At 41.1% G+C, this 52897-nt stretch carries 43 protein-coding genes and 1 pseudogene; 35 read left to right on the forward strand and 9 right to left on the reverse strand.

Annotated elements, in window-relative coordinates; translation table 11 throughout:
• A pseudogene (locus U3A58_RS19050) lies at positions 1 to 101 on the forward strand (IS1595 family transposase); the annotation flags it as partial.
• A 2-nt stretch (positions 102 to 103) separates the two neighbouring features.
• On the opposite strand, the gene U3A58_RS19055 reads toward U3A58_RS19050, so the two are convergent.
• From U3A58_RS19055 to U3A58_RS19075, 5 genes are all read right to left on the reverse strand, one after another.
• Entirely contained in the window at positions 104 to 277 is a 174-nt protein-coding gene (locus U3A58_RS19055) for a helix-turn-helix domain-containing protein (protein ID WP_323825991.1), read from the reverse strand.
• A 176-nt stretch (positions 278 to 453) separates the two neighbouring features.
• Entirely contained in the window at positions 454 to 756 is a 303-nt protein-coding gene (locus U3A58_RS19060) for a helix-turn-helix domain-containing protein (RefSeq protein WP_323825992.1), read from the reverse strand.
• Positions 757 to 761: 5 nt separating this feature from the next.
• Positions 762 to 1103, reverse strand: a complete 342-nt coding sequence (locus U3A58_RS19065) for a type II toxin-antitoxin system RelE/ParE family toxin (protein ID WP_323825993.1) — start codon at positions 1101 to 1103, stop codon at positions 762 to 764.
• Between the two features lie 272 nt (positions 1104 to 1375).
• On the reverse strand, positions 1376 to 1780 hold the full coding sequence (locus U3A58_RS19070) for a UPF0158 family protein (RefSeq protein ID WP_323825994.1): 405 nt from the start codon (positions 1778 to 1780) through the stop codon (positions 1376 to 1378).
• An 88-nt stretch (positions 1781 to 1868) separates the two neighbouring features.
• Positions 1869 to 2510 (reverse strand): transmembrane-type terpene cyclase, encoded by a 642-nt coding sequence (locus U3A58_RS19075; RefSeq protein WP_323825995.1) that lies wholly within the window; start codon positions 2508 to 2510, stop codon positions 1869 to 1871.
• A gap of 295 nt (positions 2511 to 2805) precedes the next feature.
• Here U3A58_RS19075 and U3A58_RS19080 point away from each other — a divergent pair, with 295 nt between their 5' ends.
• The 7 genes from U3A58_RS19080 to gldB all read left to right on the forward strand — a co-directional run bounded on the left by U3A58_RS19080 (position 2806) and on the right by gldB (position 10498).
• Positions 2806 to 3687: an EboA domain-containing protein gene (locus U3A58_RS19080; protein ID WP_323825996.1), complete on the forward strand. Its 882-nt coding sequence runs from the start codon at positions 2806 to 2808 to the stop codon at positions 3685 to 3687.
• Between the two features lie 39 nt (positions 3688 to 3726).
• Complete coding sequence (locus U3A58_RS19085; protein ID WP_323825997.1) at positions 3727 to 4632, forward strand: TatD family hydrolase; 906 nt, start codon at positions 3727 to 3729, stop codon at positions 4630 to 4632.
• A 2-nt stretch (positions 4633 to 4634) separates the two neighbouring features.
• A complete protein-coding gene (gene eboC, locus U3A58_RS19090) occupies positions 4635 to 5549 on the forward strand; it encodes a UbiA-like protein EboC (RefSeq protein ID WP_323825998.1) in 915 nt (304 codons plus the stop codon).
• 70 nt (positions 5550 to 5619) lie between these two features.
• Positions 5620 to 6774, forward strand: coding sequence for a 3-dehydroquinate synthase (locus tag U3A58_RS19095; RefSeq protein ID WP_323825999.1), 1155 nt, complete (start codon positions 5620 to 5622; stop codon positions 6772 to 6774).
• Between the two features lie 23 nt (positions 6775 to 6797).
• Positions 6798 to 8009, forward strand: a complete 1212-nt coding sequence (gene eboE, locus U3A58_RS19100; protein WP_323826000.1) for a metabolite traffic protein EboE — start codon at positions 6798 to 6800, stop codon at positions 8007 to 8009.
• Between the two features lies 1 nt (position 8010).
• Positions 8011 to 9384 carry an alkaline phosphatase family protein gene (locus U3A58_RS19105; protein ID WP_323826001.1) on the forward strand — a complete coding sequence of 458 codons (1374 nt, stop codon included), beginning with the start codon at positions 8011 to 8013 and terminating at the stop codon, positions 9382 to 9384.
• Between the two features lie 100 nt (positions 9385 to 9484).
• Positions 9485 to 10498 carry a gliding motility lipoprotein GldB gene (gene gldB, locus U3A58_RS19110; RefSeq protein ID WP_323826002.1) on the forward strand — a complete coding sequence of 338 codons (1014 nt, stop codon included), beginning with the start codon at positions 9485 to 9487 and terminating at the stop codon, positions 10496 to 10498.
• 56 nt (positions 10499 to 10554) lie between these two features.
• Here the strand turns inward: gldB and U3A58_RS19115 are convergent, their stop codons facing one another.
• The 3 genes from U3A58_RS19115 to nth are packed head-to-tail and all read right to left on the reverse strand — an operon-like array spanning position 10555 to position 14221.
• Complete coding sequence (locus U3A58_RS19115; protein ID WP_323826003.1) at positions 10555 to 11778, reverse strand: glycosyltransferase family 4 protein; 1224 nt, start codon at positions 11776 to 11778, stop codon at positions 10555 to 10557.
• Complete coding sequence (gene asnB / locus U3A58_RS19120; RefSeq protein ID WP_323826004.1) at positions 11775 to 13550, reverse strand: asparagine synthase (glutamine-hydrolyzing); 1776 nt, start codon at positions 13548 to 13550, stop codon at positions 11775 to 11777. Before asnB ends, U3A58_RS19115 begins: the two co-directional genes overlap by 4 nt.
• Entirely contained in the window at positions 13550 to 14221 is a 672-nt protein-coding gene (nth, locus tag U3A58_RS19125; protein WP_323826005.1) for an endonuclease III, read from the reverse strand. The genes asnB and nth overlap by 1 nt, the downstream gene beginning before the upstream one ends.
• A gap of 607 nt (positions 14222 to 14828) precedes the next feature.
• Here nth and U3A58_RS19130 point away from each other — a divergent pair.
• The 15 genes from U3A58_RS19130 to U3A58_RS19200 all read left to right on the forward strand — a co-directional run bounded on the left by U3A58_RS19130 (position 14829) and on the right by U3A58_RS19200 (position 37379).
• On the forward strand, positions 14829 to 15941 hold the full coding sequence (locus tag U3A58_RS19130) for a DmpA family aminopeptidase (protein ID WP_323826006.1): 1113 nt from the start codon (positions 14829 to 14831) through the stop codon (positions 15939 to 15941).
• Positions 15942 to 16071: 130 nt separating this feature from the next.
• On the forward strand, positions 16072 to 17928 hold the full coding sequence (locus U3A58_RS19135) for a heavy metal translocating P-type ATPase (protein ID WP_416377315.1): 1857 nt from the start codon (positions 16072 to 16074) through the stop codon (positions 17926 to 17928).
• 396 nt (positions 17929 to 18324) lie between these two features.
• Entirely contained in the window at positions 18325 to 20022 is a 1698-nt protein-coding gene (gene ggt, locus U3A58_RS19140) for a gamma-glutamyltransferase (protein ID WP_323826008.1), read from the forward strand.
• A 161-nt stretch (positions 20023 to 20183) separates the two neighbouring features.
• Positions 20184 to 21482, forward strand: a complete 1299-nt coding sequence (locus tag U3A58_RS19145) for an APC family permease (protein WP_323826009.1) — start codon at positions 20184 to 20186, stop codon at positions 21480 to 21482.
• A 205-nt stretch (positions 21483 to 21687) separates the two neighbouring features.
• Complete coding sequence (locus U3A58_RS19150) at positions 21688 to 21894, forward strand: EthD family reductase (protein ID WP_323826010.1); 207 nt, start codon at positions 21688 to 21690, stop codon at positions 21892 to 21894.
• 210 nt (positions 21895 to 22104) lie between these two features.
• Positions 22105 to 23172, forward strand: coding sequence for a DUF3500 domain-containing protein (locus tag U3A58_RS19155; RefSeq protein WP_323826011.1), 1068 nt, complete (start codon positions 22105 to 22107; stop codon positions 23170 to 23172).
• Positions 23173 to 23389: 217 nt separating this feature from the next.
• The gene (locus U3A58_RS19160) at positions 23390 to 23662 is read left to right on the forward strand and encodes an ATP-binding protein (RefSeq protein WP_323826012.1); all 273 of its coding nucleotides are present in this window, start codon (positions 23390 to 23392) and stop codon (positions 23660 to 23662) included.
• Between the two features lie 29 nt (positions 23663 to 23691).
• A complete protein-coding gene (locus U3A58_RS19165) occupies positions 23692 to 25074 on the forward strand; it encodes a sensor histidine kinase (RefSeq protein ID WP_323826013.1) in 1383 nt (460 codons plus the stop codon).
• 244 nt (positions 25075 to 25318) lie between these two features.
• Positions 25319 to 29083, forward strand: coding sequence for a two-component regulator propeller domain-containing protein (locus U3A58_RS19170; RefSeq protein ID WP_323826014.1), 3765 nt, complete (start codon positions 25319 to 25321; stop codon positions 29081 to 29083).
• Positions 29084 to 29085: 2 nt separating this feature from the next.
• Positions 29086 to 32781, forward strand: a complete 3696-nt coding sequence (locus U3A58_RS19175; RefSeq protein ID WP_323826015.1) for an ATP-binding protein — start codon at positions 29086 to 29088, stop codon at positions 32779 to 32781.
• Position 32782: 1 nt separating this feature from the next.
• A complete protein-coding gene (locus tag U3A58_RS19180) occupies positions 32783 to 33697 on the forward strand; it encodes a sensor histidine kinase (RefSeq protein ID WP_323826016.1) in 915 nt (304 codons plus the stop codon).
• Positions 33694 to 34077, forward strand: coding sequence for a response regulator (locus tag U3A58_RS19185; RefSeq protein ID WP_323826017.1), 384 nt, complete (start codon positions 33694 to 33696; stop codon positions 34075 to 34077). The genes U3A58_RS19180 and U3A58_RS19185 overlap by 4 nt, the downstream gene beginning before the upstream one ends.
• Before the next feature lie 11 nt (positions 34078 to 34088).
• The gene (locus U3A58_RS19190; RefSeq protein WP_323826018.1) at positions 34089 to 35129 is read left to right on the forward strand and encodes an adenylate/guanylate cyclase domain-containing protein; all 1041 of its coding nucleotides are present in this window, start codon (positions 34089 to 34091) and stop codon (positions 35127 to 35129) included.
• Between the two features lie 45 nt (positions 35130 to 35174).
• Positions 35175 to 36179, forward strand: coding sequence for a radical SAM/SPASM domain-containing protein (locus U3A58_RS19195; RefSeq protein WP_416377313.1), 1005 nt, complete (start codon positions 35175 to 35177; stop codon positions 36177 to 36179).
• A gap of 123 nt (positions 36180 to 36302) precedes the next feature.
• A complete protein-coding gene (locus U3A58_RS19200) occupies positions 36303 to 37379 on the forward strand; it encodes a DNA methyltransferase (protein ID WP_323826020.1) in 1077 nt (358 codons plus the stop codon).
• Here the strand turns inward: U3A58_RS19200 and U3A58_RS19205 are convergent.
• Positions 37365 to 38255, reverse strand: coding sequence for a hypothetical protein (locus U3A58_RS19205; RefSeq protein WP_323826021.1), 891 nt, complete (start codon positions 38253 to 38255; stop codon positions 37365 to 37367). The two genes, U3A58_RS19200 and U3A58_RS19205, sit on opposite strands and share 15 nt — an antisense overlap.
• 244 nt (positions 38256 to 38499) lie before the next feature.
• Between U3A58_RS19205 and U3A58_RS19210 the strand changes: the two genes are divergently transcribed.
• The 12 genes from U3A58_RS19210 (at position 38500) to U3A58_RS19265 (ending at position 52624) form a co-directional block, all read left to right on the forward strand.
• Complete coding sequence (locus tag U3A58_RS19210) at positions 38500 to 41076, forward strand: SLBB domain-containing protein (RefSeq protein ID WP_323826022.1); 2577 nt, start codon at positions 38500 to 38502, stop codon at positions 41074 to 41076.
• Positions 41076 to 42143, forward strand: a complete 1068-nt coding sequence (locus tag U3A58_RS19215; protein ID WP_323826023.1) for an exopolysaccharide biosynthesis protein — start codon at positions 41076 to 41078, stop codon at positions 42141 to 42143. The genes U3A58_RS19210 and U3A58_RS19215 overlap by 1 nt, the downstream gene beginning before the upstream one ends.
• Positions 42144 to 42156: 13 nt before the next feature.
• The gene (locus tag U3A58_RS19220; RefSeq protein WP_323826024.1) at positions 42157 to 43446 is read left to right on the forward strand and encodes an oligosaccharide flippase family protein; all 1290 of its coding nucleotides are present in this window, start codon (positions 42157 to 42159) and stop codon (positions 43444 to 43446) included.
• Positions 43430 to 44365 (forward strand): glycosyltransferase family 2 protein, encoded by a 936-nt coding sequence (locus U3A58_RS19225; RefSeq protein ID WP_323826025.1) that lies wholly within the window; start codon positions 43430 to 43432, stop codon positions 44363 to 44365. Before U3A58_RS19220 ends, U3A58_RS19225 begins: the two co-directional genes overlap by 17 nt.
• A complete protein-coding gene (locus tag U3A58_RS19230; protein ID WP_323826026.1) occupies positions 44356 to 45765 on the forward strand; it encodes an O-antigen ligase family protein in 1410 nt (469 codons plus the stop codon). Before U3A58_RS19225 ends, U3A58_RS19230 begins: the two co-directional genes overlap by 10 nt.
• A gap of 519 nt (positions 45766 to 46284) precedes the next feature.
• Positions 46285 to 46758 carry a class I SAM-dependent methyltransferase gene (locus U3A58_RS19235; RefSeq protein WP_416377314.1) on the forward strand — a complete coding sequence of 158 codons (474 nt, stop codon included), beginning with the start codon at positions 46285 to 46287 and terminating at the stop codon, positions 46756 to 46758.
• Between the two features lie 116 nt (positions 46759 to 46874).
• The gene (locus U3A58_RS19240; RefSeq protein WP_323826027.1) at positions 46875 to 47780 is read left to right on the forward strand and encodes a class I SAM-dependent methyltransferase; all 906 of its coding nucleotides are present in this window, start codon (positions 46875 to 46877) and stop codon (positions 47778 to 47780) included.
• A 2-nt stretch (positions 47781 to 47782) separates the two neighbouring features.
• Complete coding sequence (locus U3A58_RS19245) at positions 47783 to 48598, forward strand: class I SAM-dependent methyltransferase (RefSeq protein ID WP_323826028.1); 816 nt, start codon at positions 47783 to 47785, stop codon at positions 48596 to 48598.
• Positions 48599 to 48697: 99 nt separating this feature from the next.
• Positions 48698 to 49816: a glycosyltransferase family 4 protein gene (locus U3A58_RS19250; protein ID WP_323826029.1), complete on the forward strand. Its 1119-nt coding sequence runs from the start codon at positions 48698 to 48700 to the stop codon at positions 49814 to 49816.
• Positions 49817 to 49830: 14 nt separating this feature from the next.
• A complete protein-coding gene (locus U3A58_RS19255) occupies positions 49831 to 50979 on the forward strand; it encodes a glycosyltransferase family 4 protein (protein ID WP_323826030.1) in 1149 nt (382 codons plus the stop codon).
• Positions 50955 to 52130, forward strand: coding sequence for a glycosyltransferase (locus U3A58_RS19260; protein ID WP_323826031.1), 1176 nt, complete (start codon positions 50955 to 50957; stop codon positions 52128 to 52130). The genes U3A58_RS19255 and U3A58_RS19260 overlap by 25 nt, the downstream gene beginning before the upstream one ends.
• Before the next feature lie 80 nt (positions 52131 to 52210).
• Positions 52211 to 52624 (forward strand): OsmC family protein, encoded by a 414-nt coding sequence (locus U3A58_RS19265; RefSeq protein ID WP_323826032.1) that lies wholly within the window; start codon positions 52211 to 52213, stop codon positions 52622 to 52624.
• The last annotated feature ends 273 nt before the right edge of the window (positions 52625 to 52897 follow it).

Genomic DNA, 52897 nt, shown 5'->3' on the forward strand with positions numbered 1-52897 from the left:
CCTACAGAACAAATCGGTCTCAGAGTAAAGAGACCATTTTCCATAATCTGATCAACAGAATGGTTAAGGCTGAAAAATTATATATCCAGAATTTGATATGATGTTAAATGGCCACCTCTATGAGTTTAATTGTAAAAGCTCTAGGTTTAACAATACCAGTTTCAATCCGCTGAATTGTGCGTGTTGCTATTTTACACATTTCTGCAACCTCAGCCTGTGTTAATCCTTTTACTTTTCTAACTTCAATTAATTTTTTTCCAAAATCTTCCTCTTCCATTCAATTCGAAATTTTAGTAAGATTATAATTAGTTTAAAATTTTTACAAAAATCAGCAACGACTTATTCACGACATTTTCACGACACTCAGTTTTAAAACATGATTGTTTCCTAACAAGGAATTCTTAAGCCATATTCCGGTCTGTGAAGAAACAGACCGGGGCGAATAGGCTATATCTATTTCACAGTAAAGCTTATTTTTTTGCCAAGTCCATATTCCAACAGTCGGTAGAGAGTAGAAAGTTGTATGTCACTTTTGCCATTTTCAATTCTTGAGATAAAACTTTTCTTTGCACCAATTTTTTCAGCAAGTTGCTCCTGGGTCATATCAGCAAGTTTTCTTTCTTCCTTTATAAGTTCGCCAATAGCAAATGCCTTTGCTTTGATTTCAAACTCTGTTCGGTTTTTAGAACCACTTTTGCCGTAGCGTTTGTTAAGGTGGCTACTAAATGTCTTGATATTTTCATCTATAGGTTCCATCGTTTTTATTTTTTGTTTTCAAAGTATTCAATCATTATAGCTTCTGCTCTTTTCAGCTCTTTCTTTGGTGTCTTTTGTGATTTTTTCTGAAAACCATTGAATAAGACAACCAAACTGTCTTTGTCGAAACAACAGAATATTCGGTAGATATTACTTTCATATTCTATTCGTATTTCGTAGAGGTCTTTTATTCCTTGAATATTCTTGAAAAATTTTGTAGGAATTCGCTCCAAAATTGAAATCATGTAGAGCACTTCATCGATTTTGCCCTTTGCCTTATCGTTTAAGGTCTCAAAGAAGGTTTCAAAATGGTCTTTATAAAAAACTATTTCTCTAATTATCTCCACGCTACAAAGTTAACGAATAATGGAACATTAAAATGTGCTTTTCTAATTCTTTGGACTGTTTTTTATTGCGATTAACAACTGCATCTACACCATTCCTACTATATCGCTATCGTACGCATCTTTCGGATATGTTGAGATCAAATGAGGATTGCGTTGATTAACTATCAAAAGCTTGTGACATTTATTTTGGGTTGGAGTTTCAAATCATGATATCCTTCTTAACCCATCATTCCGATTTTGGGCATGTAAGTTTAGGCGGAGTAAACTGGTTTCTACATTATTTGCCCTTTCACAAAATCAATATATGCCTCCTTTTTGAAGTCAAACCAGTCTTGTCTATACTGAGATGTGTCGATCGCATACTTAAAGTTCTGAAAGGGTTTCCGCTTGGAGAGTTGGTCTAAAAGCTTTTCTCTAAACTTGCTATCAGTCATTGAATACGCGAAATTTTCCATCACCGTAAATCCCTCACGGGAATCCATTTTTTCAAATCGCATGTAGTTGCCCCAATCAGATTCAAGTTTTTCGATGAGCTCTTTCCAAGGTTCTGGGTCTAAATACAGATCCTCTGAATCAGGATGAGATTCAATTGTTCCCGTTGGAATGTGAAAGAAGCAGAGCATTCCGCAGTCAAGGAGTTCGGCGATTTCTTCGATATGTTGTTCTGTCAGAGTCATTGATTGCACCTTTTTTTTCGAAAGCCTCACTTATAATAATCCATTACTTTTCAAAGTTAAACTTTATGATCAAGCGATAAGAGTTGCCTTAACTCTGAAGAAGTTTTTTCCTCCTCCTTGCTACAAGAGAAATATAAATCAAATCCGTAACAAAGATTATCACACCAATATACAGAATTGGCTCGTGTACTCCTCCTGCAGTTTTGGAGCCGATTATTCCAAATAATAGCGTGGTGGAAAAAGTGCCGAGGCACTTTGGAATGGCTATCAACAGAGATTGCCCTTTCAAATCAGGCCTACGGAAGTACATCCGGATAAATAAGAAGGACATCAAGAAGTTAATCAGGTAACCTATATAAAGTGCTCCGTTTACTATTCCCAACCATTGAAACGCCACATGCTGTATCACAAAGCAAGCAATCAGAACTACACTCGACTGAGCTAAAAAAGTGACCTTATTCGCTTTTACCTCATGATGTCCATACTTGAAGTAAGTGAACAATATTCCTATATCTATGAGTATCCATATGAAATTGACAAGGGTAGAGACATGGTAACCAAACACTAAGTAGCCTTGAAAAGTATAATATATCTCCCACGAGAAATTTAAGGAAAGGGTAAGAAAGGGAATTCCATAAGATTTATCCCGAAAGCCCACTCGCAAAGCTTCAATATAGGCGATGATCCAGCCTAATCCACATAGTGCAATAAAGAGTGAGCTTAGGGTCATAAGTAATTTATCATCAAGAAAATAAAGCCTTTTGAAACAAGGAAATGAGCACTTTTCCCTCCAAAATCAAGCTTCATTCTATTCTCTACACAGGGAACTCTTGTTTCAAAAGTCCCAAAAAGATAAGGGAAAAACACAATACATGACCTCTGATTTTGTCAGAAAATGATTTTTGTCAGGTATGGCACTTTTTACTACCGCTGAGCATAATCTAAGTGGATATTCTAGTAGATTTCCACGTATTTTATAAAATCACCGTAAAGTTGACGCTACGCCCAAAACGGTAACCTGTATTATGGAAAATCAAATAATAAGCTTTCTCACACAATTGCTTGCAAGATCAGCTAATCCGAAAGGATTGGATTGGCTCAGTAAGCAAGCTGACAAGATTACCTCAGAAGCTATTCCTTCTACATTTTTTCTGGCTTTCAGTCAGTCATCAAGATACTTCAAAAAAGAAAAAATCTCCTTTTCTGCTGACGATAGCGCAAAAGCAAATCAGCTAACTTCCGGCTTTGAACCTCAGTTTTGGAATCAATTACAAACTGCACGCACGGTGTTGATGCTGAGTTATCCACAGCAGAAAGAGTCTTGGTTTGCAACAATGAATCAGCTTTTTGAAACGGCCGACATGCATGAGCATCAGGCCTTATTTGCGGCGTTGCCACTTATGCCCTTTCAGGAGGATTTAATTCCAAGAGCAATTGATGGCTTGCGCACAAATATTTCTTTGGTATTCGATGCCATTGCTTTGGACAATCCCTTTCCAGCTAAGTATTTCCCCGAAGCCAATTGGAATCAAATGGTATTGAAAGCTATCTTCATGCAGCACCCATTGTATAGAATTCAAGGGTTGAAAGAAAGAAGAAATCCTGCTCTGGCGGCAATAGCAAGAGATTTTGCCCATGAACGCTGGGCAGCTGGAAGAGTTGTAATGCCGGAGATATGGAGATTGGTGGCTCCTTTTGTCAATGACATGTACTTGGATGATCTGAAAAAAGCATTGGCCACTAAAGATCAGCTACAGGTTAAAGCTGTACTATTGACCCTGAAAGAATCGGCCTATGCTCCGGCGAAAGAATTGCTGGAGTCACTTCCAGCTCAAGAGTCCAGTCTTGATAGGGAGGCTATTGCTTGGGAAACCGTTGGTTCGGCGTTTCAGCTTACTCGTGTTTAATTACTAATTTTACAATCCTTCATTCTAAATTCAAATACCATGTATATAGATCCACATATCCACGTCGTATCCCGCACTACTGATGACTATGAAGCCATGCAAAAAGCGGGTATAGTCGCAGTGATTGAGCCTGCATTTTGGCTAGGTCAGCCACGGACGGAAGTTGGCAGTTTTAAAGATTATTTCAGTACGCTCATTGGCTGGGAGCGCTTTCGTGCGAGTCAATTCGGTATAGTTCATTATTGTACGATGGGTTTGAATTCCAAAGAGGCGAATAATGAAGCTTTGGCAGAACAGGTGATGGAATTGCTGCCGCTTTATGTAGGCAAAGAAGGGGTAGTAGCGATTGGAGAAATTGGCTACGATGACCAGACCGAAGCGGAGGACAGATTTTATAGACTACAGTTAGAACTGGCAAAAGAAGTCGATCTCCCGGTACTTATCCACACACCACACAGAGATAAAAGAAAAGGCACTATTCGTAGCATGGATGTATCCGAGGAACATGGCCTGGATCCTAAAATGGTGATCGTAGATCATAACAATGAAGAGACAGTAAAAGAAGTTTTAGACCGTGGATATTATGCCGGATTTACTATTTATCCACATACCAAAATGGGGTCTGAGCGCATGGTGGATATCGTGAAGCAGTATGGTCCGGAGCGGATTATAGTAAATTCAGCGGCGGATTGGGGGATTTCAGATCCATTGGCAGTGCCAAAAACTGCTGACCTTATGCGTAAATCCGGAATACCAGAAGAACATATCAAGCTAGTCACGTACCAAAATGCCTTGACAGCCTTTGGCCAAAGTGGGCAAATGGATGAGCAAGACTGGCTAAACGCAGCGCCTTTGGATCAAACCAAAAAAATGAGCGGTAACTCGGTGCTTCGAGGCGGACAAACACCTAAAGTAGAAGGTTCTTCTAATGTTGTAGAGAATTAATTATGGGGTCTTCCCGTCTTTTCGCCTACCTTCAGCTCACGCGCCCAGCAAATGTAGTCACAGCAATTGCCGATATCGGGGCTGGCTTTGCGGTGGCAGGTGCATGGGGATTTATAATTGCAGATTGGGGGTCTGGAGCTAATGAATTTCTAATTAATCTGGGATGGCTTTCATTGAGTACAATTGGATTGTATGCGGGTGGAGTTGCCTTCAACGATGTGTTCGATTCAGACCTAGATGCGGTGGAGAGGCCAGAGCGCCCTATCCCAAGTGGAAGAGCTTCCAAAGCTGGGGCAGCCTGGATGTCATTTTTGCTCTTGGTATTAGGTGTGGTAGCAGCAGCTCAGGTGAATACTATTGCTGCAGGATTAGCATTGGCGGTGGCCGTACTGGCTGTACTTTATGATTATTGGGGAAAACACCAGAATTTCTTAGGCCCAATAAACATGGGACTTTGCCGAGCAGGTAATTTGTTTCTCGGCGTCAGTGTAGTTCCTGATTTACTTCCTACAGTCTGGCCTTTGGGATTTATCCCATTGATATTTGTAGCTGCGATCACCATGATCAGTCGTGGAGAAGTACATGGCAAAAACAGAAATGCACTCTATGGAGGTTTATCCATGTATGTGATTGTGATCTTTATCATTGGTGCTATGCCAATTGTACACAAAACAGAGATATGGGAAGTTTTTCCTTTCTTAGCGTTACTCAGCTACATGATTTTTCCACCTTTGGTCAAAGCTATTCGCAACCAAAACCCAAAACTCATAGGCAAATCCGTCAAAGCTGCCGTTATTTCCCTAGTCATTGTCAATGCATCCATTACAGCAGCTTTCGCAGGATGGCAGATTGGAATAATTGTGTTATTGTTGCTGCCGATTTCACTTTGGTTAGCCAAGAAATTTGCTGTTACCTGACACAAAGAACTAAAAAGGGCTCGGAATTGTATTTATTCCAGTATACAGCCTAAGCCCATACCCTGTTGCCATGAATACGATTATTGAACAAGTATTTTCAGTACCCTATAAATATCCTGTATGTTTTTCGGAAGCTATTTTCTCTTTGCGAAATAGAACATTTGTTGATCTGCTGGCCAAAGACAGACATGCTAAGGTTCTTTTCGTGGTGGACAGTGGAGTTGCAGAAGCCCATCCTCAGTTGGTTTTACAGCTAACAGCTTATGCGAAAGCCCATTCTGAATCTTTTTCAATTGCATGTGATCCTATCGTCGTAGTAGGTGGGGAAGCCTCAAAAAATGATGAGGCCATCTATAAGAAAATAGTGGAAGCAACGCATTTGTTTGGAATTGATAGGCATTCTTATATCGCGGTGATAGGTGGCGGGGCGGTTATTGATATGGTTGGTTTTGCTGCAGCGATTTCACATCGAGGCATTCGATTAATCCGTATTCCTACCACCGTTCTTTCGCAAAATGACTCTGCGGTAGGTGTAAAAAACTCTGTGAACCTATTTGGCAAAAAGAATTACTTAGGGACTTTTACCCCACCTTACGCAGTGCTGAATGACTTTGATTTCCTGAAAACCCTAGATGACAGAGATTGGAGATCCGGCATATCCGAAGCGATAAAAGTGGCGTTGATCAAAGATCTAAGCTTTTTTACCTGGATTGAAGCTCATTCTGCAGCTCTCGCATCCCGTGAAATGCAGCCCATGCAAGAATTGATCGTTCGATGCGCTCAGATGCATTTAGATCATATTTCCGGAAAAGACCCATTCGAGTTCGGTTCTTCTAGGCCATTGGATTTTGGTCACTGGGCAGCTCATAAGTTAGAACATTTAAGTGATTTCAGAATTCGTCATGGTGAAGCTGTGGCTATCGGAATTGCCTTGGATTCTACCTATTCATATCTTAAAGGATGGATTTCAGAACCTGATCTTTCTAGAATAATTACGGTCTTTAAAACCTTAGGCTTTGAGCTTTTCGCCCCAGAATTAGGTGGAGATAACCTTATCAAAGGCTTACAGGAATTCCAAGAACACTTAGGCGGTCAACTCACTATTATGCTTTTGAAAGACCTGGGCAAAGGCGAGGAAGTTCACGAAATGGATCATCAGCTAATTCATCAGTCTATAGCAAAACTCAAAAGCTTCAATCAAAAAGAAAATTTGATCAATAGTTAATTCAGTAAAAACCATCTTTATTCATGGAAATCAAAGGTTTTCACCTCAGTTACTGCAGCAATATTCACCCAGGAGAAAGCTGGGAAGCGACCTTCGAAAATCTCAAAAAATACATTCCGGAAATAAAGGATCGCTTACATGTAGATAAGCCTTTTGGTATTGGCTTACGGATTTCCCATGAAGCAAGCCTCCTACTCGAAAACCCAGTACAATTAACTAAATTTAAGAGTTGGTTGGAAGCTAATCACGCATATGTTTTCACCTTGAATGGATTTCCATACGGAGATTTTCACCGCACTACAGTAAAAGACCAGGTTCATTTTCCCGATTGGACTACTACCGATCGTCGCGACTATACCATCAGATCCTTTCGGATTTTAGCTCAACTTTTACCTGAAGGGTTGGATGGAGGTATTTCTACTTCACCTATTTCCTACAGACACTGGTTCAAATCCAAAGCCGCATTGGATGCCGGGATGCTGACAGCCACACAACATTTACTAGAGGTGGTTTCTGAATTAGTAGAAATCAAAAAGCAAACCGGTAAATCGCTGCACTTGGATATAGAGCCGGAACCAGATGGGATTCTTGAAAATTCCGAGGAGATGATCCGGCTATTTTCAGAGTGGCTGCTTCCTTTGGGAAAACCATGGCTTGCCGAAAAATTCAATATTTCTGAGGAGTTAGCAGAAGAATACCTCAAAGAGCATATTCAAGTCTGTTACGATGTATGTCATTTTGCTATTGTCTATGAAAAGCCTGCTGATACATTTGCCAAATTCCAAAAAGCCGGAATCAAGATCGGAAAGATCCAGATTTCTGCTGCTTTAAAAGTATTGATCCCTGCAGAGCCAGAAGCCAGAGATTTGGTAAAGGTGAAATTATTGCCTTTTGAGGAATCTACTTACCTGCATCAAGTGGTGGCAAGGCTGAAAAACGGTACATTAAAATCTTATCCTGACTTGCCGCAAGCACTCAAGGTCTTGGGGAATACGAATGAAGATGAGTGGAGAATCCATTTTCACGTCCCCGTCTTTCTGGATAATTATGGAGCACTTGCTTCCACTCAGGATCAAATTTCAATTGTTCTCAATGAAATTTTAAAAAATCCTTCTTTGACTAATCATCTGGAAGTTGAGACCTATACTTGGGAGGTATTACCCGAAGACACGCGCTTAAGTTTAGGCGAATCTATTTCCAGAGAATTGGAATGGGTAATCAATAAAATGAATTGAAATGAAGAAAACCGTTGTCTTAGATATCGTTGCTCTTTCTCCCCGGCTAATCGGTGAGCATACGCCTTTCTTGAAAAAGTGGATTGAAAAAGGTAAACGAGCAGTAGTGGAGCCAGTATTGCCCGCTGTTACCTGTTCTGCTCAGTCTGTTTATTTGACCGGAAAGTGGCCAAGTGAAAATGGTATTGTGGGAAATGGTTGGTACTTCCAAGACGAATGTGAAATCAAGTTTTGGCGCCAGTCCAATAAGTTGGTACAGTCGCCGAAGGTTTGGGAAACGCTAAAGAAAGAAAATCCTGATTTCACTGTAGCGAATATGTTTTGGTGGTACAATATGTATTCAAGTGCAGATTATGCCGTAACACCACGGCCACTATATCTTGCCGATGGCAGGAAGGAACCTGATTGTCATAGCCAGCCGATGGAGCTTCGTGATAGGCTTCAACAAGAATTGGGGCAATTTCCTCTTTTCTCCTTTTGGGGTCCAAATGCCAACATAGCCTCAAGCAAGTGGATTGCTGAAGCTTCGAAGAAAGTAGATGAATGGCACAACCCAACCCTCAACCTGATTTACATTCCGCATTTAGATTATTCTCTTCAGAAGTATGGAATAGATTTCGACAAAATCGGAAAGTATCTCAAGGAAGTAGATGAGCTAGCTGAAGATTTGATCACTTACTTCGAAAAGCAGGGGACGCAGGTGATTTTACTATCTGAATATGCGATTACATCAGTGAGCAAGCCAGTTCATTTGAATAGGATTTTTAGAAATCGAGGTTGGATTCAAGTGAAAAATGAGCAGGGATTAGAGACATTGGATGCAGGCACTTCCAAAGCTTTTGCAGTGGCAGATCATCAGGTTGCCCATGTGCATGTGAATGATTTAGCCATTTTGCCCCAGGTGAAAAAGGTATTGGAAGAGACTGCAGGCGTAGAAATGGTGCTGGATGAGGAAGGGAAAAAGAAGTATCACTTAGATCATGAGCGCTCTGGGGATTTAGTTGTAATGGCAGACAAAGATTCTTGGTTTACTTATTATTTCTGGCTCGATGATGCAAAAGCACCGGATTATGCCCGCTGTGTGGATATTCACAAAAAACCGGGTTATGATCCAGTAGAGCTCATTTTGAGCCCAGATATTAAGTACCCAATGCTTACTGTGGGTTCAAAAGTCTTGAAGAAAAAGCTAGGTTTCCGATACTTAATGGATGTGATACCATTGGACGCAACACTTGTAAAAGGCGCACATGGAAGATTAAGTGAGGATCATTTGGATAAGCCGCTCTTGGTTTCTCAAGCGAAGAGCTTGGTGAGTTCAGAGACAATCCAGCCTACGGATGTTTATGAGGTGATTTTGAAGGCAGTTCGTGGCTAGTTAAGTCTCACTAATTTTCACTGGATTCTGGCGACAGTCGAATACATGCACTATTTCAATTCTTACCGTTGCAATTCCTATTTTTGAAAAAAACTCATTCATGCTTATCAGCTACACACGATACCTATACTTTTCTCTTTTACTGATCTTGGCATTTGCCTGCGGCAAAAAGGAAGAAGGCTGTGAACTTTCTTCCGAAATCTTAGATCAAGAGTTCACTGTCAGCATCACCCGCATGGAAAATGATTTTTTCACTTCAAAATCAACTGAGGAATTCAAGTATCTATTTGAGGAGCATCCGGAATTCACCAAAGAATACCTGCAGCTGGATCTCTATCCAAGTCCTGATAGTCTAGCCGCTGAACTGCTCGCTATTCATCAAGATTCCTCCATGAAAGTACTTTACGATTCTGTGGAAGTAGCTTTTAGAGATTTTTCGGATGTAGAAAAAGATCTTGAAAATGCTTTCAAAGCCATCAAATATTACTTCCCCGAATTCCAGGTACCCAAGGTTTACACCTTTACTTCTGGCTTTAATTCTGACCTGGTGGTGACCGACGATCTTATCGTGATTGGTCTAGATTATTTTTTGCCGCCAACACACTCTTTTCAGCCAGAGCTTCCAAGGTATATGGCAGAACGGTATGATCGCCCTTTCATTGTGCCGATGATAGTGATGGCGATTTCTGCCAGATTTAATGAAACTAATCCTACAGATAATACCCTCCTTGCCGAGATGATTTATTACGGTAAAACTTATCATTTTAGCAAGGCTATTCTGCCATGTACTTCTGATCAATACATCATCGGCTATACACCTGAGGCGATTACTGAGAGCTTTGACAATGAGGAATTTATTTGGTCCCACTTCGTGGAAAATGAGTTGCTCTACGAGACTAACCCATTTGAAATTAGAAAATACATAGGGGAAGCCCCATTTACAGATGCAATAAGCACAAAAGCTCCCGGTCGATTGGGCCGTTGGCTAGGATGGAACATCGTGGACGATTACCAATTCAACCAAGATATCCCTCTGGACGTGCTGATGGCAGAATCCGATGCAGAGAAAATTTTCAGAGAATCAGGATATAGACCCAGGAAACCAAAGGAGTAGAAAGGAGACCAATAAAAATGAATTCCATTCCACATCCTAATTGAGGAAAAGCGAACTCATCCGGTCAAAATGATGAATTCATCAGGAGTACATGGCAGATTTTTACCATGCTCAATGACATGTTGCAAATGAGAAACCGCGTGTTCTTTGGTGAAATGCTGCTCCGCTAAATTCCTGGAATTCTGCCCCATTAATACCAGCTTTTGAGGGCTATCTTCTATTTCCATCAGCTTAGAAAAAGCTAATCCTCTTTTTGAAGGGAGGCAAGAAAACCCAAGTTGATGACTCTTCACCAAATCGTAAACCCACCCTTTATGATTGACCAATATGGCTTTGCCGGCAGCCATGGCATCAAAAAACTTATTTGGACTGTTGCTTTTCAGCACTGGCAAATGCGCAAAAGATATCCATGCAAAGTCAGCCAAATTAAGAACCTCATTGACTTTTGCTTTGGAGCCAAAAGGGATGAAATGAACTTGAGTAAGTGACCTGTCCAAGGTGATCCTTTTGAGTAGCGCCTCATGACTACCCTGTCCCATGATTAGAAACTGCCAATTTTTACCGCGCTTCTTAGCCATTTCAGCTAGATATAAGAGTTCTTCTACGGCATTTACCTGGCCCAAAGCCCCAGTATAAGCAATAGTCAAGGAATCGGTTAACCCATACTTTTGAAGGAGATTCTCACTTTTCTTCATTGGGTAAAATGTATCCAAATCTGAGAAATTTGGAATCAAATGAATTTGCTGCTTGGGAGTGACTTTTCGTAAGTGATCAGCAATTCCGGGGGACAATGCTACCAAACTTAGGGCTTGCTGATAGATCTTTTTCTCCAAGGAAATCAGGAATCGTTTCAGCAGGGGATTTCTGATTGCCCCCACTTCTATAGGTGCCTGCGGCCAAAGATCTCTTACTTCAAAAATATACGGAATAGCTAAGGTTCTTTTGGACCAAAGACCAAGTAAGCCGGTGGTCAGAGGCGTAGAAGTAATATAAAGTAAATCAGGTCTTACGAGCTTTTTTATCAATTTTTTAGCTTGGCGAACGTAGCTCAAAAAAGATAAAATACGCTTGAAATAACCAAATTTCTGATCATACTTCACTGGTACACTATGCACCTTGATTCCTTCTATCCAATGCTGATCATAGCCGGTTTGCTCTCCCCCAGTGATCATTTCTACTGCATGACCTGCATCCACCAATCCTTTGGCCAAGTGATAAGAGCGCACGGCACCCCCTTCGGCTGGGGTTTTGAAATATTGATGAATGTAAATGATCCTCATAGTTTATGCAATTTCACCCATTCTGCCAGAAGAAATAGATTATATAGTGTTAAAAAATGACGTTTTGTGCCCAGTTCAGGTTTTGCTGCTAGTAATCTCATTTTAGCTGGAAAATATGCTCCATGGCTTTTCTCGAATGCTTTGATAGCGCTGAAAATACGTTTGGAGAATTGTCCATCCTCTGCAAACCATTCTTGCAAAGGCAATCCAAACCCCATTTTCTTACGCTCTGCTATCCATGTAAGATCAAGTTCTTTCAGGAATTGCTTGATCCAAGGCTTGCCTTTCAGCAACTCCTCGTTCTTCACATTTCTCCACATTTCCAGCATGGAGCTATCCAAATAAGGTGATCTGCCTTCAATACTATGCGCCATCAAGGCATTATCGAGGATTTTCAACACATCCTGCACCAGATAAACTTGCCGATCAAAATCTAGCATTTGGCTGTATTCCGGCAGATTTATATTGAAAATCCTAATGTAATCTTCGGCAAGATCTGTGGGAATGCTATCTAAGCCAAAGAAATTCAGAAAGGTCCTGTGTGAATCGGGATCAATCGCTGAAATAAACTTCTGAATGCTTGACCCAAGCGGGAGTTGCTCCAAAAAACCCTGGAATTTTAGCAGATCATTCTTATACTTTTGGTAAGCATCAAAGGCTTTATGCCGCTGATATCCTCCCCAAAGCTCATCTGCACCAGCTCCTGAAACCAGCACTTTCACAGACTTTTTAGCTTCCTTTCCTATCATCCAATTAAGAAACCCCGCTGAATCTCCTATTGGTTGATCTACGGATTTCAAGTATTCATCCCAGTTTGCCCAAAAGCTATTTTGAGTTATTTCTATGAGGTGATGATTAGATGGGACCAGCTTTGTAAATCGGCTTGCTGCATTCCCATCGGAATATTTCTGCTGAAATTTCTTTTCCACCTGGATGGTAAATGAAGGTAAAACTGTGCACGTTTTCCGATACCAAAGTGCATAGAGTAGCGAACTATCCGCTCCTCCACTGAGCTGAATTCCTACAGGGACGTCTGCGCGAAATTGATTTAATACGGCCTCGGTGAGCGTCTCTTTGAAGCTGTCAAATGTTGGCTCAGGGCCAAGCGAAGTTTTACTTGTGATCTGATCCCATCGAAAGGCCGAGTGATTAAATATCTTACTGAATCGCCCAGGTTTCCATTCATGGACACCTTTGAAAAATGTGTTGCCGGGTGTAGGCGCTCTGAAATAGAAATACGGCTCAAATTGCCTAGCATCAATGGCGGAAGATTTAAGACTTTGGAGGCTGCCGCATTCCGAAGAAAGAACCAGTGTTTCTGGGGTTTGCACATAATAAAGCGGTTTTTCTCCATTGCTATCGCGGGCTACGATTAGAGATTGATCGTTCAAATCGACAAAGATCAAGGCAAACATTCCATGAAGTTTATCCAAGCCTTTGGTCCCGAAAACCCTAAGAAAATGTAAAACAACTTCAGTGTCTGACTGCGTGATAAAGGTGATGCCCATCTTTAGCAGAATATTTCTGATTTCCTGATAATTGTATAGTTCCCCATTCCAAACAAGTAAGGATCTTCCATCAGGAGCCATGAATGGCTGATCTGCTTCAGTACCGGTATTCAGAATTTTCAGCCGGTTCACTCCCATCCACAGGCCAGGCCAGGGACTATAGCTAGCTTGCTGATCTGGGCCTCGATGTTGGCTTTGCTTTAGCATGACGTCAATCGCCTCCTTGTTCGCGCCTTTGCCCCAGATCAGATGGATTCCACACATTACTTATAATTTTCGACTTTGGTCAATTTGCCCTGATTCTTCTCAAAATACTTGCATAGATGTGTCAGCGCGCATTCATCACATTTGGGGCGCCGCGCCAGACACACATACCTACCATGCAAAATCAGCCAGTGATGCGCGATATACACAAATTCTTTGGGTATGTGTCTGATTAATTGTTTCTCAACTTCCAAAGGGGTTTTGGCCGTTTGAGAGACCAAACCTAGTCTTTTCGAAACACGAAAAACGTGCGTATCCACTGCCATATTGGGCTGGTTCCATACGACAGAAGTGATCACATTGGCAGTTTTCCTTCCCACCCCGGGTAGTCTGATCAACTCTGGAACAGTAGAAGGAACCTCGCCTCCAAAATCCTCCACAAGCATTTTCCCCAAACCTAAGAGATGCTTGGTTTTATTATTCGGATAAGATACGGTCTTGATGTATGGAAAAAGCTCGTCAAAACTGGAAGCGGCCAAAAACTCAGGCTCAGGGAATTTCTCGAATAAAGCTGGAGTGACCATATTAATCCGCTTATCTGTGCACTGGGCTGAAAGCACGACTGCTACCAAGAGCTGAAAGGGATTATCATACTGAAGCTCAGTCTCAGCAATCGGCATATTCTCTCGGAAGTGCTTGATGATGGCATGGTATCTTTCTTTTTTCAGCATTTTTTAGAAGGTTTTTTAACCACGGGGGAACACAAAGGTTTACGCGGTGATCACTAGTTGATATTTTGTTTAGCTCTCGTTTGCATTAAAGGGCTGAAAGCCTATGTTACTAAAGGCCAGCTTAAAGCAAATATCCATCGATAAAAGCTCTGAAGTAGCGAGACACGAGTTTCCTCGTCTTTTTGTGAAACCCTAATTAATAAATGCCCACTTAGCGAAATGCTAATTTAAAAGATGCTCACCTCAATCCCATTTTTAGAGAAAAATTAGGTTGAATAATAGTTGTACCTCAGTAGATCATAGAATTTTATGCATATCTGCTTTTCTACCAGTAAAGTGACGACAGCAACAAAGGATTTGGTGAACTTTATCATTTACGTCGCTTCGGTCTCCCGTCATCCCTTACAGCCTGCGGTCGGGGGTCTTCCCGCCTGATAAGCAAAGGAATTATGTCATTGCGGATTATCCTATAGAATCTAAACTGATTTCCAATTAAAACTCAAAATTGTATAGAATAGAATACTCTTGAAATATAAATAAAGTACAATGCATGGCTAACTGGTTTTTTGGTGATGACATAAAGATTAAATTCGGGAAACTGTCTGCTATGAAACACCTATCTCTCTTATTTGCATGCTTCATTTTATTTCATTCTTACTTATTCTCTCAAGAAAGACCGCGTGAAAAAGGGATTATTTTTGGTGTGCTTCCCTCAGGTACTCTGAATGCCATCACTGACGTACCTGGAGTGAAAGTGGGTCATTTCACCAAAATAGAAGGAGACAATATCCGTACAGGAATAACAGCAATTTTGCCCCATGGTGGAAATATTTTTCAGCAAAAAGTCCCCGCAGCTATCTACGTGGGAAATGGCTATGGTAAGTTGGCTGGAGTGACGCAGGTGCAGGAGCTCGGCAACATCGAGACACCGATAATACTCACCAATACGCTAAGTGTGGCCGCTGGTGTAGAAGGAGCAGTACGCTATTCTTTGGGGCAGGCAGGGAATGAAAATGTCCAATCCGTCAATGCTGTAGTCGGCGAGACAAACGATGGATACCTGAATGATATTCGTGGAATGCATATTTCTGCTGCGGAAGTAATACAAGCCATCAAAACTGCAACCGGCGGGCAAGTCACGGAAGGAAATGTGGGTGCGGGAACAGGGACGGTTTGCTTTGGCTGGAAAGGCGGAATAGGAACTTCATCGAGAAAACTTCCTGAGAGTTTGGGAGGATATACTGTCGGGGTGTTGGTTCAAACCAATTTCGGTGGGAATCTACAGCTAGATGGCGTGGCAGTGGGCGAGAAAATGGGCAGGTATCCTTTCAGAGATGCCATGGAAAAATCCGACGGAAGCTGCATGATCGTGGTGGCCACTGATGCGCCGGTTCTCGATAGGAATCTGGAGCGAATGGCCAAGCGTGCCATCATGGGTTTGGCGAAAACAGGAGGAATAGCTTCTAATGGATCGGGAGATTATGTGATTGCATTCAGCACTGCAGAAGGACTTCGGGTTCCTTACGCTGCTGAAAATGGAACGCTTGAAGCAGCAGAATTTATAAGAAATGACGATATGACTTCCTTATTTTTGGGAGTGATAGAGGCTACGGAAGAAGCGATTATCAATTCCCTTTTCGCAGCAGTGACTATGACCGGCAAGGATGGGCATACCGTCTCAAAACTCCCTGTGGAGCAGGTCATGGAATGGATGAACTAAAACTAAACCAAAAAGCTAAGTGGAAGTAAAAGATAAAGACTGTTGTGCTATAGAGGAGCAAATCAATCCGGATGGCCAATCAATCGAGAATGGGTATGATCCAGATCATTCCGATACGAAGGATGAGCGCATGCTGAGGTTCTTTGCGCCAGCCATTTTTTCATTTGTAGTGATGCTACTGGGACTGGGCTTTGACCATGTTTTTCCCCAGGATTGGTTTCAAGGCTGGCTCAGACTTAGTTGGTATTTACTTGCCTATTTGCCTGTAGGACTTCCTGTTTTGAAAGAAGCCTGGGGAAGTATTCTGAAAGGGGACGTATTCTCAGAATTTCTGTTAATGGGAGTTGCTACCGTAGGCGCGTTTGCGATTGGAGAATATCCAGAAGGCGTTGCGGTGATGTTATTTTATTCAGTAGGGGAAGTTTTTCAGTCCATGGCAGTGAGCCGAGCAAAAACAAACATCAAAACTTTGCTAGATCAACGACCTGATGAAGTAACGATTTTACAGGGAAATTCTACCCAAACGATCAGAGCTGCCCATGCAAAGATCGGAGACATCATCCAATTGAAGGCAGGGGAAAAGCTTGGTTTGGATGGGGTGTTACTTTCGGACAAAGCGTCATTTAATACATCAGCATTGACAGGAGAGAGCAAGCCAGACACCAAGCAAAAAGGTGCTGAAGTACTTGCAGGAATGGTCAATCTAGCTACCGTTTCTCAGGTAAAAGTGACGAAATCCTACACAGACAGTAAGCTCTCCAGAATCTTAGAATTGGTACAACATGCGACTGCGCAAAAGGCACCCACCGAGCTTTTCATTCGGAAATTTGCCAAGATTTATACCCCAATCGTGGTCTTTCTAGCACTTGGGATTTGCTTTATCCCATTCCTTTTTGTGGACAATTATGTATTCAGTGATTGGCTTTATCGCGCCCTGATATTCCTGGTGATTTCCTGTCCTTGTGGTCTTGTGATCAGCATTCCTTTAGGCTATTTTGGAGGAATAGGAGCTGCCAGCAAAAATGGTATTCTGTTCAAAGGTGGTAATTTCTTGGACAGTATTGCACAAATCAGCCAAGTCGTGATGGACAAAACCGGGACGATGACTGAAGGAGTGTTTCGGGTGCAGGAAGTACATCTTCAGCCAGCATTTGAGGACATAAAAATCCTCGCTTTTGCCAATGCGCTGGAGAGTAAGAGTACACATCCAATTGCTACTGCGATTAAGGAGCAGGTGGGTGAAATTGATTCCGGCATTATCTTAGAAAATATAGAGGAAATTGCCGGTCATGGTATGAAGGCAGAAGTGGGAGGCAAAGAATTGTTGGTGGGGAATTTCAAGCTGATGGATAAGTTTTCGATCCCCTATTCCATTGATCCTTCCGGCATAGTTTACACTTTAGTTGCGATAGCCTACGATGGGAAATTTGCCGGTTACTTGACCATCGCAGATAGTATAAAACCTGATGCCCAGCAGACTGTTGATCGATTGAAGTCAATGGGAGTTGGTATCACGATGCTAAGTGGTGACAAAAGCAATGTGGTCAAGTTTGTGGCGGACAAATTGAGCATTCCCAATTCCTTTGGTGATTTGCTTCCAGAAGATAAAATAGCAAAGGTCAAGGAGATCAAAGGACAAAAAGGAACTGTGGCCTTTGTGGGCGATGGGGTCAATGATGCGCCTGTAATAGCTATTTCGGATGTTGGGATAGCGATGGGAGGATTGGGGAGTGATGCTACCATCGAGACTGCGGATGTGGTAATTCAGGATGACAAGCCCAGTAAAATCCCCATGGCAATTTCTATTGGTAAAAAGACCAAGCAAATAGTCTGGCAGAACATTGGTTTTGCTTTTGGTGTGAAGGTCATGGTGATGATTCTGGGAGCACTAGGAATGGCGACCATGTGGGCGGCCGTTTTTGCAGATGTGGGAGTGGCGCTGCTTGCAATATTGAATGCCATACGGATTCAGAGAATGAAGTTTTAACCATAAGTTGCCTTGACCTTGCCTGATTTTGGTTTACACTTTTGTCTCCTTCTTGCAAAAAAGCGGATATACATTCACTATAAAATGACCAGGACAAAGAATAATGAAAACACGACTGCTTTTGAGAGCAATTCTAGAAAAGCTGTAGAATTATAGGTAGGTGAGGCGTATATTTCACTCTTGATCCTAAGCTCTACCACTATTTTTTTGAATCAAGGCATTCAAATCTCACTTATCAGAACTCTTAGCAATGATGCGGCATTTTCCCCTATTTTTACTCAAACTACTAAACCATCTTAAAACAGATGATATCGAGCATGTCGCAGGCGTCACACATCCGGATGATTTTCTACCATGCGAGATCCCGTATGACCTTTAAAAAACAATTATAATCACATGAAAATTAACTTTACCGGAAAGGCAGCATTTGCCTATTTACTGATTTTTATATTTTTTATCAGTTATGCTCATGCCCAGACTTATGCTGAAAATGGAATGGTGGTATCCGACCATGTCATCGCCTCACAGGTAGGAGTTGATATTTTGAAAAAAGGAGGAAATGCCATCGATGCTGCCGTTGCGACGGCCTTCGCGTTGGAAGTGACTCATCCAGAAGCGGGAAATATCGGTGGGGGAGGTTTCCTCGTTTTCCTAAATTCTGCCGGTGAGGTGACCACCTTTGATTTTCGTGAAAAAGCGCCTTTGGCAGCTAGTCCAACCATATTTTTAGATGAAAATGGTAAGATCAAAGACAATGCTAACCACCAGGGATTGTTGGCTGTGGGCGTTCCCGGCACGGTCGCAGGACTCTATCAAGCGCATCAGAAGTATGGTAAGTTGCCTTGGGCAGATTTGGTCAAACCATCAGTAGATTTAGCCAAGAATGGATTTACAATGACTTGGGGCTTATACCTTGCTGCGCAAAGAATAACCGATCGCAATCCTTCAGAGGATATTATGAAAAATTATTTCCGAGGTGACAATGGTGAAATCGTGCAACCTGGTGAAACATGGAAGCAGCCAGCACTTGCCAAAACCCTGAGATTGATACAGAAAAATGGTCGGGATGGGTTTTACAAAGGCGAAGTCGCTCAGGAAATTGAAGATTACATGAAGGCAAATGGAGGGATCATCACCAAAGAGGATTTAGAAAAATATGAAGCCGTAGAGCGTGAGCCTGTGAAAGGCACCTTCAATGGTTACGATATTTATTCCATGCCTCCACCCAGCTCCGGAGGAGTTGCCTTGATAGAAATGATGAATCTCATGGAAGTGGCGAATATTTCCGAGTTTGAATTCAACTCTACCGCTTATGTGCATTTGGTGGCTGAAGCGATGAGAAGAGCATATGCTGATCGGGCAGAGCACTTAGGAGATCCGGATTTCAACCTTGATATGCCTTTGGATAGATTACTTTCAAAGGATTTTGCAAAAAAGCGATTTGAAAATCTAGACCTGACCAAAGCTTCTATCTCAGATCCGGCTCAATTCAGTCATCCTTACGGTGGAGATAATACCACACATTTTTCTGTGGTGGACAAAGATGGAAATGCCATCTCCATGACTTATACCTTGGAAAATTCCTATGGGGTAAAAATGGGCTCCTCCAAACTTGGATTTATTTTCAACAACGAAATGGGCGATTTCAACCCCGTCCCTGGCGAAACCACCACAACCGGCCAAATCGGCTCTGACCCTAATCTAGTGGCTCCAGAAAAAAGAATGTTATCCAGCATGACCCCTACCATAGTGGCAAAAGACGGAAAACCATACCTGGTGATAGGTAGCCCGGGAGGAAGGACGATTATCAATACGGTTTTCCAGACGGTTTTAAATGTTTTGGCTTATGATATGCGAATAGATCGTGCCATAGAAGCCCTGAAAATTCATCATCAGTGGTTGCCAGATCGTATTTTATACGAGCGATATTTACTTTCACCGGATACCCGAGATGCTCTGGAGAAAATGGGGCATACACTTACGCCAACTACTAATATTGGCGTGCTGATGGGCATCACATATGATGCATCTACAAAACTGTTTACCGGAGCTTCTGATTCTTCAAGTGAAGACGGAGGAGCTAGAGGATATTAATAGAATCATCCGAAATAATGCCAGTCACCAAAATTTCTTTGCTTACCCGGCAGGAAGACCGAGGACAGGAGACCGAAGTGGCCACAATACCAAGGAAATTCTCAAATCATGTATTAGTTTAGTTTTTATAGTAGCGGAATTACACTGAATAAAATATAAACGTGGAAAAAGAAACAGGATTAAGGAGAGAAATCGGTGTATGGGGACTCTCTGCTAACATCGTAAATATCATCGTCGGTGCAGGAATCTTTGTTTTGCCGGCCATTGTTGCCGAGATCATGGGTGCCTCAGGAATCTTTGTGTACCTATTCTGTGGGTTTCTGATAGCTTTAGTGATGCTGTGTTTCGCAGAGGCAGGGAGCAAGGTAACCCGATCAGGAGGAGCTTATGCCTATGTGGAAACAGCTTTTGGCCCTTATACGGGCTTTTTGGCAGCTGTATTCATGGTGATGGGAAGTGCTTTTTCAGATGCTGCAGTTGCAAATGCATTGGTAGAATTAATAGGATTAGCTTTTCCTGTTTTCACTAATCAAATCATCCGTGTTTTACTTTTGTTTTTGATTTTTGGGGGATTAGCTTACCTCAATGTAATCGGTGTCAAGCTAGGGATTGGCTTGGTGAAAGTCAATACAGTCGCAAAATTAACCCCGTTGATACTCTTGATATTTTTCAGTTGGAAGGATGTTTCGCTGGCTAATTTATATATAGAGAATGCAACCTCTCTCAAGAATTTCGGTGCTGCTTCTCTGATCCTTTTCTTTGCTTTTCAGGGTGGTGATGCAGGGTTAACTGTTGGGGGTGAGATCAAAAATCCTCAGAAGACAGTTCCAAAAGCTATTTTCATAGGAATATCCTTTGTCTTGATCCTGTATATTCTAATTCAGACTACTGCACAGGGTGTTTTGGGAGATCAATTGCCAGATTTTAAGGAAGCACCTTTGGCGTCCGTTGCTAATGTTGTTTTTGGGCCAATAGGCTTCACACTGCTATTAATCACTGCGGGGGTATCTATGTTTGGGATGCTGAGCGGAGAGATTTTGAATTTGCCGAGAGTGTTATTTGGCTTGGCTAGCGACCGAATTATTCCTTTGGATAAATTAGCGGCTATCCATCCTCGATTTAAAACTCCCTATTTATCGATTTTGCTTTACGCGGGTATTGGTTTTACCCTAGCTGCTGTTGGCGGCTTTCGGCAGTTGGCAGTCATCGCTTCAGCCAGTATGCTTTTGGTATATTTTGGCGTAGCTCTATCAGTAATCAAGCTTAGGAAGATGGAGAATACCGATTCTGGAAATTTCAAAATCCCGTTTGGCTATACTGTACCAATTCTTTCGGCTGGAATTATTCTCTTTTTCCTTTCCAACCTGACGGGATATGAGAAGGTAGGAATCCTTGTATTTATTGTCGTGCTGACATTGATTTACTACTTGATGAAGCTTATTTCCATGGGAAAAAAATAGGGTGACATTCGCGGTGCGCCATACTGACTAAATGCTTCCGACCGTAGAAAGAGCAATCAGGAAAGGACATTGACGGGGATGGGAAGACAGGCTGAGTCAGAAAACCACGTTTTTTAACAAACATATAATGCCTTTTAAAAGGCGTTTTTTCGGATGAGAAAATTCTATATTAGATTAAATAGTAAACTTTCCAAACCCAAAAATCATGATCAAATTAACAGTTCTCTATATTCAGCCTGAAGATCCTGCCGCTTTTGAACGCTACTATGCGCCCACTCACATGCCACTTATGGGTAAAATAAATGGTGTGGTCAAAGCTGAAGTGACGAAATTTCTCCCTGAGACTGATGGGTCCAATCCAGCCTATTATCGTTTAGCAGAACTCTATTTTGAAAGTCCTGAGGCTCTTTAAAAATCAATGGACTCGGCTGAAGGGCAAGCTACTGCTGCAGATCTTCCAAATTTTGCTTCAGGCAGATTTAAGATTTTGGTAGGAATGGTTGGTTAACTTTCCAAAAGAAAACCCTTCAACATAAAAATCGAAACCTTTCTTCATACTAGATTTAGAGGATAGACTTTATAACGTACCCGGCTATCCCTGCCTACCCAAAATATGTCCATTATGGCTAAATTATTTTTCCTGATCCTAGTTACATTTCTAACCTCTAGCCTACTTTTCGCCCAAAATAGCAAGGATCTGGCTAAGGTGACTTCAGTGTTCCTAGAGACCTTACCCACAGCACAAAAAGCACTAGTTCAATTTGACTTTTCAGATACGATACGAACAAAATGGACCAATTTACCGATTGGCTTAGCCCCAAGAAGCGGGTTGAAATTTGGTGAGCTTTCGGAAGAAAGCAAGATCAAATTCCATCGGATTCTGAGTGCTATTTTCAGCTCTCAGGGCTACCTGAAAGTCTTCACTATCATGCAAGTCGATGATATTTTACATGAAATCATGGAGATCGCTTATCAGCGAGCCCAGATGAATGAAAACACGATCAAAATGATCCGGACGCTGGATTGGGATTACGGCAATTATTTCATTGCAATTCTGGGAGATCCTGCAGCAGATGACATTTGGGGATTGAAATTCGAAGGGCATCATGTTTCTATCAATTTGACAGTTTCGGGAGATGAATTCTCGATGACACCTGTATTTCTTGGCTCCGACCCCGCAGTAGTAGAAGTGACCCAGTATGCAGGATTGCGCCCCTTGAGCAAGGAGGAGGACTACGGGTTTTGGTTTGTGAATACACTAGATGAAGGTCAAAAAGCCAAGGCAACACTGAGCGAAAAAGTACCCGGAGACATTCTGACGAGCCCAGCACGTGATCAGTGGATCAGTGAATTTAATGGCATCAAAGGATCAGAGTTGAATCCGGACCAGCAAAAAATTCTTCATTACCTGATCGAGGAATATGTCAATAATCTAGATCACCCAAAAGCTGAGGAGTACTTAGCTATCCTTCATGCCCGCGGAATAGATGAAGTCTATTTCACTTGGATCGGTAGCTATGAGCCTATGAAAGCTCATTATTACATGATTCACAGTCCAGACTTCATCATCGAATACGACAATGTAGGCTTCCTGGACAATGCCAATCATATTCACACGATTTGGAGAGAAAATGGGAATGACTTTGGCGAAGATATACTAAGACAACACCGTCTGGCACACCAACATTGAAAGCCTCAGCCAACATCAGGTACAGTTGGATATCAATTGTCAGACAATCAAAAAATACCCTGTCATTTATAGGAGTTTTGGCGTATTTCACCTCTCAATTAGGATAGATCCCTTTTTGATATATTCTCTGGGATTACTTTGAATAGAATGGTTCTACTATCCTATCCTTAAAGATACATCAGGAGACCTAGATCATAATCTGTGGGTTACCAATGAAATGGGGGTGACCAAGTTTGATAGATCCAAAAACAACTTTATAAATTTTGATTTCACAAAGATTTTTGACCTGGCAATTGGGTCTGGAAGGGCACTAAAAGTACGTGCAGATTCTAGAGGAAGAGTTTTTGCAGGTACAGGCCTAGGCTTGAGTTTAAGCTATGATATCATAAAAGCACATGGTGGAGAGATCGAAGTAAACAGTATAATTGCTGACTCAGCTAGCCCAAAAGAGTCATCTACTGAAATTATTCTTATTTTGCCTATTGCTTAGTCCTTTTTTTTAATGCAAGCCCTGTTTACATGGATTTTATACTTCTGATTATTGCCTTTCGGTTTCTTCAAAAGCATGAGCAAACCAAAACGTTATTTCCCGAATGGCAAGGCTATTTCCTGAAAGGATTAATAGCTGCCTGTTGTTTTTTGACCATCCAACTGTTATTTGACAGCACGGATCCTTTGATGCGCTGGGTGGCACATAGTATGAATTTATTGGTGGTTTATGCAGCCTATAACCGTAAGGAATTTTACCCACTCAAGCCATACGTGTATGCATTTTTTCCGGTGGTATTGGTGCATATCTTTCAGGATATCACAAAACTTGTGGCTACCGAATTTTATGTTAGGTGGGACAATTGGTTTGAGACCGCGGAATTATTTGCCTGGATCTGGCTAGTAGCACAATTCGTCATCAACCACAAGCAGCGAAAAGCTTTGGAAATGGAGCGAATCAAAGCTGTCCAGAAAGAAATAGAATTTAAAAACTCCCAAAAATTAAAAGACGCCCTTGAAGTGCAAGTAGCAGAGCGCACAGCAGAAATAATGGCTCAAAAAGAAGAACTGCTCAACACCCTAAATGAACTGAGATCCACACAGTCTCAATTAATACAATCCGAGAAAATGGCCTCCCTGGGAGAATTGACAGCAGGCATAGCGCATGAAATACAGAACCCGCTGAATTTTGTGACCAATTTTTCTGAGCTGAATAAAGAGCTACTCGGCGAGTTGAAAGCCGAATTGGAAAAAGGAGATTTAGAAGAGGTAAGCCTAATTGTGAGTGATCTCGCCGCCAATGAGGAGAAAATCATCCACCATGGTAAGCGCGCAGATGCAATCGTGAAGGGAATGCTACAGCACAGCCGCAGTAGTAGTGGAGTCAAAGAACCGACTGATATCAATGAACTGGCAGATGAATACCTTCGCCTAGCCTACCACGGCCTCCGAGCTAAAGACAAGTCATTCAATGCCACAATGGAAACCGACTTTGACAAGGCCGTAGGCAATATACATGTGGTACATCAAGAAATAGGAAGAGTGATTCTGAATTTGGTGAATAATGCCTTCTATGCTGTATCAGAAAAGAAAAAGCAGTTGGCCGAACTTGGAAATTCAGAACTTTCCACAAGCTATCAGCCCACCGTCTGGATGAGCACCAAGAGAACAAACAAAGGCTTTGAAATCAGGGTGAAAGATAATGGCACAGGAATGCCTGATCTGGTGAAGGAAAAAATATTCCAGCCTTTCTTCACCACCAAACCAACTGGGTTAGGTACTGGCCTAGGACTCTCGCTTAGTTATGATATTGTGAAAGCACATGGTGGAGAATTGACAGTGACTAGTCACATCGGAGCATTGGAAAATGGTGAGGAATCTTGGACCGAATTTCTTATTTCTATTCAAGGCTGACAAAGCGAACCAGACCATAATTTTTTTTTCAAAATTGGATTTTTCAAATTTCGATTTTTGACCAATAATTTCTATCTAGTAGGAATCAGGCCTTTTTAAGTGTTCCAAACAGATGAAGAATTATAAAAAAAGTGCAAAAATTGTTTTCTGAAAAGCGTTTTATATGGCATAAAATATATTTACCTTTTGACATTCTTTTTCGGATATCTGAGCCAACAGATTTATACCAACTTGAGTTTTTACGATGAGAAAATTTCTCTTTTTTCTGGGCGGTGCGTCACTTTTTTTTTCCTGTACCAATGTGCAGGACAACAAAACTGTAGCTACACCAAATCCTATGGCTCTCCCGGCAATGATTTCATTAGATAAACTTGCGGACACGATCCGGCCAATTCGAGTTAATCTGACCGATGTCCCAAAACCTGTAAGAATAAAATTACCTACCCAAGCTATTGGATCATATACCCATCTGAATGAATCGGGGACTTTATCAACTATCAACCTAAATCCTCCAGCCTCACAACATTTGCCCTATTTGACTGATGAAAATGATCAAATTATAAGGAATACTTCTGGCAAACCTTTCATTCAAGGTGATGGTGGCATTTCACAATTCAAAAATTTCACTACTGACAATGGCTTAGCTTTAGATGCAGTCAATAGTGCTGTTTTGGATAGCAGAGGACATCTTTGGTTTGCCACCAATGGAGGGGGAGTCAGTAGATTTGACGGGATAGCTTTCACCAACTATACTACCTCTCAGGGATTAGCTGGCAACACTGTGCGTGTAGCCTTAGAGGACAGTCAGGGCATTCTATGGTTTGGCACAGTGGGAGGAGGAGTGAGTAGTTATGATGGTCATGTGTTCACTACCTATACCACAGAAAATGGCTTGGGAGATGATGCTATTTTGAGCATAATGGAAGACTCCGACAGCAATATATGGTTTGGCACCTATGGTGGAGGGGTGAGTAAGTATGATGGGAATTCGTTCACAACTTTTACTACGGATCAGGGATTAGCAGATGATGTAGTAATCAGTATTGCCGAGGATCACTCAGGAGCTATTTGGTTTGGCACTAATGGTGGAGGTGTGAGTCAATATGACGGCAGTTCCTTTACAAATTATACGATTACTGAAGGGCTTCCTTCGAATAGGATTAGAAGCATAAAGGTCGATCATTCCGGAACAATTTGGTTTGGCACCATTGGCGGTGGAGTAAGTAGGTACGATGGTCAAAATTTTAAAACCATCGGACGTGGAGATGGACTGGCCAGCTTGGTGATTCGTGCAATCGTCGAAACCATAGAAGGAACGCTATGGTTTGCTACGGAACATGGTGTGAGTAAGTACGATGGCAAAAATATGACTACCTACACCCGCGAACAGGGACTTGCGAGTAATAGCATTTTGGACATTGTGATCGATGTGAATGGCAGACTTTGGTTTTGCACTGAGGGTGGTGGAGTAAGCAGATTTGACGGTAGTAGTTTTACAAATTTTACTTCTTCTCAAGGCTTAGGAGGTAATATTGTGTTGAGTACTGTGGAAGACAAAGATGGGAACTTATGGTTTGGAACTGCCGGAGGAGGGGTAAGTAGGTTTGATGGTGAGAGGTTTACCAGCTACACTGCAACCCAAGGTCTGGTCGGCGAAATCGTCAGTAGCAGCCATCGGGATCAGAAGGATCAACTTTGGTTTGGAACTGGTGGAGGGGGAGTCAGTATGTTTGATGGAGAGGCATTTACCAACTATACTATCACCCATGGATTGGCAGCAAATGAAGTGTATAACATCAATGAAGATTACCGTGGGAATCTGTGGTTTGGAACAGATGGCGGCGGAGTTAGCAAGTATGACGGTAAAGGGTTTACTACATACACCACTCAGCATGGCTTGCCAGGGGATGTGATCTTAGGCATTGCGGAAGATAATTTCAAGAAACTCTGGTTTGGTGCAGCCGATGGTGGCTTAAGTAGATTTGATGGAGACACCTTCACTAATTTCACCTCAGATCAAGGACTTGCTGACAATGCCGTAATCCGACTTGTCAAGGATAAGCAAGGAAATCTCTGGGTAGGAAGTGAAAATGGTCTGAGTATTTTGAGTGCTGAAAAAATAAAACAAATCGAAGGTGTTCTTGAAATGGATGATTACAGATCAATTTTAGAGGATTCCATTTCATTTTTCCAAACCTTCACCACCGCCGAGGGACTTCCGGATAATATGATCCTTCAAATCGCAGAATTGCCGGAGGGGAAAATGGCTATAGGCACCAATCTGGGTATTGCCGTTTTTGATGGAGCACCAGATGGAGCTCCTCTAGATTCACTAAGAAATATTGAGATCTTCAATTCAGAAACGGGTTTTCCTGTGAAGGATCTTGTAGATGGGCAAAATGGGATGTATGTAGATCGAAAGGGTATTCTTTGGGCTGGAACTGGCAACAACAAAACTGCCTTAGTTCGCTTTGATTACAAAAAATTAAAAAGAAATCATACCCCACCATCCGTTCTGATAAAGGAACTTAGACTTAGTGAGGAAGTCATTTCCTGGCATACCTTAAATAAGCGTTACGAAGGAATTTCGGCAAATACTTTTCCCCGCACCATAGATGAGCTGATCGTTTACGGCAAAGAATTGAATGATTTAGAGCGAGAAGATTTACAGAATAAATTCAAAGGAATAGAATTCGACAGCATTTCTGGTTTTTATCCCTTACCACAAAACCTTGTCCTTCCCTACCGAAATAATGATATCAATATTGATTTTGGAACAGATGAGCTTTCCAAGCCATATTTAATTGAATATCAATATATTCTTGAGGGCTATGACGAGAAATGGAGTCCTATCCTCAAAAAAACCACCGCCAACTTCGGTAATATTCAGGAAGGAAAATACACATTTAAGGTAAAAGCCCGCTTTACAGGTGCAGCTGATTCCGGTGCCGGTGAATGGACAGTTCCGATGAGTTATAGCTTCGAAGTTCTTCCCCCATTGTACAGAACCTGGTGGGCCTACTTGTTCTATGGCCTACTTTTCATCTCTCTGATATACCCGATTACTATTTATCAGCGAAATCAAGTACTCAAAGCGGAAAATGAGCGGACAAAGGAACGTGAGTTGCAACATGCCAAAGCCATAGAAGTAGCTTACACTGAGCTAGCCTCCACACATGAGAACCTAAAGGAAACCCAAGCTCAGTTGCTGCATTCCGAAAAAATGGCTTCTCTAGGGGAATTGATGGCAGGAATAGCTCACGAGATTCAGAATCCATTGAACTTTGTAAACAATTTCTCAGAAGTGACCAATGAGCTAGTCAAAGAAATCAAGGAAGAAAGAACTAGACCGGATGCGGAGCGGGATGCAGAGCTAGAAGATGATATTCTTAAGGATATTGAGAGTAATCTCGAAAAAATCACCAAGCATGGCAAGCGTGCCGGAGCCATCGTAAAAGGAATGTTACAACATAGCCGAAGCGGCAAAGGAGCCAAAGAACCCATGGATATAAATGTGCTTGCAGACGAATACCTAAGATTGTCTTACCATGGATTACGAGCCAAAGACGGCGCGTTCAATTCTGATTTTGAAATGGACTTTGACTCGACCCTTCCCACCATACCATTGGTAAGCCAGGACGTGGGTAGAGTACTGTTAAACCTGTTTAATAATGCTTTTTACGCAGTCAATGAAAAGAAAAAAGAGGGAGAAGAAAATTATAAACCGCTAGTAACCGTCAAAACCTCGAAAATAGAGCTCTCCAAGTACAAAAGCAGCATTCAAATCAAGGTGACAGATAATGGAAAAGGTATTCCAAAAGCAATCGTTGAGAAGGTTTTTCAGCCGTTTTTTACTACAAAACCTACTGGTCAAGGGACTGGATTGGGCCTCTCGTTAAGCTATGACATTATCAAGGCTCACAATGGTGAAATCCGAGTAGAATCAACTGAAGGAGAAGGAACCACCTTTACTATTAGCCTATACATTTCATCCTCCATTCCTAGTTAATTATGCAGCAATGCCATCATCATCTTTTGTATTACTTCTACCTGCTAGGTTTGATAGGATTAGCTTCAGCTTGCCAGCAAGGGCAGGAAGTTCCTTTTCCTGAGAATCCATCCCAATACCAAGAGCCGCTAGTAGAGCCTTTCGAAATCCCACAGGGAAAACCTATAAAATGGAGCAAAATCCCTACGGAAAAGGTGCCAAAAGCAGTCAACTACCCAATTGATTTTAATAAGCTGCCTTCCAAACCTTTTGATATATTAGATTTTAAACCCCTGGAATCTCCTCCCAAGACTATTCCGATTGCTTGGGAAGACGAGGAAGAGATAAAGCTAGATTTGGACACAATTTCAGGAATATCCGTTCCAGTCAGAAAGCAACTTTTACAAGAGCCACAGATCACCAAACTGGCATTTCTATCCAAATCAGACCTTTCCCATTCAGGCATATTGAGAATAGGACAGACAGAGGGATTAATTGGTAATAGGGTGTACGCTATGGTAACTGATCTCAATGGGATGATTTGGATATCCACTGAGCGAGGGCTATCAAAATTTACTGGAGACCAATTTGAAAACTACAATGTGCTTCCCCGAAATCCTGATGGACTAATAGATATAATTGTTGATTTGGAGATTGGAAATGATGGCAGCCTGCTGATTTTATCCCAATTATCGGGAGTTTATGTCCTGGACATCAATCATAGCTTGATAACAAATTATCAGATTGGGCAGCAGTTTGCCAGGATATACGAGGATGATTTAGGCTTGCTTTGGGTTGGCAATCTTAATTCAGGCATGCATTTTCTGGATCCCTCCACCAAGAAGCTACACCCTTTGACCTTTTCAGGTACTAAAGGATCAGTAGGTGTTCATCAGGACTGCGCTAATAACCTATGGTTCGGCATGCAAGGCAAAATCGGCGTATTAAACGCTGATCGGACTTCAATTAAATTTTTCACAGCTAAATCCGGAATTAACCCAAACACCTTATACTTTGAGTTTACTGAGAATGCCAAGGGCGAAGTCTGGGCTTCCTCATTTGGAGGTAGCCCAGTTGCTATTTCTTTAGATGATGGCATCATCACTACCTTCGGTCCAGAGCAAGGTTTTTATGGCCAATCCTTATCGGTCACCTTTGATTTGCATCACAGGGCTTGGATCACAGACAACGATACCATCACCCTATACGATCCTGAAATCCAGAAAATCAAGAAAATCCACAGTGGTGCTAAATTCGTCACCTCGGGCTTTCCGGCTGCTACTATGACGGACGCCAAGGGAAACATATGGGTTGGGACAGAGAATACCGGCATACTATTGGTTAATCCGGAGGGAATGCTCTCTCAGCACTTTAACGCCAACAGTGGCTTGGTAAATGATGAGGTTTGGGGTATAGAAGAAGGCCCAAATGGGATGGTTTGGATGGCTACTTATGAGGGAATAAACATCTATCATCCCACGAAGGGTAGAATTTATCTACTGAAATTCCCCGGTACACCGAATGTCAATAACCATCGGTCTATATCAAAAATATCTGATCATGAGCTCTTGCTGGGAAGTTTCGGTGGTTTTACGATTATTAATCTGAGCACCAATACGGCTGCTGTATATGAGCTAGAAGCAGATATCGCAAGAATCGCCTGGAAGTCAATTCGGGACTCCCATGGAAATATTTTTCTGGGAACGGTGGATGGCGTACTCAAATTTAACCCAGATCTCACGTCTTTAGAAAAAACAGATGAGTTTTCAGGACTCGCATCCAGTCGTGTGTGGCTGATAGAAGAGGACAAAGATGGGCGAATCTGGCTTGGTAACGACATAGGAGTAGATATTATAGATCCCGCAACTGGGCAAGTAAGCTACTTAAGTGAGCGTACTGGCTTGACCAGCGATTATACCTCGATTATGATCAAAACCCACAATGATGAACTAGTCATCGGTGGTGATGCCGGGTTCTCCATCATTGATTTGACAAGTAATACGATCACAAACTTAACACCCGCCCAAGGGCTAGATCCGCCAGTGATGTATGATATGGTGGAAGTAGGAGAAGACCTGCATATAGGATCGGATAATGGCATAATAGTAGCCAAACGACCACTTAAAGACAATCCAACATCTATTTGGCGCTTCTATAATTATGGGAAAAGAGAAGGTTTCCCGTTCAATGATTACAATCAGGCGACGGCAACCTACACCTCCAATGGGAATGTCTGGTGGGGCGCTGCACCTATCATGTCTGTTAATTCGCAAGTTCCAAAGATTGATACCATGAGACCAGCTGTGGTCATCACTAAAATCAATATCATGGATCAGCATCCTGATTTTCTTGGGACTAATTTTGTCAAAAGTCTATTCTCGGATGAAGATTCAATATGGAATACCGATCACACAGAGTTTTATACCAAACAAGAGATTCCAACTGACAGCAGTTATTTGATAAAAAATCAAATCCATTGGGATAGTGTCAATTTGGTCAGTAGAATGCCAGTGGGTCTAGTACTCCCTTATGATCAAAATTCCATGAATTTTTCCTTTATGAATCAGGATGTACTGGGAAGGGATAAAATAGTCTATCGATATATTTTGGAAGGCGAAGACAAAACTTGGTCAGAAATAAGCACGGGCAGTACCACCCAAAATTACTATAATCTTCTACCGGGGGATTATACTTTCAAGGTAGCGACTCGGGGATTTAATGGAATCTGGAGTGAGCCGGCAAATATCAAATTCACCATCTCACCTCCTTGGTGGCAGACTTGGATCGCATACGTGATTTTTGCGTCGCTTTTGATTGGGTTTATTTATGCTATTGTCCAAGTACGATCCAAGTACCTTCAGAAGGAAAATCGTATTTTGGAAGAGCGTGTATCACACCGGACAGCGCAGCTCAAGAAGAGTATTGATGATCTGAAAAATGCCCAAAGTCAGCTTGTACAATCTGAGAAAATGGCCTCACTTGGAGAATTGACAGCAGGTATTGCCCATGAAATCCAAAACCCATTAAATTTTGTCAATAATTTCTCTGAGGTAAGTAGCGAGCTCCTCGATGAAATGAGAGAAGAATTAGACAAAGGAGACTTAGAAGAAGCCAAAGCCATCAGTGTGGACATACAGCAGAACTTGGACAAAATTAATCAACACGGAAAGCGAGCAGATGCCATCGTCAAAGCAATGCTACAGCATAGTAGAATCAGTGGTGGAAATCGTGCTTTGACTGACATCAATATGCTTACGGATGAATACCTGCGCCTAGCTTACCATGGACTGAGAGCAAAGGATAAGTCCTTCAATTCTTCAATGAAAACAGATTATGATCCTAGCGTTGGTCAAATTGACCTTGTTGCTCAGGAATTAGGGAGAGTTTTGCTTAATTTAATCAATAATGCCTTCTATGCAGTAACCGAAAAAAAGAGTGTTAGTCCTGCGGATTATGAACCTTTAGTGCAGCTATCCACCAAGCGATTGGGTGATTGGGTAGAAATCAAGGTGAAGGATAATGGGAAAGGAATCCCTAAGTCAATAAAGGAGAAAATATTCCAACCATTTTTCACGACTAAGCCCACAGGCCAAGGTACCGGCTTAGGTTTATCAATAAGTTACGATATTGTAAAAGCTCATGGAGGTGAGATACTTGTAGAAAGCAAGGAGTGCGAAGGCACAGAGTTTTGTATTCGATTACCGATAGATACCCAATAATATGCAAAAGGTACAAGAAGATTGGATTGAGAAAAATAAAGAGTTGAAACGCTTGCTCGGCGTAAGAACGCTGGAGCTGGAGAAATCCTTGAAAGAATACCAGGAACTCCAAGAGCAATTACTGCTGCAGGAGAAACTCGCCAGCCTAGGGCAATTGTCCGCAGGCATAGCTCATGAGATCAAAAATCCGATCAATTTTATAAACAATTTCTCTGAACTGAGTATTGAATATGTAGAGGAGATCGTACAAGAGCTCCAGAACTTTGAGCATAGTGACAGGCTAGCAGGAATTGATGACTTGCTGCAGGACATCAAAGCAAATCTTGAAAAAATCCTACAGCACGGCAAGCGGGCTGATGGAATAGTTAAGTCCATGCTGATGCATTCCAGAGGAGGACAGGGTGATTTTGTACAGACTAATTTAAATAGTCTGCTTCAAGAATTTGTCAATTTAGCTTTTCACGGCATGCGTGCTGGCAAAAACCCAATTAATGTGAGTTTTGAGTGGGATTTGGATCCTGATATAGGATTAGTAGCCATTATAGCAGAAGATTTCAGTAGAGTGATTGTCAATCTGTGCAATAATGCATTTGATGCCATGAGGAGCAAGTTCAATGCACAGCAGGAGGAAGAAAAACCCAGCTTCCAGCCCAAATTAACCGTGCGGACTTGGAAAAGAGACAGTTGTGTAGTGATAGAAATAGAAGACAATGGAGCAGGCATACCTGAACCGATTTTAAATAAAATTTTAGAGCCTTTCTTCACTACCAAAAAAGGAAAAGAGGGCACGGGGCTTGGCTTGTCAATAACCCACGAAATAGTGAAGGCACACAAAGGAACATTAGCCATCTCTTCTATAGAGGGGGAATTTACCAGATTTGAAATTAAGGTACCATCAATATCATCAGCACCATGACAAAAATATTAATCGTCGATGACGAACGGGATGTAGAATTACTTTTTCGACAGAAATTCAGAAAAGAAGTCAGAAGTGGGCTTTTGGAACTTGCATTTGCATTTTCCGGCGATGAGGCGCTTCGCTTACTTGATAGCGAGCATCCACCCGAAGTGGTTTATGTATTTTCGGATATCAATATGCCTGGCATGACTGGGCTAGAGCTATTGGATAAAGTCAAAAGCCAATTCCCCTCCATTAATGTAAGTATGATTTCCGCCTATGGAGACACAGAAAATTTCAAAAAAGCAATGGAGTCTGGAGCCAAAGAATTTTTCACAAAACCGATAGATTTTGATTCCCTAAGAAAAGAAATCGGTAAAATAATCAACCAAGAGTAGATCAAAAAGCAATGTCTAAGATACTTGTAGTAGACGATGAGGCTGATTTAGAAGTCCTTATCACGCAGAAATTCAGACGTAAGATTCGAGCTGGGGAGTATGATTTTGTATTTGCCCTAAATGGTCGTGAAGCATTGGAGATCTTGCAGCAGCAGCCAGATATCGACATGATCCTGAGTGATATCAATATGCCAGAAATGGACGGACTCACGCTGCTAACTAAGGTAAAGGAACAAAACCCTTTGCTCAAGGCGGTGATTATTTCTGCGTATGGCGATTTGGAAAATATCCGCACGGCAATGAATCGAGGCGCATTTGATTTCATCACCAAGCCCGTTGATTTTCAGGATTTGGAGATCACCATAGAGAAGACACTTCAGCATATCAATCAGATCAAATCAACCCTTATTGCCATGAGGGAAAATAATATCCTGAAAATGTATGTGGACGAAACCGTGCTTAATTTCATGGTCGGCAAAGAATCCGAAACCTCCCTAATGGAGAATGAAACCGTGGTAGCGACAGTGGCTTTTGTGGATTTGTGCGGGTTTACCAAAATTTCAGAAAATGAGGAGCCAAATGTCGTGGTACCTTTACTCAATGAATATTTTGACCTCATGGTGCGGGAAATTATTGAGCAAAAAGGAGCCGTGGACAAATTCATAGGAGATGCCGTGATGGCGGTTTTCAAAGGGCCAGACCAAGTGGAAAGAGCCGTCAGAGCCTGTGTGGCAATCCGTGATAAAATGAACGCCATGCCGATGTACTCTGAAAAGTCCAACTTCTGCCCCAAGGTGTCAATAGGATTGAACTCAGGAGAAATGGTATCCGGAAATATCGGTTCTCATTCCCTGAAAAGGCTGGACTACACCGTGATAGGAGATGTGGTAAATGTGGCCTCTAGACTTCAGCATGCCGCCAGTCCAGGACAAATTTTGATGCTGGAGAAATGTATACACAGCATTACTGATTTATTTACTTTTCAAAACTTAGGAGAATTCACGCTGAAAAATAAAGCCAAACCTGTATCAGTCTTGGCGGTGGTAAAATAACCTACAGCTATAGCTTCTTGCTATTTCTATACCGTACTTGACCCTGTGAACAATAATCTGATTACAACAGCTGCCTTTCTACGTCTTCTGACTTTTCAGAAAATCTTGAACTATGCCCTACTAGCTGTTTCTTTTCAGTTATCCAAATTTATTGGCAGACCTATCCTTTGGGGCAAACCCACCACGCTATCCATAGAACCCACCACCAGTTGCAACCTGCGATGCCCAGAATGTCCCTCAGGATTACGGGCTTTTTCCCGCCCTACCGGAATGCTTCAAGGAGACCATTACAAGAAAACAATTGAGCAAGTACAGGGATACCTTACCTGGTTGCATTTATATTTTCAGGGTGAGCCATTTTTGAATCCACGATTTTTGGAGATGGTCGCCTATGCAGATTCCAAAGGTATTTTCACCTCCACTTCTACCAATGCGCACTATTTACAGGAGGAGCAAGTCAATGAAGCCCTTCGAAGTGGCCTGAAACAATTGATTGTCTCAGTGGATGGGATCACCCAGGACATTTTTGAAAAATACCGAGTCGGTGGAAATCTGGAGAAAGTACAGAAAGGAATCAAATTACTCCTATCTGAACGAAAAAAATCTGGACAAAACTTCCCTCGTGTAGTGCTACAGTTTCTGGTCACTGGACAAAATGAGCATCAACTCCCCGAATTAAAACAATGGGCGAATGAAATGCAGGTGGATGAGTTGCAATTGAAGACTACCCAGATCTATGATTTTGAAAATGGCTCCGAGCTTATCCCTTCAGAATTGGGATATTCCAGATATGTGCCTGTCGGAAATGGAAAATGGAAGCTGAAGAAGAAATTGGAAAATAAATGCTGGCGAATGTGGCAAGGAGCTGTAGCTACCTGGGATGGAAAGATAGTCCCCTGCTGCTTTGACAAAGATGCCAAGTATGTCATGGGGGAATTGAAATCCCAATCCCTCGCTTCCATCTGGTCCTCACTGCGCTATCAAAGCTTTAGGAAACAACTGCTTAGCGACCGATCTCAGATCGAAATATGTAAGAATTGTACGGAGTAAAAACTGGAGCATTATTTTGGGACAAAAATTGTCTGATTTTTAGCAATACGCAATGTTTTAATTTGATTACCATCCGGTCACTTGATAACTTTGTATAATCTTGTATAAGGTTTATTAGAAAATATGGAAAAGTATTTGACAGTTGGAGAAGTGGCCAAAAAACTAGATATTAGTTCGGGTACTCTAAGAAGATGGGACAATTCAGGAAAATTTGTTTCATCAAGACATCCTATAAATAATTATAGGGTTTATACTGAGGATCAAGTCGATTCTTTTGCCGAAGATCTACAGATGGAGATAGAATATAAAACCAAATCAAAGTCTTCAGGAGAACTCCTTCCCTTTTTTAAGACTGAATTTGGGAGTCTTTACTTGGCAGATGCATTAGATTTTTTGCGGTCTCTAGAATCAAATAGCGTGGATTTAATATTTGCTGATCCTCCATATAATATTAAAAAAGCTAAATGGGATTGTTTTTCTTCTCAACAGGAATATTTAGAATGGAGCTTTCAATGGATCAAAGAATCACATAGAGTCCTTAATAAAAGTGGATCCATCTATATATGCGGGTTCTCAGAAATATTAGCTGATATTAAATGGATAAGTTCTGATTTATTCAAAGGATGTAAGTGGCTAGTATGGTACTATAGGAACAAAGCTAATCTTGGAAATGATTGGGGTAGATCTCACGAAAGTATTTTGCATTTACGCAAAACAAAGGACTTTTATTTTAATAATGATGAAGTAAGAATTCCATACAATGAGCACACATTGAAATACCCAAAACGTGCTCAGGCAGAGACATCTCAATATGCAAATGGTAAGAAAACAAATGAATACGTATGGGAACCTAATCCATTGGGAGCCAAACCCAAGGATGTTTTCGAGATCCCAACTATTTCAAACAGTTCTTGGGAACGATATGAACATCCGACCCAAAAACCTGTGGAACTTTTAAGAAAGGTGATTCTTTCATCAAGCAGAGCTGGAGATTTGGTTGTTGATCCTTTTGGCGGGTCAGGTACTACATTTGCAGTGGCAGAGGCTTATAGTAGAAAATGGCTTGGGACAGAGTTAAATGAAGAGTATTGTCAAAATATCAAAAAGAGAATCCTCGATGGTGACCACATCAAGAGAATTCATAGCGAAAAGGATACTTCGGATTCCAATTCTCGAAGGAAAAAATTACGAAGCCAATAATCTGAAAACGTCTTCCGTGATAAGCTGCGAAAATGTACCCATGTGATTACTAAGCGGTTTTTTCAATGCATTTGGAGGTGGATCTAAATAATATATTCCTTCTAAAGGAGTTAAAAACTGAGTATAAACCATAAAGAGGCCTGAAACAAGAGTAAATGATACGGCGTGCTCTTCTTTCCTCTGAACATCATTTAAAAATATCCCAATGACTTTTTGAGGATGATTTACAAATCTTTCTAGTAACATCTTGTCAATAAACATCTTCCCCATTCGGTCTTTTGACGTTGTTTTTACAGAAACAACTATTTCTCTTTCATCTAAAGAACTACCTGTAGATCTTACCTTCGAATAAGGAGATAAAATCAAATCATTTTCACATTTATATACTTTCTTCCAAGACTCTGCTTCGTAAGGAATTTGTAGTACGGTGTGTTTGTGCTCAATACCAATTTCACTGAAAACACAGCGAACTAATTCCTCAAATCTATTTCCAACATGTTTTCTAGAGCTATTACTTGCTACAAGTAAGTCAAATCCAGCACCTATGGACTGCTGAATGGTATAAATCACGGAGTCTATTATCAAAAGATCCTCATCTGAAAAACTTAGATTTCGAGTTTTAATCCGTTCTAGAACTTTAATCAGTTTATCAAAATTTACTTGAAAACTTTCTGGATCTGCGATATACAACTTTGTATTTATGGGTCTCAAAAACTTCTCTATACCATCATTTTTCTGTTTTGATATACGATAATCTCCAGCGTAGGTAGTATCTGAAGTCATGTACTGCAAGAACTGAAGCACATTCTTGGTGGTAATGGAAAATTCTAATAGTGAGGATTTCTTGGTTTTAAGTTCTAGAGCTAAGGGATTCATTAAGTTTTTGTTGGATTGGAATGAAAAAAAAAGATTCTATAAATCTAATCTAAACTTCCTGACTATGAAAACTAACATTATCTAACATGAGCAGAATAGATACGAATACGAATTGTACGTAGTGAGTATCGTCGAGAGAGCATGAGAACTCAGGTTTTTGGAACTATATTTGGTAGAATTAAGAAATTCATGGATTTTTAATCTCCATATTTGTTCTTGATTCACCTGGGACTACATTTTCTATATGATTTCAATTAAACGATTCTATTACTTTTTCGTGTTTCTAGCCTTTTTAGGGCTCACTATTCCTCAAACTTCCGCACAGGAAATAAACGAGGCTGGTAAAATCAAAGTCGATGCACTTTCCGATGAACAAATTCAGAATTTACTAGACCGAGCCTATGATGCCGGACTCACCAAATCAGAGTTTCTCAAAGCCCTTGAAATACAGGGAATGCCTCTAAGCGAGGTAGCAAAGATGAGAGCGAGAATTGACGGAGATGAAGCAGACACTGGCCGTAGCACCAAACTTTCAAAGCGGGATGCACGTGAGCAGGTGGATATGGATGAAATTACCCTTGGTATGTTTCAGCTATCCGACCTTTCTTCCAAAAAGCCCGATGGGAATGAAATATTTGGTTCCTCACTTTTTTATCAGCGGAACCGACGCTTAAGCTTTGAGCCAAGTATGAATCAAGCCACTCCCAAAAGCTATATCCTTGGCTCTGGAGACTTGATATACGTAGATATCTACGGGCAATCCGAGCAATATTATGAAGCCACAGTCAACCCAGATGGATTCGTTTTGTTGGATAATATTGGGCCTGTGTTCGTGTCTGGTAAGTCCATAGAGGAAGCTACCGGAATTCTGAAAAATAGAATTGGGAAGTATTATTCTGGACTTCTCGGGAACAATCCCAACACTTTTCTCCAGGTGACTTTAGGAAATGTAGGGACGATAAAAGTGAACATCCTGGGTGAAGTCCTACTTCCCGGTACATTTACGCTTAGCGCATTTTCTACAGTCTTCAATGCCTTATATGCAGCAGGTGGCCCCAATGAAAATGGCTCCATGCGAAAAATCAAGCTGGTAAGAAATAATAAGCAAATCGCGGAGATTGATGTCTATGATTTACTGATTAATGGTACGGCCCTTCTTGACCTGAAGCTTCAGGATCAAGATGTTATCTTGGTCCCTCCCTATCTTTCCCATGTGAAAATCAAAGGTGAAGTAAAGCGTGCGATGATTTTTGAAGTAGCAGAAAACGATACGTTCTCCAACCTATTGCACTATGCAGGGGGATTTACTGATCAGGCATTTAAAGATCGAGTAGCCATTTCCCGAATCACCGGAAATCAACGCTCTGTGTCGGATGTTTATCATAATCAATTTGATATGTTCATCCTCAAAGGAGGAGATGAAATCACTGTTCAGCGAATTCTGGATCGTTATTCTAACCGAGTTCAGATCAAAGGCGCAGTATATAGGGAAGGTACATTTGCTTTGACCGAAGGTCTTACACTTTCCCAGTTGGTAAAAAATGCAGAAGGGCTTCGAGGGGATGCCTACACCACCCAAGCAAGTGTATTGCGCACCAAAGATGACCTGAGCACAGAAATGATTCAATTGAATCTACAGAGTGTTTTGGATGGAACTAGCCCTGATATTCCGCTTCGGCGAGAAGATGTAGTCCGAATAGCGAGTATTTATGATATCAATAATGAGCAATATGTACAGATTCTAGGTGAAGTGAAGAGGCCGGGGGTTTATCCTTATTCCGCTGGGTTGAAGGTGGAAGATCTGATTGTAATGGCTGGCGGTTTTCAGGAATCTGCTAACTCTCAGGATATAGAAATAGCCAGAAGACTGGAAGATTCTGACTTGGGAACCTTGGCGGATATCATTCCTACTCAGGTAAATCCAGACTTAAGCTATAATCCAAATTCTCCCACTCTTGTGGCATTTGACCAGGTTATTGTAAGAAAAAGGGCAAGTTTCACCATGCAGAAATTGACTGCTGTGGAGGGTCAAGTGAATTCGCCTGGGATATTTGCCATCCGCAGCAGTGGAGAGCGAATATCTGATTTGATCAAACGTGCCGGAGGGCTCAATCAATTTGCCTATGCTAAAGGAGCTACATTAATTCGTCGAACTGAATTTTTCAATACTGAATCGGAGCAACTTCGTCGTCAGAGAAATTTGGAAGGTTTACGGATGAAACTTGCCGAAGACCCAAGCAATTCAGAGGCACAGGCAGAGTTACTTCAGCGCTTATTAAGTGACTCCCCAAAAGCTGTGTCTCCAGTTGAGAATCAATTGGCACAATCAAAAAAGGCATCTTTGGATCAAATAGCCGCTGAAACGCCCGGCTTTGCAGTGAAGCTAAAAGAAACCGAAGCAGTCGCAATCAACCTAGAAGAAATCCTGCTAAATCCCGGCTCCGAAGATGATATTCTACTGGAAGAAGGAGATATTCTATCCGTTCCCAAATTGTTTCAGACTGTGAGAATGCGAGGAGATGTAGTATATCCAACTACCCTGCGGCATGAGTCCGGACGCACCTTGAAGCATTATATCAATGGGGCGGGTGGTTTTGAGCGTCGCGCTAATAGAAAGCAAACCTACGTGGTCTATGCTAATGGAGCGGTAAAACGAACCAAGGGATTTCTAGGCATCAGAAATTATCCGCCGGTGGAACCTGGAGCAGAAGTCATAGTACCAACCAAAGGACCAAGAGTACCGCTACGATTAGGTGAAGTGGTGGGAATAACTACCGGATTAGCGACCTTGGGCTTGGTTATGTCTCAAATCAACTGGTAATGTCAGGATCCAAGCACTTTACAGATAATCAGTTTACGATCAAAGAAGTCATTCAAAACTTCTCTGAGTGGATTGCTTATTTCATTTCCAAATGGAAAATTCTGCTTTTAGCCGGCCTGCTGGGCATAGGTTTGGGAGCTTTGGTTTCCATCTTCAAAAAGCCCGTTTTCATTGCCACCACTTCTTTTGTACTGGAAGATGGGGATTCAGGAGGTATGGGGCAAATGTCAGGCTTAGCTTCATTGGTAGGTGTAAATCTGGGCTCAATGGGTGGCACAAGTGGACTTTTTCAAGGTGACAATATCATGGAGCTCTACCGATCTGACCGCATGCTTGATGAGACCTTGTTGAGTCCTTTTGACGAGAATCAATTGCTGATAGACCGCTTTATTGAATTTGAGAAAATCGTTAAAAAATGGGAGTCTAAGGTGGATATTGATGTGATGGATTTCTCAATACCCAGAGAAAGCTTTACTGTATCCCAGGATTCGGTGGTCAAGGAGGTAGCCCAACTGGTACGTGAAAATCAACTATCTGTCGCTAAACCGGATCGGAAATTGACAATCATCCAAGTGTCGGTTTTATCAAAAGATGAAGCTTATGCTAAAGTATTAAATGAGCGATTAGTTGAAAATGTAAATGAATTTTACAGGGAAACTAAGACAAAAAAAACCAGTGAGAATCTGGCAATCCTTCAATCTCAAGCGGATAGCGTACGCAAACTACTGGATGAGAGCATAGGGGCTTTTGCCTCTGCAACTGATCGGGTCCCCAATGCAAATCCTCTTCTTTCCTCGGCTACAATAGATACGCGCAAGAAGCAAATTGATGTGCAAGCTACAGGCGCAGTATATGAAGAAGTGGTTAAAAATCTGGAAATCGCCAAAGTCAATCATCGGAATAATTCTCCCTTGATTCAGATCATCGATTCACCAAGATTCCCTCTGGAAAGATCAGAAATTCGTTTAGTGAAAGGAATGGTTTTGGGATGTATAGTCGCGGGCTTGCTTACACTATTAGCACTTTATTTCCGCCGATTATATCAGAAGCATGTGCGGGAAAGCTAAACGATAAGCTCGCATGCTAGAAAAACTCGGTCTTATTCCTATCAGCGACATTATCAAGAATAAATCAATTCAGAATTTTTTGTTTCTGGCGATTATTCAGTCATCTAATGTGCTGATTTCCATCATTTCTATGCCACTTCTGATCCAGGGAATTGGAGTAGATCAATTTGGGCTGGTAAATTTGTCTCTCTCTGTCATCGTTCTCTTGAATATCATGGTGGGCTTTGGTTACAACCTGAGTGCTCCTCGGGAGGTTGCTGTCAACCAGAATGATAAGACGGCACTTTCCCACCTGCTCTCCAATATTTTTTCAGCCAAACTTCTGCTTGCCTTTCTTGCCACCTTTATGATTCTGGTAGGCGTGTTTGGACTAAATCTTTTTAAGGAGTATGCGGTGATTCTCGTTTATTCAGTGCTGTTGCTATTTTCTGAGGCCACTTTACCCCTGTGGTTTTTCCAAGGGATGGAAAAAATGAAGCTGGTCAGCATTGCCAACATATTCAGCAAATTACTTTTCCTGATGGGCATAGTATTGTTTATCCACAGTCCCGAACTGAGCAAATGGGTGAATTTTATGATGGGATTTTCCGGTTTGTTAATCAACCTATTTTTGCTGGCTTATATCCATTCGTTCTTACAAATTCGATTCTATAGACCACAGTTTTTAGCAATTTGGTTCAGCCTAAAGGAAAATGTATTATTCTTTCTTAGTAATCTCGCTAGTCATGTATCTATTAATGGAGGCCTTATTATTTTGAGCTTTTTTGCGGGAGCCGAAACACTGGGGATGTACAGTTTGGCGGAGCGGGTAGTCATGGTATTGCGTCTTTTTCCAGCTATGATTATACAAGCGATCTTTCCGAATGCTTCCAAACTTTATAAGAAAGATGACCGCTCTTTCTATAGGTTTTTGAAACTAGTCTATATAAGAGTGCTGCTCGGAGGAGCGGTGATCGCTACCTTAACTTACCTTGCTGCGCCTTGGGTAATACGTGTGTTGTCCAGATCGGAATTGAGTGAATCTGTCACTTATTTGCAGCTTTTGTCTCCCCTTTTATTTCTTTCTTGTCTGAACATCCCGAATATTACCATGATGTTGGTGGCAGATCTAAAGCAACTGCTGTTTAAAGCCAGCTGGATGATGTGCCTGTACATGATCGTTGTGGCCACTATTTTAACCTATTATTTTGGCGGAATTGGACTTTGTTTGGGTATTCTTTCCACAGAAATTGTAGCCTATATTATCTGCATGGTACTTTTGTATAAGCAAAATCGTAAACTTTTCCATGGTTTTTACTCCTGATCCATCTGTCGCGATTATTCTGGTGAATTGGAATGGGTATGCTTTTTCTGCTGATTGCCTCAGGTCACTCAGAATGGTCGAATTCCCTGACTTCAAAGTCATTTTAGTGGATAATGCTTCCGGAAATCAGGAAGGACAAAAGTTGAAAGCTGAATTCGTTGAAATTGATTTAATCCAAAATAAATCCAACCTAGGATTTGCTGGTGGAAACAATGTTGGTATCAGGAAAGCCTTAAAAGATGGTTACTCCTATGTGATGTTATTGAATAATGATACGTTGGTGGAGCCGGATTTTTTGGGTCAGATGATTCGGAAATTCATGGGAAATCCTCAGCTTGGAGTAGTACAGCCGTTAATTTTCTTCCTTCATGATCGGGAAAAAATATGGAGTGCCGGTGGAAAATGGAATCAATTTTTGTGCAGGGCTATCACGCGTGGGGATAGAAAATACGCTATAGAATATCAGGCAGAGGATCGAAAATTGGATTGGGCTACTGGCTGTTGTATGATGATCGCTAGAAAAGCCCTACTTGATGCAGGCTTACTTAATGAGGGATACTTTGCCTACTTCGAAGATGTAGAATGGTCCTTACGCTTTCGGGAAAAGGGTTTTAAAATTGAATTGGCAGCTGATGCCATGATTTATCATGAGGCTGGGGCATCTTCCAAGAAAGAACATGCCGAAGGAACCTTGAGTGCTACGGTATTTTACTATCATGTTCGGAATCAATTCTACTTGATTCGAACCCAGTCAAATGCACCTCAGCTACTATTTGCTGCCTCGTATCATCTTGCCCGATTTTCCCTTTGGATGGGCTATTTTTGTGTCCGAGGTAGATTTCAAAAGTTAAAAGCAGTAGCCAGAGGAATCAAAGATGGTTGGACCTTACCCCTCCAAAAAGCAGAACTATGGCATTGATATTTTTCCTACTAATTGCATTTACTGTAGCTGCTGGATTTCTCTGGACAGTTCAGCAAATGGTTTTCAAAGGAAAATGGACCTATTTTATCTTCTTTCTAGCTGCTTTTCTCCCCTTTTATATCTCTTCACTCAGTGTGACTTTTTTGGCTACCAGATCACCGCTTATTGTCAGTTTATTTCAGATCAGCAAAGAAGTAATTGTGCTTATTGCAGGTTTGGTTTTTGTTATTTACCAAAAAAAACTGGTTAACTATCCATTCCGCCTTCAATCCACCGATTGGTTTATGTTGGCTTTTATAGGCCTATCAGTGCTATTTCTTTTTCTTCCTATAGGTCAGGCAAGTTTTATCAACAAATCACTATACTTCAAGAGTATATTGATCCCGAGCTTGGTTTATTTACTGGGCAGGAACACACAGTTTGGTGATTTGGAGCTGAAGCGCCTATTTCAGATCATATTTGTAATAGCTATCAGCGCGTTTCTGGTGAATCTGGTGGAAAACTACCTACTAAATGCTCACTTACAGCAATTTACCGGCTATGCCTTATTCAATGAGGTGATCAATTCTATTGAGCCGCAGGGTAATTATAATCTCACTTGGACTTTTGAGACTACCAATGCCATGAAGCGACTCGGTAGTTTCTTCTCTGACCCACTTGAACTGGCAAGCTCAGTATTAATGGGGTTTTCAGCTGGACTTATTTGGTTTTTGACTACGGAGAGGGCCCATCAATGGAAGTATCTGCTGGTGATGCTATGCTGTATCGGAAGCCTTGTCTTTGCTTCTTCCAGAGCTTCATTTGTGGCGTTTTTCCTTATGATATTTTTTATTGCCTTGGTTTTTAAGCTGTATAAATTGATTGGCTTTGGCTTCTTAAGTTTGTTGTTGTTTGTGATTTATGTGCTCTTTTTTGCTTCGGAGGACTTTTACTTCTTTGTAGTGGATACCCTTACTCTTGCTGATACCTCCAGTATAGGGCATGTGGTAGAATGGGTGATGGCATTGGATTCCATGATTGCCAATCCACTGGGAATCGGTCTGGCTATGAGTGGAAATTTTGGGAGTGTGAGCGATGAGCTGCGCGTAGGTGGAGAAAATCAGTTTTTGATCTACGGCGTACAATTAGGCTGGATAGGTATGATCTTATACATTGGTACACTATTCACAGGAATACGCAATTCTATCTATGTGTTTAAAAATTCAGACAATCTGAATCTCGCCCGGATGGCCTTTGTAGCCGGTACTGTGAAAGCAGGATTACTGCTTCCATTGTTTACCGCCAATGTAGAAATCTATACCTACGTTTCATGGATTTCCTGGTGGATGGTTGGTCTGAGTGTACGGGAATATTCAAGAATCCAATTGGAGGGCAACCACAATGAAATAGTAATTTAATTGTATGATTTTATATAGAAACTGTCCTATCTGTGGATCTGAAAGCCTCAGGGGATTTGCGATAGATACACAAAGAAAAGGACCCCATATATCGAGAGTTCAATGTTTGAAGTGCAAATTGGTGTTCGCCAATCCTATGGCTGATCGCCAGGAACTGGCTGATTATTACACCAATTATTACGAGAAGGATCATTATGAAGCCATTGATTATAAGAATCTTATTCTCAATCATTTTCATCGCATAGCAGGACTAAATGAGGTCGAAATAAAAAAGGAGGTTAGATTTCTTAAAACATTAAGGGGGGGGGCTAAGTTTCTAGATATTGGTTGTGGATTGGGTTTGGGACTAGCCTATGCTAATCAACTGAACTGTGAATTATATGCTACAGAATTTGACACCGGAGCATTGAAATTTGTGAAGGAACATTTTACGGTTGAGACATTTCAGGGTGATATTNACTAGCCTATGCTAATCAACTGAACTGTGAATTATATGCTACAGAATTTGACACCGGAGCATTGAAATTTGTGAAGGAACATTTTACGGTTGAGACATTTCAGGGTGATATTTGGAATGCTAGCTATCCGGATAACTATTTTGACTTTATACACATATCCCATGTGATTGAGCATGTACTAGATCCAAAAGCTTATATCTCAGAAATGAAGCGAATCCTAAAACCAGAAGGATATTTGGCAATAGGAACCCCAAATATGTCCAGTAATCTATATCGCTTTCATCGCTGGTCGAAATTATTACGATTGAATGTTCCAGATGTGATTGATGGGCTTGAGCATACCTTTATTTTTCCCAAAAAACTGCTTCGAGAGCTATGCGAATCGCAAGGATTGAAAGTGAACGATCACTTTACACACAATCTGGGAGAGAAATTCAGTAATCTAATCAGCTACAAAATGCCCTTGAAGAAAAAACTCAATAGACTAATCCAGAATGCTTTTCAGGTAAATCAATGGCTTGTATGCAGAAAATAGAACTTGGTGATCAGTTCATCACTTCCAAAAGTTAGTGGAGGATTATCAAATACCTCGTGCAATTGGCAATTTTTAAGTTATAGTTTTGTGGTTTCGATTTCCCTCAATATTGCTCGATGAATAACTGTGAAGTATGTGGATCAACGCAATTAATGTCTTTCCAAGCGAAAGAGAGAATGTTTGGTCTCAATAACACCTTCGAATACTTGGAATGTGGACAATGTAAGGGTCTCTTTCTGATTAATATTCCCGATAATTTAGGAGAATACTATCCTGACAAATATTATTCATTTGACAGCTATCAGCCCAGCAAAGGAATTTTAAGAGCTTTGAAAAGAGCAAGATTTAAATTATACCAGGCTGGCTTATCACTAAGGCCTCCGAATTATTTTAATTGGATTTATAATCTCAACGTCAATGAAACCAGTAGAATAGCGGATGTTGGCTGTGGAAATGGACAATTACTTGCCGAGCTCTCCTATTGCGGATTCAAAAATCTCCATGGGTATGATCCATTTTTGACACTTTTGGATGATTCGAAAGGGTTTCAATTAATCAAAAAAGACTTTTTTCAAATCGATCAAAAGTATGATCTGGTGATGTTTCATCATTCATTTGAACATATACCTCATCCAAGTGAACTTTTTAAAAAGCTCGTTCAAATATTAAATCCTGGAGGTGAAGTTTTGATTCGAGTCCCGGTCACTGATGGAAAAGTGTGGCTGGAAGAAAGGGAATTCTGGTTTCAGCTTGATGCACCTAGACACATTTTTATTCCAAATACTCAATCAATGCACATTTTAGCCGAAAAATTTAATTTGGAGCTTTTCAAAATAGAATTTGATAGTTTATATAGCCAGTTTTGGGGGACAGAATTATACAAGAGAGGGAAGTCATTTGTGGGAACAGCAATTGAAGAAGAGTTTACAAAAGAAGAACTAGATAGGTTTAAAGCCAAAGCTAAGGATTACAATGAGCAGCATATCGGTGATCAGGCATGCTTTTACTTTAGGAAAAAATAATTATGGATAAATTTGAAATACTCGAAAATGAAATCGAGAATGCAAATAATACCCCTTCAAGTGAAAAGGATTACTTTGAATTTCACAAACATAGGTTTAAAAGATGTGACCAATTCCTGTACCATTTACCCCCCCCCCCTCATCCCCAGACTAATTTTAAAGTTTTAGAAATTGGGTGCCACTACCTTCATACTTCAATTTTGCTTTCGAGTAGAGGATTTCAGGTCGACGCGATGGATGTGACTGAATTCTGGGAATTGGATTTTGTTAGGAAAAGAGGGGAAAAGCATAAATTACACCCCATAATTGAAAATGACCTTTCTAAACTAAATCGATTTGCTGAAATTTTTGATGAATATGATTTGATAGTTTTTACTGAAATTCTTGAACATATCACTTTCAATCCTATTCATTTCTGGAAAAGGATTTATCAGATTTTAAAGCCTGGAGGGATAATCTACATATCTACACCAAATGCTTTTGCTCTGCCTAGTTTGGTAAGGAATTTTAAAAATACAATGTTCCTAAAGTCCATCGGAATTTCGGTAGATGATATTTTCTCTAAAGTTACCTACGGCCATCACTGGAAGGAATATTCAGCGAACGAAATACAAAAATATTTTAACACTTTGTCTCCTGACTTTGATGTGGAGGTGAATCCGTACAAATACAAGGTCTATAACCTTAAGCCTCCTTACTTAATGTTCAAATTACTTTCCAAAATTGGCAATATGACTACTATTTTTGCCGATGACCTGGAAGTGATAGTCCGTTTAAAGGAGAAAACTACATGGGGTATTGAAGAGCCTCACTATTGATTTAATCACCTATTTTTTATAAAATCCTTCTTTCAAGACTTGGCAAGGTTTTTTAGGAGAAGTAGTGAAACCTCATATCTTTGAAGTAAAGACTGAATTTTGAAAGTACTCCTCGATCTACAATATCTAAATGTCGCCACTACAGGTATCAAGACCTATATGACGGAGTTGGCAAATGCTGCGCTGACTTATCCACACCCTGATATAATTTGGATTTTTTCCCATGACCCCAGCACCCAAAGTGCCGACAAGTCTTACAAAGTGCCACAATCAAAAATCCAGCGATTGAATTATCACCTAGATTATTTTCGGTGGAAGGAGTTTCAGTTACCCGATTTGGTAAAAAAACATCAGCCGGATGTCTTAATTTGTCCTGATTTTGTTTCTCCAGCTGCGAGTTTGCCCTGTCGTAGGCTGACTGTCATACATGATGCATTCTTCTGGCAAATGCCACAGAATTATCCCAAATGGTGGAGAAAGTACTTTCTCAACCTGATCAAAAAAGGCCTAAAGGAAGACACCGAAATCATCACCACTACCGAATATTCCCGAAAATCCCTTTACAAATATTTGAAGAAGATATATCCGATGACTGTAATCCACCAAGCTCCAAAAATGCTTTTAGAAGGGGTTGATACTGCATTTTTGGGAAATAACGGTCTTCTAAAACATCAGTATTTTCTGCATATTGGTACTTTTGATAAACGAAAAAATCTGCCTTTACTCATTCGGGCTTTTGCCGATTTTTTGAAGAAAACTAATTCAGATTTCAAGTTGGTATTGGCAGGAGGTGCTGGGCAAAGTGTTCAGATGAATGATAAACCCGTGGTTGATAGACTGGTTTCCGAACTTCATCTCAACGACAAAATCGTATTGCCCGGTTATATAAGTGATGCACAGGTAAAAGCCTTATATGAAGGCGCGTATGGGTATATTTTCCCCTCAGAAAATGAAGGGTTCGGTATTCCTATCGTAGAAGCGATGGCATTTGGTGTGCCAGTGATCCATTCAGATCAGCCAGCTTTGATGGAGGTTGCCGGGGAAGCTGGTCTTTCCTTCCAAACTGGCAATCAACAAGATTTGACAGAAAAAATGATACTTTTGAGCGCTGATAATCGAAAGGTTGCTTCCATGATAAAAAATGGAAATGCGCAATCCAAGAAATTTTCAGCCCAGAAATTTATTGAGGGATTTCATGATGTAATCCTGAGGCTTTAACAATCGCGATCCAATTGACAGTACTTTTTCTCAATAGTTCGTCAGACCGGTATGGTTCTTCCAGAATTCTGATAGAGGTAGTAAAAACTTACAAAGAGGCAGGACTTACTCCTGTAGTGGTCATGTCCGAGTCAGGTCCGCTAGAAACTCATTTTTTGGAACTTGGAATTGCTGTGAAGATCCAGAATCTGGGAATTTTACGTAGAAAGTATGTGACCTTTTCCGGTATTTTAAACAGGTTAAGGAAAAATTATCAGGCCTACAGGTTTCTGGATAAACTTCACCAAGAATACAAATTTGATCTGGTGTATTCAAATACCCTGGCAGTGCTAGTGGGTGCCCAATGGGCAAAGTGGAATAAACTGCCCCATGTATGGCATATACATGAAATTCTCCTGGGACCGCCACCTTTGGTAAAACTTCTGGGTAGGCTATTGGACAGAACTACACCCGCCCCCATTGTGGTATCGGAAGCAGTAAGGGACCACTGGAAAGATCGGTTAGAAAAATCTAAGCCTACAGTCATACACAATGGAATTCCCTATGATAAATTTCTTCGTAAAGGGGAAAAAAATACGCTAGAACTCGGTATAGATGAGAATAAGGTAGTAATAACCATGGTGGGCAGGATCAATCCAGGAAAAGGCCAGCTATTCTTTCTCGAACTGGCGAAACGTATCACAGCTACTTATCCACATTGTCACTTTTTATTGGTAGGTGATCCATTTCCCGGCTATGAGAATTTAGAGATTGAAATCAGAGAATTCATCAGCAACAATCGGCTTGAAAATTGTGTTACGAATCTTGGTTTTAGAGAGGATATCGGATCTATTCTCCAAATGACAGATATTTTCGTTCTGCCTTCCATTTTGCCTGATTCATTGCCTACAGTTATATTAGAAGCTATGGCTGCATCATGTCCTGTGGTGGCAACACGCTCTGGAGGAGCATCTGAAATGGTACTGGAGGGCAAAACTGGATACTTAATTCCAATCAACGATCTGGATCAAGGAGTAAATGCATTATTTAAGTTAATTTTGGATGAAGAACTTAGGGATAAGTTTGGTGCTGCTGGTAGAGATCGGGTATTGAAGGAGTTTAGTTTGCAGAGTTTTAAGGAAAACATTAAATACCATTTATGGCAGCAGCTAAGAAAAAATTGAAGGTAGCCATAATGGGTGCAAAAGGGTATCCGTACGTGTACGGAGGATATGACACGATGATTAGAGAATTGGGCGAACGTCTGGTGAAAAAAGGCGTACATATCCGTGTTTATAATCACCGGGCTCTTTTTCCAGTAAAACCTCGCTATGTAAATGGCATTGAATGCATTTATACTCCAGCAATTGAATCCAAAAAATTAACCCAACTCTCCCATAGTTTCTTTTCTATGGTGCATGCCTGTTTCTCAGACATAGATGTGATTTTCGTAGTGAACAGTGCAAATGGCCCCTTCGGATTGATTGCAAGATTGTTTAGGAAAAAAACTGTGATAAACGTAGATGGCTTGGAGTGGTTGAGACCAAAATGGCATGGGATCGCCTCTAAATACTTTTTCTGGGCTTCTAAAATGGCCACGAAATATTACGACCAGCTGATCAACGATTCCGATGAAATGCAGCGTGTGTATAAGGAATTGTTCGATGCAGATTCAAAAGTCATCGCTTACGGTGCCAATCCCGTTGCTGATGTAGATCCTACCCCCATCGAGAAATGGGGCTTCCAATCCCATGATTATTTTCTGATCGTAGGGCGCCTGATTCCAGATAATAATGCCGATCTGATTATTGAAGGATTCTTGAAATCAGATAGCCAGCGTAAGCTAGTCATAGTCGGAGATGTGCCTTTTGATGATGATTACGCAACTATACTTAAGGAAATAGAAGATGAACGTGTGTTGTTTTTGGGCTATATCACTGATCCCAATGAACTGGCAGCGTGGTACTCTCACTGCTATGCCTATTTTCATGGACATGAATATGGAGGAACCAATCCGGCCATGCTCAAGGCACTTGGATTTGGCTGTGCTATCTTAGCTTTGGACACTCCATTCAATCAAGAAATGCTTCAAAACGGCAAGCATGGATGGTATTTCAAAAAATCCACTGAGTCGGTGAAAGACATCGTGGAGGCCGCTGAAAGTAGCCAGAAAAGGATGGCCTATTTCAGAGAAACAGCCCGTGAAGGTTTGATTCAGCGGTATAATTGGGATTATGTCACAGACCAGTATCTCGAGGTATTTGAGCAATTGTCAGGAAAGAAAGTCCTTGAAAACCCTCCTCAAACTCCAATATTAGAAGAGATGGAAAAATGAGATTTTGCGGTTCTTCAATGAACTTTCCCAGCAGTATTCTCCTTTCATTGCTATAACTTTTAATCCTAAATAGTTTAACCATGATCAGAAAAGCAACCGCCGTATGGCAAGGAACAGGTAAAGATGGCAAAGGACATCTGTCTACACAAAGCACCGTTTTGGACAAAACCCAATATTCGTTTGGATCTAGATTTGAAAATGGCGTAGGTACAAATCCTGAAGAATTGATCGCAGCGGCACATTCAGGATGTTTTGCAATGAAATTGAGTTTCAATTTACAAGAGGCAGGCTTCACAGCTGATGAGCTTGATGTGACTGCAAATATCACTTTTGAGGAAGGCACACTAAAAAAATCACATTTGGTGCTTAAGGCAAAAGTTCAAGGAATTGCTCAGGACAAATTCGATGAATTGGTCAAACATGCTAAGGAAAATTGTCCAATATCGAAAGTATTAGATTTAGAAATCAGCGTGGAAAGCAGTTTGAATGCTTGAGGTGAAAAAACAAGAAATTAGAATTAAGAAATTAGATCCAAAAGTTTAGAGCTTAGATCCAAGAGTTTGAACTCTAACTCTTTTCAAATAAATAAGCATTGAAAAAATGGCGGCTTGAGGACATCCAATCCGCCATTTTTTTGTGCTACATGGAGACTGTAATCTAAACTCTGTCTAAGACTTTGAATTTAAGTTAAAGTTTATAAGATAGAGCAGTATGAAAGAACAAGAATCGACATTCAAGAAGAAAGTATTAGACCAGTTTTTATCAGG

This window comes from Algoriphagus persicinus, assembly GCF_035156415.1.
Taxonomy (GTDB): domain Bacteria; phylum Bacteroidota; class Bacteroidia; order Cytophagales; family Cyclobacteriaceae; genus Algoriphagus; species Algoriphagus persicinus.

Coding starts and splice junctions, on each gene's coding strand:
- U3A58_RS19075 (WP_323825995.1), bottom strand. CDS start 2,510: ATGACCCTAAGCTCACTCTTTATTGCACTATGTGGATTAGGCTGGATC.
- U3A58_RS19220 (WP_323826024.1), top strand. CDS start 42,157: ATGCTAGAAAAACTCGGTCTTATTCCTATCAGCGACATTATCAAGAAT.
- U3A58_RS19115 (WP_323826003.1), bottom strand. CDS start 11,778: ATGAGGATCATTTACATTCATCAATATTTCAAAACCCCAGCCGAAGGG.
- U3A58_RS19095 (WP_323825999.1), top strand. CDS start 5,620: ATGAATACGATTATTGAACAAGTATTTTCAGTACCCTATAAATATCCT.
- eboC (WP_323825998.1), top strand. CDS start 4,635: ATGGGGTCTTCCCGTCTTTTCGCCTACCTTCAGCTCACGCGCCCAGCA.
- U3A58_RS19205 (WP_323826021.1), bottom strand. CDS start 38,255: ATGAATCCCTTAGCTCTAGAACTTAAAACCAAGAAATCCTCACTATTA.
- U3A58_RS19160 (WP_323826012.1), top strand. CDS start 23,390: ATGGGGGTGACCAAGTTTGATAGATCCAAAAACAACTTTATAAATTTT.
- U3A58_RS19200 (WP_323826020.1), top strand. CDS start 36,303: ATGGAAAAGTATTTGACAGTTGGAGAAGTGGCCAAAAAACTAGATATT.
- U3A58_RS19175 (WP_323826015.1), top strand. CDS start 29,086: ATGCAGCAATGCCATCATCATCTTTTGTATTACTTCTACCTGCTAGGT.
- U3A58_RS19215 (WP_323826023.1), top strand. CDS start 41,076: ATGTCAGGATCCAAGCACTTTACAGATAATCAGTTTACGATCAAAGAA.
- U3A58_RS19260 (WP_323826031.1), top strand. CDS start 50,955: ATGGCAGCAGCTAAGAAAAAATTGAAGGTAGCCATAATGGGTGCAAAA.
- eboE (WP_323826000.1), top strand. CDS start 6,798: ATGGAAATCAAAGGTTTTCACCTCAGTTACTGCAGCAATATTCACCCA.
- U3A58_RS19060 (WP_323825992.1), bottom strand. CDS start 756: ATGGAACCTATAGATGAAAATATCAAGACATTTAGTAGCCACCTTAAC.
- U3A58_RS19245 (WP_323826028.1), top strand. CDS start 47,783: ATGGATAAATTTGAAATACTCGAAAATGAAATCGAGAATGCAAATAAT.
- U3A58_RS19240 (WP_323826027.1), top strand. CDS start 46,875: ATGAATAACTGTGAAGTATGTGGATCAACGCAATTAATGTCTTTCCAA.
- U3A58_RS19190 (WP_323826018.1), top strand. CDS start 34,089: ATGTCTAAGATACTTGTAGTAGACGATGAGGCTGATTTAGAAGTCCTT.
- U3A58_RS19055 (WP_323825991.1), bottom strand. CDS start 277: ATGGAAGAGGAAGATTTTGGAAAAAAATTAATTGAAGTTAGAAAAGTA.
- U3A58_RS19210 (WP_323826022.1), top strand. CDS start 38,500: ATGATTTCAATTAAACGATTCTATTACTTTTTCGTGTTTCTAGCCTTT.
- U3A58_RS19165 (WP_323826013.1), top strand. CDS start 23,692: ATGGATTTTATACTTCTGATTATTGCCTTTCGGTTTCTTCAAAAGCAT.
- U3A58_RS19080 (WP_323825996.1), top strand. CDS start 2,806: ATGGAAAATCAAATAATAAGCTTTCTCACACAATTGCTTGCAAGATCA.
- U3A58_RS19230 (WP_323826026.1), top strand. CDS start 44,356: ATGGCATTGATATTTTTCCTACTAATTGCATTTACTGTAGCTGCTGGA.
- U3A58_RS19135 (WP_416377315.1), top strand. CDS start 16,072: ATGCTGAGGTTCTTTGCGCCAGCCATTTTTTCATTTGTAGTGATGCTA.
- U3A58_RS19265 (WP_323826032.1), top strand. CDS start 52,211: ATGATCAGAAAAGCAACCGCCGTATGGCAAGGAACAGGTAAAGATGGC.
- U3A58_RS19180 (WP_323826016.1), top strand. CDS start 32,783: ATGCAAAAGGTACAAGAAGATTGGATTGAGAAAAATAAAGAGTTGAAA.
- U3A58_RS19170 (WP_323826014.1), top strand. CDS start 25,319: ATGAGAAAATTTCTCTTTTTTCTGGGCGGTGCGTCACTTTTTTTTTCC.
- U3A58_RS19225 (WP_323826025.1), top strand. CDS start 43,430: ATGGTTTTTACTCCTGATCCATCTGTCGCGATTATTCTGGTGAATTGG.
- U3A58_RS19150 (WP_323826010.1), top strand. CDS start 21,688: ATGATCAAATTAACAGTTCTCTATATTCAGCCTGAAGATCCTGCCGCT.
- gldB (WP_323826002.1), top strand. CDS start 9,485: ATGCTTATCAGCTACACACGATACCTATACTTTTCTCTTTTACTGATC.
- U3A58_RS19130 (WP_323826006.1), top strand. CDS start 14,829: ATGAAACACCTATCTCTCTTATTTGCATGCTTCATTTTATTTCATTCT.
- U3A58_RS19185 (WP_323826017.1), top strand. CDS start 33,694: ATGACAAAAATATTAATCGTCGATGACGAACGGGATGTAGAATTACTT.
- U3A58_RS19070 (WP_323825994.1), bottom strand. CDS start 1,780: ATGACTCTGACAGAACAACATATCGAAGAAATCGCCGAACTCCTTGAC.
- U3A58_RS19085 (WP_323825997.1), top strand. CDS start 3,727: ATGTATATAGATCCACATATCCACGTCGTATCCCGCACTACTGATGAC.
- U3A58_RS19105 (WP_323826001.1), top strand. CDS start 8,011: ATGAAGAAAACCGTTGTCTTAGATATCGTTGCTCTTTCTCCCCGGCTA.
- U3A58_RS19155 (WP_323826011.1), top strand. CDS start 22,105: ATGGCTAAATTATTTTTCCTGATCCTAGTTACATTTCTAACCTCTAGC.
- ggt (WP_323826008.1), top strand. CDS start 18,325: ATGAAAATTAACTTTACCGGAAAGGCAGCATTTGCCTATTTACTGATT.
- nth (WP_323826005.1), bottom strand. CDS start 14,221: ATGCTGAAAAAAGAAAGATACCATGCCATCATCAAGCACTTCCGAGAG.
- asnB (WP_323826004.1), bottom strand. CDS start 13,550: ATGTGTGGAATCCATCTGATCTGGGGCAAAGGCGCGAACAAGGAGGCG.